Genomic DNA, 56,794 nt, shown 5'->3' on the forward strand with positions numbered 1-56,794 from the left:
TTGTCGTCGGAGACCAGAGATTCGTCCTCCAGGCGCGCGCCGAAATAACGCGCCTCGCGGTCTGCTTCGACCTTGCGGGGATCGCCAAGTTCGGCCAGGTAACGGGCCACCAGTTCGTTCAGGCGCGAACGTTCAGGTCCGGCGATCTCGATCGTGCCGTTGACCGGCGCAGCGAGTGCAACCTCCGCCATCGCATCCGCGACGTCATCCGAAGCGATCGGCTGCACAAAGGCCGGAGACAGACGAACCGTATCACCGACGGTGCCGGACTGGGCGATGCCGCTCAGGAACTCCATGAACTGGGTCGAATGAACGATGGTGTAGGGAATGCCGGCAGCCTTGATCAGCCTCTCCTGAGCGAGCTTCGCGCGGAAATAGCCGCTCTCCTGAAGACGTTCTGTTCCCACCACCGAAAGCGCCACATGATGTTTGACCCCAGCGGTCTTTTCCGCTGCAAGCAAATTGCGCCCCGACGTCTCGAAGAACTCCATGACGGCTTTGTCCTCGAACGAAGGGGAATTGGCGAGGTCGAGCACCACCTCCGCGCCAGCAAGTGCTTCGGCAAGGCCTTCGCCAGTGATGGTGTTGACGCCCGTGTTCGGCGAGGCGGCAATCACTTCGTGGCCTCGGCTTCGCAGGCGTTCGGTCGTCTTCGAACCGATGAGGCCGGTTCCGCCAATGATGACGATTTTCATAATCAGCTCTCCCTTGCAGTTTGCTTTTGCTGATCGTTCAATTCAAGCCGGCCTTGTCGAGGCCATAAAGCTTGTCTGCAGACCCGGGCACGGCCTTGAAGGCGATGCTAACACGGTTCCAGGCATTGATGGTCATGATGGAAAAGGTCAGATCGGAAATTTCCTTCTCCGAAAGCTGGCCGCGAACACGCTCGTAAAGCTCGTCCGGGATGCCGCCTTCAGGGAGTTCCGTAAGCGCTTCCGTCCAGGCGAGAGCGGCGCGTTCACGTGGGACGAAGAGGTTGGATTCCCGCCAGATCGCGACGTGATAGAGCCGCAGTTCGCTCTCGCCGTGGATCTTCGCTTCCTTCACATGCATGTCGAGGCAGAAGCCGCAACCGTTGATCTGCGAGGCACGGATGTTCACGAGGTCGCGGATCTTCTGTTCGATTACGCTGTCCTTCAAGGACATGCTCAACTCCGAGATCTTCTTGAAGAACTCCGGGGATTGCTGGGCATAATTCAGGCGCTGGGTCATAATCTTCTCCTATTAAGGACTCAAAATGTCCTTATGGATATAAAATATCCTTAATAGATGGACAGTAAAGCCTTGATCGCCTAAGCTGCGGACATAAGGCTTATGCGCAAAAGTATGGGTGTCGAGATGGACCTGGTTTCTGCCTTGAAGACGTTTCTGCGCGTAGCCGAAACGGGATCCTTTTCAGCCGCGGCCGCCGATCTGGGGCTGACCCAACCCGCCGTCTCGCGGCAGGTTTCGGCATTGGAGGCCCATTTCAATTCGAGGCTTCTGCACCGAACCACCAACGCGCTTGCGCTGACGGCGGAAGGCGAGCGGATGATTCCCATGGCCTTGAGAGTCATCGAAGCTGTGGATGCACTTGGCGACAAGACCTGCCCGGAAGGGGCGACGGTGTCGGGAAAGGTCAGGCTGAGTATGCCGGCTCCCCTTGGGCTCTACATGAGTGATCGTCTTCCCGCCCTGCTCAAGGCGCATCCGAAGCTGGTGGTCGAACTGATCTGGCGGGAGGAGCCGTCGGATCTCGTTGGCGACGGAATAGATCTCGAGGTCCGTCTCGGCGATGTAGGTAACAGCAGCCTGATTTGCCGGCGCATCGGCTGGACAACCGCATTCCTCGTGGCAGCGCCCGAATATCTTGAAAGACGGGGAGTGCCCAGAACTCCTCAAGAAATCCAGGGCCACGACTGCATTTGCTACAACCGCGGCGGCAACGGCCGCTCCTGGCATTTTTCCAATGGATCGGACGAGATTGCCGTGCGGATTATCCCACGTCTGATCACAAACAATCCGGTTGCCGTTCATCACGCGGCGCTTGCGGGCAGCGGCCTTGCCATTTTGTCTCACATCCTAGCCGGTTCCGACATCGAAGCGGGAAGGTTCGTGAACGTCATGCGCGATTTCCCGCCAGTGCGCCTCCCGATCAATGTCGTCTATGCGTCCCGTCGCAACCTGCCGCTACGTGCCCGCACGGTCCTCGATTTCCTGATCGAAGCCATACGTGAGGATGCACTTATGACGACGACCGAAGTAAGTACCTGCGGAGGGAACGGATGACTGCTCATACGATCGACACCAGAGGGTCATTATTTGTTGCCCGGCCAAAATAACTGGCTCAGAAGTTTTCCTTTGTGCCGAAAACGGATCAATGCGAAGTGATCTTCGCGCACTGGTGAAAAGTTCTCAATTCCAATCAATCTGTAACGTATTTCGCAATCCCTCGGGTAAGGCATTTCGTGATGAAAAAGATCGGCTTTCTGTCCTTTGGCCATTGGACTCCCTCGTCCCAATCGCAGACGCGCTCGGCCAGCGCCGCACTGTTGCAGTCGATTGATCTGGCGGTCGCGGCGGAGGAGTTGGGTGCCGACGGGGCTTATTTCCGCGTCCATCATTTCGCCCGCCAGCTCGCCTCGCCCTTCCCGTTGCTGGCGGCGGTCGGAGCCAAGACAAGTCGTATCGAGATCGGCACGGCGGTGATCGACATGCGTTACGAAAATCCGCTCTACATGGCTGAAGATGCCGGCGCAGCCGACATCATTGCCGGCGGACGCCTGCAACTCGGCATCAGCCGCGGCTCGCCGGAGCAGGTGATCGATGGTTGGCGCTATTTTGGCTATATCCCGCCAGAAGGACAGACCGATGCGGACATGGCTCGGCATCATACGCAAGTATTCCTCGACGTGCTGCGCGGCGAAGGTTTTGCCAAGCCCAATCCGCGGCCAATGTTCCCCAATCCACCCGGACCGCTGCGTCTGGAGCCGCATTCCGAAGGATTGCGCGAGCGGATCTGGTGGGGCGCAAGTTCCAACGCAACAGCTAAGTGGGCGGCCGAGCTTGGGATGAACCTTCAGAGTTCGACGCTCAAAAACGACGAGACCGGTGAGCCCTTCCATATCCAGCAAGCCGCCCAAATCCGGGTCTTCCGGGAGGCATGGAAAGCCGCAGGTCATCAGCGCGAGCCGCGGGTATCAGTCAGCCGCAGCATTTTCGCGCTGGTGAGCGATCGCGATCGCGCCTATTTCGGACAAGGAGACGAAGGTCAGGACCAGATCGGCTTCATCGACGAGAATACCCGGGCAATCTTCGGCCGCAGCTATGCGGCAGAGCCGGACGTTCTGATCGAGCAGCTGGCAAAGGATGAAGCGATCGCAGAGGCCGACACACTGTTGTTGACCGTACCCAACCAGCTCGGCGTCGACTACAATGCTCACGTGATCGAAGCGATCCTTTCGCATGTCGCACCGGCGCTCGGATGGCGATGACCATCAGCTCGATCGTTTTGGCGAGCCGCAGCCGCCTTGTAAGGTAGGTCGCAAGCGAGTCAGGAGCTACCGCGGTCGTGCAGCTCCCGCTCGGCACGTTCCAACGCACTGGAATTCAGTACTTTACGGAGGAGCGCAACGGCAACCGCACGCATACGCAGGTTGTACCAGCCTTCCATTCCATCGTCCGGCAGGTCGTAAACATCGAGCTTTTCGTAAAGCTGCTGCAGCCTGTTCTGGACGCTGCGCAAAGAAAGTCTCTTGCGCTGGGCTATCGCCTTGTCCGTCAGGCCCAGTGCCACATCCACCAGTATCTCGTACTCCGCATCGGTCAATCCGTGAGCGTTGCCGAGGCTCTTTTGCTGAATACCTCTCACTTCGCGATCGATGACGCATTGCGATTCAACAAAAACGCTTCTGAGCGCCAGTTTCAGCCGTTCGTCGGAAGCGGATTTGAGCACGTACCCGTAAGTCGCGCCTTCCGGTACGATCCGCGAGACGCCGCGGACATAGGCCTCGTCCGAATAATTGGACCAGAAGAGAATTTTCGTGTCAGGCCTTTCGCGCCAGATGGTGCGAGCTGCTTCGATCCCGTTGCGCTCGCTCATCTGCAGATCCATGACGACATGTTCCATGCGGGCCTTGCGGGCTTCTATTTCACCGCTTTGGCCATTTTCCGCCTCCACGACCAAGTCACATTCCGGCAACGCGGCACGAACCGCTTCATGCAGATAGGAACGATGCAGCGGGTCGTCCTCGACTATTAAAACCCTCATTTTCGATGCTCCGGTACCCTTTTGCGACCAACAGGCAACTGGACCTTCACGAAGGTGCCTGAGCCGTTGTGACCGATCTCAAATCGTGCAGCTATGAGACGGGCACGCGTCTTCATGTTGTCAATTCCGTGGCCTCCCGGATTTCCCGAGGGCATCACGCCGACGCCGTCGTCAACGACCTCGATAGACAAAGCGCCATTTAGATTTCTGATATGCACGAGGATCACCTCCGGCTGGGCATGGCGGATGGCGTTATTGACGGCCTCCTGCACGATACGGAACAGCGCAGTCGCCACCGTCTGGCCGAGGACATCAAGTGCGCCATTGCTCTCGTCCACCATCCGCCATTGGATCGCCAGGCCGCTTTCTCGCGCCGAACGATCGAGATGGTTTTCGATCGCTTCCGCGACACCAAAAAGCTGCAGAACTGTGGGTTTTGCCTCTTCAATAATCTGGCGCAGGTCATGCATGCAAAGCTGCAGCGCCCGGCCCAAAGGTTCCAAAGTTTCTCCGGGCAGTTCCGCCTGTTTGCTCAGTCGCTCCATGCGTCGCGCCAGCCGCGTCAGGTCCGCAAGAGTCTGGTCATGCAGGTCCATGCCAATGCGTTGCCGCTCCGCCTCCAATGCCTCGGTAAGCTTCAACGCACCAAGTCTCAGCCCCTCCTCCCGAGCCCGAGCTTCAGCCTCCACGATGGCTGAGCGCTTGGCCTGCTCGGCGGCCCGCAGCGCATAAAAATATGGGGCGAGCAAGTCGGCAATCGAACGGGCATTCTCCACGTCCTCCATTGTGTAGTAGTCATGGCGATGACTGGAGCAGCTCAGTGCGCCGATGATATCCCCCTGTACCTTCAGCGGCACGTGCAGACGACTGCGCAGCGACAATTCGACGATCGGGCTCGAAAAGGCACCTTCGAAGTGAAATCGCGGATCCGCGCAGGCATCTGGCGAAAGAAGGAAATCCACCTCGCCGGATAAAAGGCTGCGTATTGGACTTCCGCTCAAAAGCGCTGGCGGATGCTTGCTCCAGGCGGTTTCAAGTCCGCTTTCGTACGCAATGTGATATTTGCCATCGACCATCTTGATGCACACGTCGAGATGGTCATGCGGGATGATATGGCTGATTTCGGCAGCCACAGCCTGGATGATGGAGCGAAAATCGAGCTGGCCCGCGAGCAGCCGCGAGATTCCCAGATAGCGGTCGAACAGTGACTCTCGCGCCGGATTGAGCATGCCTGGACCTCCTCCCAAGTCCTTTTCCAATTAAGCGCCTGCTTCACACCTTTGTCCTGCGGAAACCCGCAGATTTTGCGCGAGTATCCGCAAACACATTGCTTGGATGCGCCTGTACAACATCCGCTTTTTTCCTCATTCTCGATCTACTGAGCAACCGGGCCTCAGCGCAATCACTATCTCCGCTTACCGTTGAGGAGCGGCCGGAGATGAGCCCGTCGGGACTAGGGAGGAAATCATGATCATCAGGAAGATGCTGTTTGCATCTGTCGCCACCGTCTGCATCACTGCCTCGTTTTCCGCGATGGCAGATACTGCCGGCAAAAAGATCGCTCTGTCCAACAACTATGCCGGCAATTCCTGGCGACAGGCCATGCTGACGAGTTGGGACAAGATTACCAAGGACGCTGTTGCCAAAGGCGTCGTCGCTGCAGCCGATCCGTTCACCACAGCCGAAAACCAGGCCACCGAACAGGCCGCGCAGATCCAGAATCTCATCCTGCAGGGATATGACGCCATCGTCGTGAATGCCGCCTCGCCGACCGCCCTCAATGGCGCGATCAAGGAGGCCTGCGACGCAGGTATCACCGTCGTTTCCTTCGACGGCATCGTCACGGAACCCTGCGCCTGGCGCATTGCGGTGGATTTCAAGGCAATGGGCGAAAGCCAGATCGAATACCTCACCAAAAAACTGCCGAAGGGTGGAAACCTGCTGGAGATCAGAGGTCTCGCCGGGGTTTCGGTCGACGATGAAATTCACGCGGGCATTCAGGCCGGCGTCCAGAAAAATCCGCAGTTCAAGATCGTCGGATCCGTCAATGGCGACTGGGCTCAGGATGTCGCTCAGCGTGCGGTTGCCGGCATTCTCCCAAGTCTTCCGGAGATCGCGGCCGTCGTGACCCAAGGCGGCGACGGCTACGGTGCCGCTCAGGCCTTTGCGGCAGCCAAGCGACCAACCCCGACGATCGTCATGGGCAACCGCGAGGACGAACTCGTCTGGTGGAAGCAACAGAAGGACAAGAACAGCTACGAGACCATGTCCGTCTCGATCGCTCCGGGAGTGTCGACCCTGGCTTTCTGGGTCGCCCAGCAAATCCTCGACGGCAAGGAGGTCAAGAAGGACCTGGTCGTACCCTTCCTGCGTATTGATCAGGATAACCTCGAGGCGAACCTCGCTAAAACCCAGAAGGGTGGCGTAGCGAATGTTGAATATTCGCTCGAAGACGCCCAGAAGGTGATCAGCGCCGCAAAGTGACGGTTGAGAGAGCCGATGTGGAAGGCGGTGTCGCCAGGCGCCGCCGGCCATATCTCAACGGCCGCCCGATCGAGCCCATAGACGCGAGCCTTCATGACTGCAAACCTGATGAAAAATGAGGTGGTCGCCGCGCGCGGCATCAAGGTCGCCTTTGGCGCCGTAAAGGCGCTTGACGGTATCGATCTCGTTATACACGCCGGTGAATGTGTTGGTCTCGTCGGACACAACGGGGCTGGTAAGTCGACCATCGTCAACGTCATCAATGGCGGCCTTTCACCCCAGGAAGGAGTGGTCAGCTATGGTGGCGAAACCAGTGGCCATGGAATTGCCACGGCGCGTGCCAATGGCGTGCGCTGCGTCTTCCAGGAGCTTTCTCTCTGCCCCAACCTGACCGTCAACGAAAATGTCAGGATCATGCATCCTGACCTGAAAGGCTGGAATTGGCGCAGCCGCGCTTTGGAGCTGGTAAAAAAGCAGCTTCAGGACATATTCCCCGGCCATGGCATAGATTGCGACAGCACGGTCGACGATCTTTCGATTGCCGAACGCCAGATGGTTGAAATTGCCATCAGCTTTGCGGGGTTTGGTGCCCCACCGAAGCTCGTCATCCTCGATGAACCGACCTCATCGCTGGATGCAGGACTTGCCGCGCAGATGATGGCCTATATCCGACGCTTCGTCGCAGACGGTGGGGCGGTCCTGCTGATCTCTCACATTCTTGGGGAAATTCTGTCGACCGCCGACCGTATCGTCGTAATGAAGGACGGCCGTGTTGTCGCTGACCGCCTGGCCTTGGAATTGAATACCCGGAGTCTCGTGGAAGCCATGGGCAACGTGGTGCGCGAACAGGAATATCTGCGCTCGGGCGCCGCAAGGTCAGGCTCACCCGTACTTTCGATGGCGCCACGACGCGGACGTGGGCTTGCCTTTGAGGCCTACCGCGGCGAAATCGTGGGACTCGCTGGCCTTGGTGGCCACGGTCAAACCGAAGCACTTCTCGACCTCTATCTTTCACGCAACAGCAACTGGTGGCCGGCGCGAAGGGACGAGCTTGCCTTCGTCGCGGGAGACCGCAGCCTCAACGGCACCTTTCCACTCTGGAGCATCCTGAAGAACCTCAGCATAGCCTCGCTGCAGGATCTTTCCTCACGCACGTTCATCGACAACCCGCGAGAGAACCGACTGGGCCTTGGTTGGAAGAACCGCATAGAGATCCGTACTCCCGACCTGGAAAACCGCATCCTGTCGCTCTCCGGCGGCAATCAGCAGAAGGTACTGTTTGCCCGCGCACTCGCCACGACGGCGAGAACCGTGCTGATGGACGACCCGATGCGCGGTGTGGACGTCGGAACCAAACAGGAGGTCTACGAAATTCTGCGTTCCGAGGCCGCTTCTGGCCGAACGTTCATCTGGTATTCCACGGAAATGGACGAGATCCGACTTTGCGATCGCGTCTATGTCTTTCGCGAAGGAGGGATCGTCGCCGAACTCGCCGGTGACGAGGTCACCGAAAAGAACGTCCTCGCCGCCTCATTCAGCGCCGGAGAAGCGGCATGAAAATTTCTTCCGGCGCCGTTCGGCTCGTCATTCCGGCCGCTTCGCTGGCGGTTCTGCTGGCCGCCGTCTTTTATATGCAGCCGCGTGCCATGAGCTATACGGGACTCAACCTGCTCTTCAATCTCGCCGTGCCGATTGCACTCGCAACGGTGGCGCAAATGCTCATCATGGCGGTCAACGACCTCGACCTCTCGATGGGCACATTCGTCAGCTTCTGCGCCTGCGTCACGGCCACCTTCCTGCAGGCCTCACCGGCGACCGGTATCCTGATATTCTTGGGCGCCATCGCGGCTTACGCAGCGATCGGCGTCATCATCTATGTCCGCGAACTTCCGGCAATCGTCGTGACGCTCGGCATGAGCTTTGTCTGGGGCGGCCTCGCGGTGCTGATCTTGCCATCGCCGGGCGGCGCGGCGCCTGGATGGGCGCGCTGGCTGATGACGTCGAAGCCGCCGTTCGTCCCGATGGCAATCGTCGCCAGCGTGGTGATCGCTCTCGCCACCCATTTCCTCATCATGCGATCGTCCTTCGGCGTGCTCATCCGGGGCGTGGGCGGCAATGTCCGTTCGGTCGAGCGCGCCGGCTGGTCGATCGTCAAGGTGCGGGCCGCCGCCTATGCGCTCGCAGGCCTCTTCGCGATGCTGTCCGGTATCGCACTGGTCGGCCTGACGACCTCCGCGGACGCCAATATCGCGCTCCGCTACACCTTGCTTTCGATCGCAGGCGTCATCCTCGGCGGTGGTGAATTTGTCGGCGGCAAGGTCTCGCCGATCGGTGCCGTCATCGGCGCGTTGACACTGGCGCTAGCCGGCTCCTTCCTCTCCTTCATGCGCATCTCGCCGGATTGGCAGATTGGAGCCCAGGGCGCGATCCTGATCGTCGTTCTGGCGATGCGCCTGTTCCTCAACCGATTGGAAAAGCGGGAGAAGAGCCGATGAATGCCCATCGCCTGCTCCTCGCCAAACCCTGGATCTGGTCTTTCGCAGCAACGGCCAGCGTCTGGATCATCACCGTGCTTTTCACCGGTGGAGCGAGTTCGCTCGGATTGTCTCAGGCGGCTTTGACCTTTGCCGCGTTCTCCGTCATCGTCGGCATCGGCCAGATGTTCGTCATCACTCTCGGGCCGGGCAATATCGACCTGTCCGTACCGGCCACGATGACATTGTCGGGCACGCTGGCGTTGAAACTGATGGATGTGCAGGACAGCATGATCCTGGTCGGTCTCGTCTTGTCCATCCTGCTTGGCGCCATCATCGGTCTTGGCAATTACGCGCTGATCAAACTGTTGAAAATCCCGCCGATCATCGCAACCTTGTCGATGAGTTTCATCGTCCAGTCGACGGCCATCTGGACCAACCGCGGCCTGCGCATCAAGCCGCCGGAAACGCTTGCAAGCTTCACTACTTCCAGCCTTTTTGGCATCCCCAACGTCGCGCTCGTAGCTCTGATCCTCTCCGCGGTTGCGTGGCTGCTCCTGGAAAAGACCATTTATGGGCGCTGGATTTCTGCCATCGGCCAGAGCACCTTTGCAGCGCGGATGGCGGGTGTACCGGTCGACGGTACACGGCTGGTGACCTACATGCTCTGCGCTGTGCTTGCCTCTGTCGGCGGCTATCTGCTTGCCAGTTTTTCCGGCGGTGCCGCCCTCAACATGGGGGCGGAATATCTCCTCATGTCGATCGCGGTCGTCGTGATCGGCGGCACAGCGGTGGCAGGCGGAAATTCCAATATCCCAGGCATCTGGGGAGCCTCGCTCTTCATGTTCCTCGTTGTGTCGATGCTGAACACCTATGGCTTCGGCGCGGGCTTCCGTCTCATCCTTACGGGCCTCATCATCATTGCCGTCATCCTCGTGGCCGGCGGTCGCCGATCCACCCGATGAACTGAAATCGGACAACAGCCATGCCTCAGAAATTGTCGATTTATGAAATTCACGACGAGCGCTTTCGGCAGATGATCGTCGCCAGCGCAAGACTTGAGGAACTCTACAGCGAATGCCGGTGGGCAGAGGGGCCTGTTTGGTTCGCTGATCTCAACTGCCTTATCTGGAGTGATATTCCCAACGAGCGCATGTTACGCTGGGTGCCAGATGGGGGCGTGTCGGTTTTTCGTTCTCCCTCCAACTTCGTCAACGGTAACACGCGCGACCGTCAGGGCCGGCTGATATCATGCGAACATGGCGGCCGGCGTGTCGTGCGAACGGAGATCGATGGCACGCTTACGATCCTGGCAGATCGTTACCAGGGCAAGCGGTTGAACTCTCCCAATGATGTCGTGGTGCGTTCCGACGGCAGTATCTGGTTTACCGACCCGACTTACGGCATCAAGTCCGACTACGAAGGCTATCGGGCCGAGCCCGAACAGGCTACCCGCAATGTCTATCGGCTGGATCCCGAAACCGGCGCGCTCAACGCCGTGATCACCGACTTTGGCCAGCCCAACGGGCTCGCCTTTTCCCCCGATGAATCCAGGCTCTATGTGGCCGATTCCGCTTCAAGCCACGACGTGACTGCCCCGCGTCACATCCGCGTCTTTGAGGTTGTCGACGGCAAGACCCTGACGAATGGAAGGGTCTTCTGCAGTCTCGATAACGGCCTGCCGGACGGCTTTCGTATCGATGTGAAAGGCAATCTCTGGACAAGTGCCGGCGATGGAGTCCATTGCTTCTCCCCCGAGGGAATCCTGCTCGGCAAGATCCTGGTGCCGCAAACGGTCGCCAATCTCACCTTTGGCGGTCCTCGTCGCAACAGGCTCTTTATTGCCGCCACCACGTCCGTCTACTCGGTCTTCGTGGCGACAAATGGCGTGGCCCTCGGCTGACCACGCCGGCCGTGTCAGCTTAACGCGTGCAGATCAACCCTGCTTTTCGGCACAGATCGCATAGCGGTGCTGGGTGGCTCGTTCGAGCCCCTTCAAGAAGCTGAAGTTCTTGCGCTGGCTGCGGTGGATCGCTCCCAAACGCGTATCGACGGTAATCTTGTCGAAACCTGCTTGCTTGAGCAGCTCGACAACCGCCTCGGCGCGAGCCCCCTGCGAAAAATGGACGCGCGAAAGAATGCTTTGGTGGGTCTGAGCAAGTGCCGGCGTGTGCGGACCGTTCTGCTGCCCGCTCCCGCCAAAGCCCACTTTCACCAGCAAGGCAGAGAGCTTCTTCGCAAGACGCGACACCAGGGTCGGATTGACGAAATCGCCATCGATGATCAGGAGCCGGCCCGATGGCTTCAGCACCCTGTGCCATTCACGAAAACAGGCCACGGGATCGACAAGCGTCCAGACCAGATGGCGATTGGTGATCACGTCATAGCTATTGTCATCTTCCATGGTGCGTTCGGCGTCGCCCATCAGGAAGCGGATCTGCCGGCCCCGTTTCTTGGCTTTGGCCCGCGCCCGCTCCAGCATGGCTTCCGACCAGTCAATCCCCGTGACCTTGAAAGAGAGATCATCGAGGAGATGAGAGACAACAGCAGTTCCGCAGGCAAGATCCAGCGCTGCCCTTCCCGTGCCGTCTCCGAGATGCTTGCGCAAAAGGGAGTGCCACGCTGACCTCTCGTCTTCCGAGAAGATTTCATGCCCTGGCTGGCTATCGAAGGTCTCCGCCCTGAGCGACCAGTAGGCTTTGATCTCGTCGCGGAGATCATGGTTGCTGAGGATGGGCTGATTGAGCATGTCACACCTTTCGAAGGCCGGTCGAACTAGATTGGAAGCCTTCTAAAAGATATTTCTTGACGACGGAAGTCATGAAAACATAAATCCCAGCAATTCACACCCACACAGGAGAGGAATCCGTGTTGAAGCTCAAGATGGTGGCCGGTGCCGCCACCGTTATGCTTGCGGTTTTGCCGGCGATTGCCACGGCTGCCGAAAAGATCAAGGTTACCGACATCTCCGGCCGCGAGGTCGAGGTGAGCGTACCGGTCGAGCGCGTGATCCTCGGCGAGGGCCGGCAGATCTACTTCACGGCTGCTCTCGATACCGATGAACCCTTCAAGCGCGTCGTCGGCTGGCGCGACGATTTCAAGAAGGCGGATCTCGACGGCTACAACATCTATCTGAGCAAGTTTCCGCAGATGGCGAATATCCCCACCTTTGGGGGCATGAAGGAAGGCACCTTCGACATCGAACAGGCCGTCGCGCTGAAGCCTGACGTGATCATCATGAACACCGAGGCGAAGTCGGCGACCGAAGAAAGCGGCTATATCGAAAAGCTCGCCAAGGTCGGCATCCCGCTCGTGTACATCGACTTCCGGGAAAAGCCGATGGAAAACACCGATGATTCCATGCGCATCATCGGCAAGTTGTTCGGCAAAGAAAAACGCGCCGAGGAGTTCGTGAAGTTCCACGACGAGCAGATTGCCCGGGTGACGGACAAGCTTGCAAAGGCGACCGATCTGAAGAAGCCGGTGGTCTTTATCGAACGCGCCGGCGGCTATTCGGACGATTGCTGCATGTCCTTCGGCAACGAGAACTTCGGTCGCATGGTGGAACTCGCCGGCGGCACCAACATGGCCAAGGGCATTATTCCCGGCACCTTCGGCACGGTGAACCCCGAGCAGATCATCGCATCCAATCCCGATCAGGTCATCGTGACCGGATCGAACTGGGAGCTCTACGTTCCCGGCGGTGCCTGGGTCGGCGTAGGCCCGGGTGCGGACAAGGCGAAGGCTCAAGAAAAGCTCGCCGCGCTGATGAAGCGGCCTGCCTTCACTGGCATCAAGGCAGCAACAAACGGCAACGTGCATGCCATCTGGCACCAGTTCTACAACAGCCCGTATCAGTTCGTCGCCGTGCAGCAGATCGCCAAGTGGCTGCATCCCGAAGTGTTTGCCGACCTCGATCCGGATGCAACCTTCAAGCAATTGCACGAACGGTTCCTTCCCGTCGCCTACAAACCCGGCTACTTCGCGTCGTTGAAGGCGGGCCTCTAATTTTTCGTAAACCGAGGAGCCGGCGGTGCCAACCCGCCGGCTGCCAAAGGATAGAGCAATGATTGTCACACGGTTCGTTCGGGCGCTTGTCGCCCTTTCTTCGCTTCTGGCTACCTCGGCTCTTGCTGCCGAGATCACCGACGTCGCCGGCAGAACGGTCGATATCGACTTGCCTGCCAAACGCGTAATTGTCGGAGAAGCGCGCCAGGTCCACGTGATCGCTGCCTTGCGCGGAGAGCAGACCTTCGACACCATCGTCGGCTGGCGTGACGATCTCTTGAAGAAGGATCCCGACAGCTATCAGGCCTATGTCGAACGCTTCCCCAATATCGCTAAACTTCCGCAATTCGGTTATGTGCCTCAGGGCAATTTCGATCTTGAAACGGCGATCACCCTTTCCCCCGACGTCATCACCTTGAATCTCGAAGCTGCCAAAGTGGCGAAGGAAAGCGGCTTCGAAGACAAGGCAGCAGCGGCCGGCATCAAAGTCGTCTATCTCGATTTCCGCATCGACCCGGACAAGAATACCGAACGTTCCATCGACATCCTGGGAAAGCTGTTCGGGGCGAGCGACAAGGCAGAAACCTTCAAGACCTATCGCAAGGCTCAGATCGCCCGAGTTACCGATCGCCTGGCGGGCGTGAAGGATTTGAAGCGTCCAAAAGTGTTTATCGAACGGTCACCCGGTATTTCGGGGGAAGACAGATGCTGCCGCACTTTCGGCCCATATAATTTCGGATCCATGGTCACTCAGGCCGGGGGTCAGAATATCGCCGACGGTATCATCAGCACCACCTTCGGCGATCTCAATCCCGAGCAACTGGTCGTATCCGACCCGGACCACGTTATCGTCACCGGCTCCAACTGGGCCGCCGAATCCGACATCAACCAATTTGTCGCCGTCGGCCGGGGCGCCGATCTGAAAGCTGCGCGCGAACGTCTCACGAACCTGATGAAGCGTACCCCGTTTCCCGAGGTGAAAGCCGCAAAAACGGGGCAGGTTCATGCCGTCTGGCATCAGTTCTACGGCGCACCCTACGAGTTCATTCCGATCCAGCAATTCGCTAAATGGTTCCATCCGGAGCTGTTTGCCGATCTCGATCCGGAGGCAACCTTCGTGGAGTTTCATAAGAAATTCCTACCTGTCACCTACAAGCCCGGCTATTTCGTCTCGCTTGAAAAAGGACTGAACTGATGGCGGTTTTGATACAGCAGCAGTCTGTTGTCGAAGGGGGCCAGCGTTACCGAAACCTCGCAGCGCGGAGGATCCTGATCCTCTGCTGTCTGCTAGCGGCCCTCGCCCTTAGCGTCGCCATCGATATCGGCCTCGGTCCGGCCCGCTACTCATTGGGTGAGGTCTTGGCTGCGATCTTCACGCCGGACGCAGTATCGAATCAGCTTCGCGTGGTGATCTGGGATATCCGCATGCCGATCGCGTTGATGGCCGTTACCGTGGGTGCCTGCCTCTCGGTTGCCGGGGCGCAAATGCAGACGATCCTCGCCAACCCCCTCGCCAGCCCCTTCACCCTGGGAATTTCGGCCGCAGCCGGCTTCGGCGCGGCTCTGGGCCTCGTTGCAGGCGTGGCGGTCTTTCCGGCCGCCGTGCAGTACATGGTTCCCATCAATGCGTTCCTGATGGCCATGGCCGCCTCACTCTTCATCTACGGTGTCTCGACACTCAGAGGCGTGACGGTCGAGACAATCGTCCTGCTTGGCATCGCCTTGGTCTTCACCTTCAACGCACTCCTGTCGCTGCTCGAATATCTCGCCTCAGAACAGGCACTTGCCGCTGTTGTCTTCTGGACGATGGGTTCGCTCACCAAGGCCACATGGAGCAAGGTGGCAGTCACCGGGGCGATACTGGTCGTCGTTATTCCGCTGTTTGCCCGCAATGCCTGGGCGCTGACGGCACTGCGGCTCGGCGACGAGAAAGCCTCCTCCTTCGGTGTCAGCGTCAGAAGGCTCCGTTTGGAAACCATGATGCTCGTAAGCCTCCTTGCAGCGATCCCGGTCTCCTTCGTCGGTACGATCGGCTTTGTAGGACTGGTCGGTCCCCATATCGCGCGCATGCTCGTCGGCGAGGACCAGCGCTTCTTTCTGCCGGGGTCTGCCATCTGCGGGGCTTTGTTGCTTTCAGCCACTTCCGTCGTATCGAAAATGTTGATCCCGGGTGCAATCCTGCCGATCGGCGTTATCACGGCTCTCGTCGGAGTCCCCTTTTTCTTCTCGCTGATCTTCACCAACAGGAGGCGCGCATGGTGAGCCTTGAGCTTTCCGGTGTGGGAGCGCGTTATGGCCGCACTCACATCTTCGCCGACATTACCACCGGCCCAATTAAAGGGGGTCATCTGACGGCGGTGATCGGACCGAACGCCGCCGGCAAATCCACACTCTTCAAGCGGATCGCCGGGCTGCTCAAAGGCGAGGGCGTCGTCGAGGTCTGCGGTGAAGACGCCTTATCGCGACCGATCTGCTATATGCCCCAGGATACTGGCGCCAACGCGGTCCTGACCGTCTACGAATCCGTACTGCTCGCCGCAAAGCAGGGGGCCGGCTGGCGCGTTGCAGACCAGGATCTCGCCGGGATCGATGAGATACTTCATTCGCTTGGCATCACCGATCTGGCATTCCGGGATCTCGGAGCGCTCTCGGGCGGACAGCGTCAGCTTGTTGCGATCGCGCAGGCGCTCGTCCGCAGGCCGCAGGTTCTTCTGATGGATGAACCGACGTCGGCACTCGATCTCTTCCGGCAGATCGAAGTGCTGCAGTATATGCGCGGGCTTGCCCGAAAGAGCGGGATCGCCGTGCTGATTGCGCTGCATGATCTCAATCACGCCATGCGATACTGCGATCATACCATGGTCGTCGCCGACGGCCGGCTTATTGCCAACGGGCCTACGACTGAGGTCATTACGGCATCGCTCCTCAGCGACGTTTACCGGGTCACCGCCCGCATCGAGACCTGTACCCATGGACGACCACTGGTTATCGTCGACGGCACCGCTTGAGCCGAAAATCCTTCGTCGCCAAGTTCCTTTGCCTCCTATCATCTGCCTAGAGATGCCCGGCGGTTCAGCGAGGAAGTGCGCAGATCCGACCGCGCACTCTTAAGAGGGTGCTTCCAGACTTCGAACTGAGGTCTCGTGTCGCGCAAACACTAGGTCAAGCTGGGTAGATTTCGGCTCGAACCCAAATAAGGGGAACGCTTGCGTCTTCCACGAAAGGAATCTGCAAACCGGTTGGCGTGGAGAGATTGCGACACCGAATTCATCGCCGGAATTAGAATAAACTTCCTTGAAGAAAGTGCCGTGAAAATCAAGATTGCAAGTAGCTGCATTTCAGATCGGCTTCAGCATCAAGAGGAACACCATGAGCCTGCGTATCAACGACATCGCCCCGGATTTCACGGCGGAGACCAGCCAGGGCACGATCCATTTCCACGACTGGATCGGCGATGGCTGGGCCGTTCTGTTTTCGCATCCGAAGAACTTCACCCCGGTTTGCACGACCGAACTCGGCACCATGGCTGGCCTTGAAGGCGAGTTCAAAAAGCGCGGCGTAAAGATTATCGGCATCTCCGTCGATCCGGTCGAAAGCCACGAAAAATGGAAGGGCGACATCAAGACCGCTACCGGCTTTGACGTCGAATATCCGTTGATCGGCGACCGCGACCTCAACGTTGCCAAGCTCTACGATATGTTGCCTGCCGGTGCAGGCAGCTCGTCGGAAGGCCGCACGCCCGCGGATAATGCCACTGTCCGCTCCGTCTACGTCATCGGTCCAGACAAGAAGATCAAATTGATCCTCACCTATCCGATGACGACCGGCCGCAATTTCAACGAGATCCTGCGGGCGATCGATTCCATCCAGCTGACTGCCAAGCATCAGGTCGCTACGCCTGCGAACTGGCAGCAGGGCGACGATGTCATTATCACCGCCGCCGTATCGAACGAGGATGCAATCACCAGGTTCGGCTCATTCGACACGGTCCTGCCTTACCTGCGCAAGACCAAGCAACCGGCTGCCTAGCGGTCTTTTTTCAAAGCTCGGAGACCCCTGCAACGATCGCGCGGGGGCACCCTGCCTTTTTGAGCGGCCGCCAAGCGTGGCCGAACCCCTTCGTGACACCTGCGCGCCGTAAATATCAACCGAGCCGTATCTCGGTCTGCTGGTCGAAGAGGTGGAGGTGAGACGGGTCGAAACACAGACCTATCACCTCACCGGATCGGATCGCCGCACGGTTGTTGAGCACGATGACAAGTTCCGGCTGCGTCGCCGTGGTGATGTAACTGCTGGCGCCCGTCGTCTCCACCGCGCCGACCGGCAACCGCAACATCGCATCCGCGTCGCCTGCGAGCTCAAAATGCTCGGGCCGAATACCGACCAGTAATGGCTGACCCGCCTTGACGGGTTTCATGAACGGAATCGTCTGTGGCTCGTCGAACTCGAGGAGGAGAGACTTTCCATCGGAGCCGGACGACGCAGGTACAAAATTCATGGCAGGTGAGCCGATGAACCCGGCAACAAACTTGTTCACCGGACGGTCATAAAGATCAAGCGGCGCGCCTTGCTGCTCAATAATACCCTGGCGCATCACGACGACATGATCGGCCATGGTCATCGCCTCAATCTGATCGTGCGTGACATAGACCGAGGTTGCCTTGAGGCGGTCATGAAGGGCGCGAATCTCCTTACGCATGTGCACGCGCAGCGCGGCATCGAGATTCGACAATGGCTCGTCGAACAGAAACGCTTTCGGATTGCGGATAATCGCCCGGCTCATCGCCACACGCTGGCGTTGACCGCCCGAAAGCTCCCTGGGATAACGGCCAAGGAGATGGGAAAGGCCGGTCGTCGCCGCGACCTCCTCGGCCTTGCGCTTTGCCTCAGCTTTGTCGATACCGCGAATGCGAAGACTATAGGTCAGGTTTTGCTCGACAGTCATATGCGGATAAAGCGCGTAGGATTGAAAAACCATGGCAAGGTCGCGTTTGCGGGGCGGCACCCCGTTCATCTTTGCACCTGCAATCACAAGATCCCCGCTCGAGATCGTCTCAAGACCCGCCAATGAGCGCAGAAGCGTCGATTTTCCGCAGCCTGATGGTCCGACCAATGCCACGAACGCGCCTTTGCGGATTTTCAGATCGATATCCCGCAGCGCATGGTAGGCGCCGTAATATTTGTTGATACCCGTCAGCTCGATCTGATGCACTGTCATTTGAGAGCTCCCGACGTCAGGCCGGACACGATCCGGCGCTGCAAGAGGACGAAGATGGCAAGGATGGGCGTCACATACATTGCCGCATAGGCCATGATATTGTTCCACTCGTTCGTGTTAGGCCCCATGAAAGAGTTGAGCCCCACGCTTGCCGGCTGGTATTCGATCGCCTGGATCATCGACTTCGAGTAGACGAATTCACCAAAGGCCTGCATGAAAATCAGGATCGCACTCACAAGAATGCCGTTGCGCGCAAGCGGCAGCACGATGTGGAAAAACGCGCCAAACCGGGAATTGCCGTCGACGAGTGCGGCTTCCTCGAGCTCTATCGGTACGCTCATGAAGGTGGCTCGCACCAGCACCACAAAAAACGGCATGCTTTTGGCTGCGATCGCCAAAATCACCGCAGTGCGCGGATAATCCAAGAGACCGATCTGCGAAAATCCGACGAAGATCGGTGTGATCATCAGCGAGGCCGGCAGCACCTGCAGCATCAAAATCAGGAATAGGCCTGCATCCACCCAGGCATTGCGGTAACGAGCAAGCACATAGGCGCAGCCCGTCCCAAGAATGGCGATCATCAAAACCGCCCCCGAGGCAATCACCACCGAATTCCAGAGATAACGACCGACATTGCGGCTTTCCCACACCGAGCGGTAAATGCTCCATTGGGGATCGGCCGGCCAGAACGACGGAGGCGAAGCAAACATGGCCGAGCCTGTTTTGATCGCCGTCACATACATCCAGTAGAGTGGGAACAGATAAACCGCCGCAAGCAGAACTGCGATCACCAACATGACTTTGTCGCGCAGGGCAAAACTCATCCGCGCACCTCATGGCGCGTGGAACGCACATAGACGACCGATGCAATCATCACAAAGACGATCATGATGACCGATATCGTTGCCCCTTGAGCAAAGTCATACTGTCGGAAGGAAAGGTCCCAGGCCCAATATTGCGCGACATTGGAGGAATTGTTTGGCCCTCCAGCAGTGATCGCGGCAAAAAGGTCGAATTGCTGCAGCGTGAAGATCAGGCCCAGCGAGATGATCGCTCCAATCGTCGAACGCATCATCGGCAAGGTGATGGTGAAGAAACGCTGGAAGACATTGGCCCCGTCAAGCTCGGCAGCCTCGTAAAGATCCTGAGGTATCGTCGACAACCCGACCGACAACAGGATCATGTTGAACGAAATGCCGAGCCAGATGTTGGCTATGACGACGGCCCAGAGCGAAAAACTCGGGTCGGAGCGCCAGAAAATGTTTCCGGTGATCAGCCCGGATTCCCGCAGCAAATAGTTCAGGACACCAAAATCACCGGACAAAATCCAGTTCCATATGGCGCCGACCACCAACCCCGGCATCACCCAAGAGACGAGAAAGAGGCCACGCAGCCAGGAGGCTCCGGGAAAGTTCGTCCAGAAAAAGAGGGCAAGCCCAAAGCCTATGATGAACTGGCCGGCAATCGAGGCGCTGACGAAGAGCGCCGTATTCTTAAGGATCGGCCAGGTCTCCGGCATGGAGAACAAGGTGGCGTAGTTCTTCAGACCAACGAAGGGCCGAAAAAACGTTCCAAGACTGAACATATCCACTTCCTGGAAGCTCATGACGATATTGTAGACCAGCGGCAGGCCCGCCATCATGAACAGGAAGGTGAGCGGCACCGACACCAGCGCGATATCGAATCCTCGCCCGTCGCTGATGGAAAGAAGCAATCTCCTCATGTTTCCTCCAGATCGGTATTTACCCCGGTCCGGAGCCGCAAGGACTGGCCACGGCGGCCCCGGCCGGGAGGAAGGAAAGGACGGCTAGCGAAATAGCCGTCTCAGTATCAGCCAAGCTCCGCCTTGATCTTCTGGTCGGCCTGATCGAGGGCGTCCTTGGGGCTCATCTGGCCGGTCAAAGCAGCCTGGATGGCATCCTGGATGGCCTTGGAAATTTTAGGCCAAGCCGGATGCGGCCCACGCGGCTGCGCATATTGCAGCTGCTCCTGGAAGACCTTCAGCCCGGCATCCTTCAGCGGCTGACCGGTCGGCGGAATAGCAAGATCCGAGCGGGCTGGCAGCTGGCCGAAATCCTTGAACATCCGGTTGTCCTGCGATACGAAATATTCAAGGACTTTAAAGGCTTCTTTCGGGTGCTGGGTTTTCGAGAAGATTGCCCAGTTGAAATCACCCATCGCCGACGAGCGTTTCGAGCCAACCTCCGGAAGCGGCAGAAGCGCCACCCCCCAATCGAACTTTGCTTCCTTGACCATGCGGTCCAGTTCCCAGGGGCCGGAAATTGCCATGGCAGCGTTACCCGAGTTGAAAGTCCCGGTGGAATCCCATTGGCTGCGGGTCAAAGTATCGCGGGAGGCGAGTTTCTCGTCGACGATCGTCTTCCAGATTTCCAACGCCTTGACGGCTCCCGGCGTGTTGATTTTGTCGTAACCTCCGCCCCCCATCTGCGCCCAGGGAAGGAACTGGAACGTGCCCTCCTCGTTCGCCTTGGCGGAGAAGGTGATCCCATAGACATTCTTGGCGGGGTCGGTCAGCTTGCGGGCGGTATCGACCAGCTCGTCCCAGGTCTGCGGCGGCTTGTCGGGATCGAGACCTTTGGCGCGGAACATGTCCTTATTGTAGTACATCGCGATCGTGTTGGTCGCCTTCGGCACACCGAAATAGCGTTCCTTCCACATCACCGACTTCAACGGACCGGGATAATAGTTGGCAGGCTTGATGACGCTCGACTGCGCGATCATATCGGTCAGATCAAGGAACGCGCCCCGCGATGAAAACAGTGCATGCTCCGGATTGTCGACGGCGATGATATCGGGGGCCTGTCCGGTCGAATACGCTCGCATCGCCTCGCTCACCACATCATCGAACTGGATCTGACGGTATTCGACGGTGATGCCGGTCTTCAGGTTGTTGAAATCCTTGATCAGGTTCGGTGCCGGCTGGATATCGCGATCGAGCGACCAGACGGTGATCTTCACATCCTCGGCCTTCGCCGAGGCCCAAAGCGTCGAGAAGCTTGCGACCGCAAGCGCCCCGACGAGTGCCAGTTTACGAATATCCATGCTCTCCTCCTTCAGGTTGAACTCACTGCGAATGCCTCCTCCAGGTCATCCCGCACGAGCGGCTGCGTCAGGCGGGATCGATGACAAAGTCACCGCCCCGGCAGGACTTCAGATAGTTCAGTGCATGTACCTGGCCGGTCATCTCAAGCGCATCGCGATAGACCGGATCGTGCCAACCCTCGATATCGATCGACCCAGTCCAGCCTGCCAGACGCAGTTCGGACACGACATCCGTCCAGTTGGTGTCCCCGAACCCCGGCGTGCGCATGAAAACAAAAGGATGTTTGCCGAAAATACCGTGTTCGCGGATAACGTCCCAGCGGATCGTCGCGTCCTTGCCGTGGACATGGAATATCTTCGAAGCCCATTTGCGGATCTGCGGCAGCGGCTCGATCAGATAGACCAACTGATGGCACGGCTCCCATTCAAGGCCGATATGATCATCCGGCGTTTCATTGAAAATCAATTCCCAGGCATCCGGATTGTGAGCAATGTTCCAGTCGCCGGTCTGCCAGTTGCCGTCCATCGCGCAGTTTTCGAACGCGATTCTGATCCCTTTGTCGGCAGCGCGCTTGGCAAGCTCGCTCCATATTTCACGATAACGCGGCAGGCTTTCCGGCAATGGCCGCCCCCGCAACCGGCCGGTGAATCCAGCAACGCAGGTGGCGCCAAAGTGATGGGCATTGTCGATGCAGTCTTTCCAGCCTTGCAGCGTCTGCAGGTCTATTTCCGTTTCCTCCAATGGATTGCCGAACATGCCGATGGTCGAAATGGTGATGTCACGGTCACCAATGGCTTCGCGGCAACGCTTGCCGAGGTCACCTACATCCTGCCCATTGGCCGTTTGCCAGAAGAACGGCTGGAAGCTTTCGAAGCCGAGATCGGCGATCTGTCCGATCCGTGCGGCTGCACTACCCTTCGTCGCGCTGACCATTGTCCCAATGCGAATAGATTTGGCTGGATTGCTCACTTCGAAGACCTCATGCTTGAATGACGACAGGTTGACCGGATTTTGCGCTCTCGATGGCGCCGAACACCATGGCCAGGCTCCTGATGTTGTCGAAACCGGCGGTCTCAGGAGGCCGCCCCGTTCGGATCGATTCCAGAAAATCCGCAATTACGCTGGCATGACCGTGCGTTTCTTCTTCACGCGGTGCAGCCGGTACGCCGATGATGCGATGGCCTTTCAGGAGGCCGCGTTCATCACCTGCAACCGTAGCGTCGAAGGCATCCTCGCCGTCCCAGGTGAGCATGCCCTTGGATCCGACCAACCGCCAGCAGCTCTCCCAGCTCGTCCGCCGTCCCTCCGCGCACCAGGAGCCGCGATAGGTGAAGACCACGTCGTCACTAAAGCGGAAGATCGCGTTCGCGGATGCTCCATGCGCATACCATGAGCCAGCCGGATTGGTTTCGACACAATAGACGGATTGCGGATGCCTCCCGCTGACAAAGCGCGCAGCATCGAATGTGTGGATGGCCATATCGAGAAGCAGCACATTGTCCATGGCTTCCCGAAACCCGCCAAAATGAGGCGCAATGAAAAAGTCGCAGTGGATGCCAGTCAGGTCACCCAAGGCTCCGCTTTCGACGACGCCCCGCATCCGACGCACGCCTGAAATGAAGCGGCGATTCTGCACAACCGCGTGTACGCGCCCTGCCTCCCCGGCCAGCCGAACGAGTTGTCGGGCCTCGTCGAGAGATGCGGCCATCGGCTTTTCGCTGAGCACGTGGCAGCCGTGTTTCAGACCCGCAGCGACAACAGCCTGGCGCGCGGCCGGTATCACCACGTCGAAAAGGATATCAGCCTTCGTTGACGCAAGCACCGCATCAAGATCGTTTCCGATTTCGACATTGTTCAGGCCAAAAGTTTCCGCGAGAGATTGGGCGACGACAACATCGAGATCAACCAGGCCAACAATCGTAACCGTTGTCGCCAGATGGGGCTGCGATGCAAGCGCTCGCAGCCACCCATGCGCCATGGCACCACATCCGCATAAGACGGCCTTCAATGTCACGAAACGTCCTCCAGCAGACAAAACTGACGCTCCTTCATCAGTTCCGTAAACGTTTACGATCCTAGTTGCAGATCAGCTTCTGTGTCAATAGGGTTCCGGAAACGATTACGATCTTGCGGGACAAAGCGATGAAGGGCATTCGCCGGCTGGCAGAACATCTGGACATCTCGATTGGCACGGTGTCACGCGCACTCAATGGCAAACCCGATGTCAACGAGGAAACCCGCCGCCGCGTTTTGGAGGCCGCTGAGAAGCTGGGCTACGTCGCCAATCAGTCGGGTCGCGCCCTCCGCAAAGGTGCAACCGGGGTCATCGGCTTCATGATGCAGACAGGCAGGGAAATCACCGGCCAAGGCGACACCTTCTTCATGAGTGTTTTTGACGGCGTTCAGGCAGTTCTAGCGCCACACAAGCTCGACCTAGTCGCGCTCTTGTGTTCGTCGGAAGAGGACCCCGACGACTATCTCAAGCGTATGGTTGCGCGCGGGTTTGCCGACGGAATCATCTTGTCTGCAACGCGGCGTCACGATCCTCGTTTCGAATTCCTGGCGCGCCACCAGATTCCCTTCGTCACCTTGGGTCGCAGCCTGACGGACGTTGGCCAGCCTTGGATCGACCTCGATTTCGAGGGGATGGCGGAGCAGTCCGTCGAGCGGCTGGTCGGCGCCGGCCATCGGGAAATCGGGTTTGTCTGGCCGCATGGCGAGCTCAATCTCGGTTACGTATTTATCGGAAGGTGCCGCCAGGCCCTTGCCCGTTTTGGGTTGACCCTCTCAGAACACAACATCTTCCGGACGACCCCGAGCGAAATGGGAGGTTATAGGGTGGCTCGAGAAATCAAGTCGATTGAGCGGCCACCCACTGCTCTCATCCTGGTCAATGAGACGCTGGTGACGGGGCTTTACCGCGGACTGGAGGAAGTGGGCCTGCAGCCGGGCCGCGATATCGCCATCATCGGCCGACAAAGCCCGCAAGCACGTTTTTTGTCTCCCACCCTCACGGGTTTTGACCTGTCACTTCGCGATCTCGGGGTTGCACTCGCCGAAGGGCTCTTGTCCACCATGCCCGCCTATGCCGAGCTTTATCCGAAGGCTGCCCGCCAGAAACTGTGGCCCATGACGCTGATCGAAGGCGAAAGCGGTTGAGACTGGTTGCTCAGCATAAAAACGGAGGCTCGAATATTCCGAGCTTGCAGAACAACATCCGCCGGACAGCGAGCCGCCGGCTCCATTCTCAGATCACGCCCCACGCCCGGAACCTCCCCCTGCCCGTCAGTTCCCGCAGCGAAAGTTCGGCCGCGATCTTCAACGCTCCCTGAGGGGTGACGCGGAGCGCCTCGGCGATCATGCCGGCAGATACCATTGGCGTTGACAGGACAAGATCGATCAGTTGCGGTAGCTTCGATGATTGTCTTTTGCCAGCCGCCCGATGTTGCATCTGCTGTTTTGCCAGAAGCAGCCGATCATGCTCCTTCAAGCCCAACTCAGCCGCCAGCGTGATCGCATCGAGAAATGCCTTCAACCGGGTGTCCCGGTTTCGGTCTGCACGACGCTCGCGCGCGATCTGTTTCAGCCCGAGATTGATTGTTGCCAGATGTGCGTTTGTGGCGCCAAGTTGCCGCAAGAATGCGGCTGGTAGTTGCCGGCCAAGCCACGGAGCATGCTGAAAGACCTGCAGGACATTCCAGGCATCCAGGAGCAAAGCGGCCCTTAGCAATGGCGGCAGGCCTTCCGTCTCCTGAACGACCGCTTGCCACTCCTCAAGTCGCTCGTCCTCGTCCCAATCCGTCTCATAGACCAGTGGATCCCGTTCGCGCCGCGGCTGGGGCTCGGCCGTTCTGGCTTCGGCAAGCAGCAGCTCGCTTCGCGCTAAAACCGCATCGATGGCGGCAAGATGGACCGCAAGTGGGTCGTCGTCCTCCTCCCCTTCCTCGGGTGAAGACTCAGGGGTTGGAGCGAAGGCTAGTTCGTCGAACCTTTCGTCGCCCCCTCCCCTTCCCCTGAGACTGCGCAATCCTTCAATGCTCAAGGCCCATTGGGGCGGATTGGAAAGAATGCGCCGGCGGGTGCGAAGCAGGTCATGTGCTATAGTGAGTTCATGGGTAGGCGCGCGCGCGCTCATGCCGGCGTCGTACAACACCAGGTCCTCAAGATGGATCAACTCTCCGTCGACCCACAAGGAAGCACATGCTTCGGAAAAATGAGTGCGCGCCGACCATCCCGCCCCGAGCGGCGAACGGCCGATCCGCTCGTCCAGTCTGGCAAGCGCGGACGTTGCTGCAGTCAAGGGTGAAAGCAGACTCTGGAGCGGTAATTTCGAAAGTTCGTAACGCATTGAAAAAGCGTTATCTGATTTGCCTTTTGAAAGCTATAAGGCCGTTCAGTTTCGCCACTGGGCGTTAACCATAATCGCCACTGTCTACGGAAGGCGGATGCTGAGCATAGCTTCAATCAGCATGCTAAAACGACAAACTCGTTCTCCAGAGCAGATCACGAATCGTAGCACTCATAATAGCTGCGTCGGCCGACTCTGGCTAGTCAATCGAGCCAACGGAACCCGATTCCCGAAGCGCCGTTGATTGCCGTTCAGAGAACAATACTCAGATGGATCATCATCTGCGCCACCATAGATCCGTCCTTAGCTGGGAATCCAATAGCCACCGCAATGCCGACGGAGCACTCGTTTCCAGGCCCCACAAGACCTGCCGCGAACGCCAAAAGATAACGGACCCTCGACGACGCCGGTCCCTCGCCCTGCTCTTGCCATCAGACCCCGCATGGAAGAGTACTGACGGTTCAGCAAATTCCCGAACAGCCGCGGTGGCGGCAAATTAATGGTGTTCGCCCTACTCCCCGAAGGGAGCGCCGCTACGACAGGACGGAGGCCAAAGCAGCCGGGGCTGATGAATGGGATTTTGTTGTCGAACCCTCACGAACCTCCTGAGAGCATCGAAGCGGAATTGCTGGAGGCGGAGATGACCGGGCGTTGGCACAGACCTACGTGCAGGGGACATCGACCAGAAGGTTAGGTCTATCGCGGACGCGATCTGTGGCCGTGCCTTTCGGCGCTGTCGATCTCGGCGCTTAGAAGCGGAGAAGGAGTGCCTGAAGGCGACTGTCGGGCGCGCTTATCACAGACATTTACCTATTTGGCTCTCCATCCCATATATAAAAGACCCCAGAAGCGGGTAGCATGATCAACCAAGCAGTGCGGATCGCCCTCGGTATCGACCCGGACCAACGGCGACAGATCGAGTCCGTTGAAATGGCTGGTTGCTGGAGCAACTTGGCCTGATCCAGGCTCCACCGCCACGACCACGCCGCCAATAACCTAATGAACACACACCCTCCACCTCGCCTGCACGAGGCGCGCCCTTGGTCACCACCCAATCCGAAACCAGATATTCAGCCACGCCGGCAAGAGCCGGCCCCGGTGCTCGCGAAGGAGATAGCCCCGCTCGGCCACCGCGAGGAGGCGGAGCGGGGTTCCACTGGCCGCGCAAACGTGGACGCCCGAGATTTCTGTGCCCGCCAATCCCGCTCCATCGAGAGTGACCGAACGCGCGCAGATCCACACTAGGCAGCACCTCTATCCGAGCCGCAAGCATTACGATTGAGGAACTCGACCGTAGTTAGCCGCGGCTAACTTGCAGTCATGAGGAGACCGAAGAGAGCCGGGTTCTGCCTCGGATACGATCGCGCAGCACCTATCGAAGCGCCCGCGAATCTGATTTTCTCAGGAAAGTGCGGCACCCCGGGCCAGAACGGCATGCCAGTTAGCCGCGGCTAACTGCCGGTCGGGTTACCTCTCGTTAACCAAAAAACCCTTGCCAAATCGACAGAATCGGGTCTCTTTCATCAACTGCGGTAAAAATCGTTTTCCTCGCCCAAAACCGTAGTTTTAAAAATTAGGCGCTCAAGTAATGAAGCAAGCTGTTGAGAAGAACGTCGTCCCTCTGGTGGCGGACCTCAAGGGACTTATCCAGCACCATTCCGCTGCACTGTCGGCACAGTTGCAGGCGCATCATCTGGCCGTCTTTCCGCCGAACGCGGAAAAGACGATCCGCAACTTTACCCCGGCTGAGACCGCAAGGATGATTGGCATCGGCGAGGGCTACCTGCGCCAGGTCGCGGCTGAAATGCCGGAACTTGCTGCCAGCCAAACCGGCGGTCGCCGAAGCTACTCGGCCGAAGATATTCAAGCATTGCGCGTTCATCTTGACCAGGGCAGCAGGGGAGGGCGCCGGTACCTGCCCCACCGTCGCGGCGATGAGGCGCTCCAAGTTGTCGCCGTCATGAATTTCAAAGGCGGCTCCGGCAAGACAACCACCTCGGCTCATATGGCCCAGTACCTCGCCTTGAGGGGCTACCGCGTCCTCGCCATCGACCTCGATCCACAAGCAAGCCTTTCGGCCCTTTTCGGGCATCAGCCCGAGCTCGACGTCGGCCCGAACGAGACACTTTACGGCGCAATTCGTTATGATGGCGAACGCCGCCCGATCGCCGAGATTGTCAGGGCCACCTACATTCCAGATCTACATCTCATCCCGGGCAACCTCGAACTCATGGAGTTCGAGCACGAGACCCCCCGCGCACTGATGAAGCGGCAGGTCGGCGACACTCTATTTTTTGCACGAATCGGACAGGCTCTCGCCCAGGCGCAGAATCTCTATGATGTCGTCGTGATCGATTGCCCACCGCAGCTTGGCTATCTTACGCTCTCAGCCCTGACCGCAGCCACATCCGTCCTTGTGACGGTGCATCCGCAAATGCTCGACGTCATGTCGATGAACCAGTTTCTGGCAATGACGGGCGATCTTCTCGAAGAGATCAGCAATGCAGGTGCCCGCTCCGACTATAACTGGATGCGCTATCTTGTAACCCGTTTCGAGCCTAGCGACGGACCTCAGAACCAGATGGTCGCATTCTTGCGCTCCATATTCGGAGAGCACGTACTGATCCATCCGATGTTGAAAAGCACCGCCGTCTCCGATGCCGGGCTTACCAACAACACGCTTTTTGAAGTCGAGCGCGGACAGTTCACGCGCTCGACATATGATCGCGCGTTAGAAGCCATGAACAACGTCAATGCCGAAATCGAGACCCTGATCAAGAAAGCGTGGGGGAGGGCCGCATGAGCAGAAAAGACGTTTTCGCCAATCTGCAGTCCTCAGCCCCAGCTCAGCCGGAGATTCGGCCTTCCAAGAATCGTCTCCGGCCGATCCTCGGTTCACCCGAATTGCTGGAGGACGGGTCACGTTCGCCGGTGGGTGCGATCGGCCAGTCCTTGAATGAAGTGAACGACCGCAATCGTCGGGCCGAAGAGATCGAGCGGCGACTGTCGCAAGGCCATGCCGTCGTCGCCCTGGATACCGCCGATATCGACCCCTCTTTCATTCCTGACCGTATGCCCGGCGCCAAGGAAGCCCATGATCGGCTCGTGGCTTCGATCCGTGAACAGGGCCAACAGGTACCAATCCTAGTCCGTCCTCACTCGGAAATTCCCGGTCGCTATCAGGTCGCCTTCGGGCACCGGCGCCTACGCGCAATCACCGAACTCGGCCTGCAGATCAATGCCGTTGTCCGCGAACTAACGGACGAACAGCTGGTCGTTGCTCAAGGTCAGGAAAACAACGAACGCCAAGACCTCACCTATATCGAAAAAGCGCGGTTTGCGCAGCGATTGCAGCAACGTTTTCCTCGGGACGTCATCATGGCTGCGATGTCGCTTTATAAAAGCGATCTGTCCAACATGCTCTCGGTGATCTCACGCATTCCAGCCGAGCTTATAGACATCATTGGTCCTGCACCCTCGGTCGGGCGGCGTAGCTGGATGGAACTCGCCGACCTTTTGTCCAGTGACAAGGTCATAGAGCGAGCAAGAGCCTTTCTGGAGAAATCCGAGCTCACCGACCGGGAATCTGAAGATCGATTCAAGGCGTTGATCGAGTATCTGAAGCCACGCCCGCAAAAAGCAAAGTCAGATGTCTGGGCCACCGGCACAGGCGCCCGCCTAGCAAAGGTCACTCACAACGACACCCGGGTCGAAATCCTAATCGATCGAAGGGAAGCGCCGGAATTTGCTGCCTTCGTACTCGACCGACTCAAAACTCTGTTCGAAGAGCACCGCTCCAAGAACTGATCGAACCAAAACACAAGCAGGAGCATCCAGCAAAAGAAAAAAGCCCCCGAACGTTACCGTCACGGAAGCTTTCCTCGTAGTCTCGACAGCTTCGAGAATCGCATTTCCGAGAATCACTGTCAAGAGTTTTGGCGCCTTTCGGGCGGGTGGATTTCTTTTGCCTAAACCAAGGTGAAGGCAAATGAGACGTGAATTTATAACGACGCCCTTCGGGCGGCGGTCGATGTCGCTTGGCATGTTGGCAAATCAGCATCTCGCCAGCCAGATCGAGCCTGGAATGCGACGGAACAAGTGGAAGCTGTTTCGTTCCGTCTGCGAGGCCCGTAGAGCGCTGGGCATCAGTGATCGGTCTCTGACCGTTCTGGACGCACTCCTGACTTTTTATCCTGAGGACGAGCTCAACCAGGACAGCAGCCTTGTTGTTTTCCCCTCAAACGCGCAGCTTTCTCTGCGGGCGCGAGGAATGACACCCGCAACTCTCCGCAGACATCTCTCTCTCTTGATCGAGGCCGGGCTAATTTTCCGCAAGGATAGTCCGAATGGCAAACGATATGCCCGACGCGCCAGGAGCGGGCAAATCAGCGAAGCTTTTGGTTTCAGCCTTGCGCCGATGCTGGCCAGGGCTTGTGAAATCGACGGTCTTGCCGCCGAGACTATAATTGACCGCGAAACCCTAAGAGCGATCAAAGAACAGATCAGCATCTGCCGACGCGATGTCTCCAAACTTCTCGCGACAGCCATCGCTGAAGCGCTTCCTGGAAACTGGAATGACGTGTTGATGGAGTTTCGCGCCATTACCTCTCAAATCCCCCGCAATGCCACACTCCACGATCTCTTGCCAATCCGGCAACGGATGATCGAACTTCACGATCTCATCGTTAACGAATTGAAGTCACAAGTAAAACTGCGAAATCTGAGCGGCAATGAGTCTCAAGATGAGCGCCACAAACAGGATTCAAAACCAAACTTCCTTTCTGATTCTGAACCCCTCTACATTCGTGACCACTTTCCAGCTTCAGATCCAACAGACCAGCACATCGAAAACATACAACAGATGCGGAATAACGCTGAGAATACGATCATTCATACACCATCACCGGAACGGATTACTCTCGAACTGGTGCTCCAAGCATGCCCTCAAATCATCGACTATGCGCCGGCCAGAGCTGTTCGGACCTGGCGTGATCTTGCCAGCGCTGCCATGGTCGTCCGTTCAATGCTCGATGTAAGTACCACTGCCTATGGGAAGGCCTGCGCCGTCATGGGGATGGAAACAACAGCTATTGTCATGGCCTGTATTCTCGAACGTGCAACATCCATCAACTCCCCTGGTGGGTATTTACGTGATCTGACGAAGCGCTGCGAGCGCCGCGAATTTGTTCCAAATGGCATGCTCATGGCCGTCTTGCGGGCACATACCAGACCTCGCATCCCCAGTAGCGAAACTGAGAGATCGGTTAGCTTTCACAAGGAAAAATCATCTCAAGGGAAGCAATATGTTACTGTTTCGCCGGCCTAATGCGGTGCGGGCCGCTCACAACAACTCCGCAGCATCTGCAAGGCTTTGCCGCGACGCAATCAATGCCGGCATCTCGCCGGCTCCAACGCTTGCATACGGGCGTGGAGACGCGGTGTGGGTGATCCTGTCAAGAGGGTGACCGACAGCGAGAATAGCACACGGGTCGAGCGGCCCTCAACGACCGTCCTTGATTGACTATACCTCTGCTTCAGGGAGCGCAAAGGACCTACCAACCACACTATCCCCTGCGGGCGGTAACAATCCATGCGCGGGAGTCAAAGAATACGCCCTCCGTGGTCATATGCGCCTTCAGTAACTCCCGCAACCGCCCCACTACCTCGTTGGGCGCTTCGTCTGTTTGCGCCAGCGCCTGTTTAACCAGGTAGAGATCAATCACTGCAGCAAGCGCCTTATCCACGTCTGGCCCGTAGAAAACCGGTTCTCGTACTTCCGCAAAATCGATCGAGATAAAACAGGCTGTGCGCAGAAGCTGTGTAGCCATGGTGGGATCGCCGAGTGAAAACGGTTTGAAGGCATCTGCGGAAACCGCAGTTCCCGGAGCCAAGGCTTGCCGAATGGCACCAGACCATTCGTTGTGCTCTTGGCTCTGCCAAACCATCCATACGAGGCGCGCGCCGGGACGCATCGCACGAGCGACATTGGCAAACGCCGTCGCCGGATCGGTAAAAAACATCACGCCAAACCGGCTGATGCAGAGGTCGAAGCTGGCAGCGGGAAATGGATGGTTCTGGGCATCACCCTGCTCAAACACCACATTTCGCAATCCCGCTTCGTCGGAACGTCGTCGCGCGATCTCAAGCATCTCCAAGGACGTATCCAAGCCGACTACGGCACCTTCCACCGCCACATTGGCAGCCTCCCGCGCCGATTGACCTGCGCCGCAACCAACATCAAGGACATGGTCACGTATTCCAACGCTTGCAGCACCCCGCAAATACCTATTGTGCCGCTTTAATTCCGCATCGTAGAAATCAGCACGATCCAACATCTCCACCCTCGCTCGGTTTTGTCTCGGTTGTTGGGCTAAGTTTGCTTTTTCGGCGCTTTGGTCTCCCTCTGAAAACCGGTTGCATAATGAGATTGGTTGTGCGATAGCATGACTAGTTGTTAAATGCAATCGGATGGCCAGCCTGCGGCAGGCCCATACATCACGCAGCGGCCGCAATCCTTACTGCCACGATTCCCCTGCACTAGAACCTAAGCACCTGCATCTCAGCTCTCCACATCACCCGTTCCAAGGGAAGGAGCCACCGAAATGACCGAACGCATCATTGTGGCCGACGGCGTAGAGATTGCCACCGAGGCTTTTGGTGAGCCGGCTCACGAACCGACCCTGCTTATCATGGGTGCCATGGCCTCGATGCTGTGGTGGCCCGAAGAGTTTTGCCAGCAGCTCTCCGCCCGTGGCCGGTATGTCATCCGCTACGACAACCGCGACACCGGCCTTTCGACCTTCTATGAGCCAGGCAACCCGCCTTATTCCATGGACGACATGGCCGAGGACGCAATGCGTGTGCTCGACGCTTACGGCATCGATAGCGCACATCTGGTCGGCATGTCGTTCGGCGGGATGATCGCACAGATCGCAGCCCTGACCCATCCAGCGCGAGTAAGCGCGCTGACGCTGATCTCTACCTCGCCAATCGGCGTTGACACCTCGACCCTACCGCAGATTAGCGATGCCTATATGGAGCACGCGGCGGCAGGCGAGAGCGTGGATTGGACGGACGACGCTCAGGTTATCGAATACATCGTTCAGGATACGCGGATCATTGCTGGTATGGCGCATTGCTATGATGAGGAGGAGGCCCGTAATCTTGTGGAGCGCGACGTCAGGCGCGCTAAAAACTTCCTCAGTGCAACAAATCATTTCATATTGAAGCGCAGCGACGTCTGGAAGAGCAAGCTAGGCGAATTGGCCGTGCCCCTTCTCGTCGTCCACGGTACAGCAGATCCGATCTTCCCGATCGAGCACGGCGAACTACTGGCAGAAATCGTCGAAGGCGCAGGATTTCTCCGTCTTGAGGGCGGCGGTCACGAAATTCATCGCGAGGATTGGGATGAAATCGTTTCGTCGATGGACGTTCACACCGGTGCGTAACAATCTTAAAGCTGCCAAATATCTTGTCCGAGCAAAAACGGCACGCCATTTAGTGAAACGACTTAGAGCTTCTTTGATTTGGAGGTTCGTTCGCCAGGAATGGAAACCGGCGAAACATCCAAGTCAGGACGCCGCAGGGAGGTCGGGCATCTGATATGAAACGCTTTGGTATCAGAAAGGCGAACAAGGGGCTTGCGACCAGGATCGTTGCTGGGATCGGCGGCTTTCTGGCTGCGGCCATTTCGCTTGGGGTTTCCATCTACGAGACCCGCAATGCCGACGATGTCCCAAGAGTCATGGCTGGTACCATGATCGATGCAGGGCGCTGGAATGTGACCTTCAATTCTGCTGCCCTGGCCTCGGAAATGCCCGACGGTACCCGGGTGCCGGAAGGCAAGAAAGCATTGGTCCTCGATCTTACTCTGGAAAACCGCTCTGCCGAGACCTCAAACGTCTACGGGGATACCCTGAAGCTCGAGAACATCTCGGATGCACCACGGCCGCAATTTTATCTGGAACGGGACCGCGAAGTCCTCCGGGGCCTGCAGCCACTGATGCCGGAAACCGTTAAGGTGGCCTGGCAGCTGCCGACAGAACAGGAATTGCCGGATTCGATCGAGCTTTCCGTTGTTGGTGCCGTCTTCAAGGCGCAGGACAATCTTTATGCGGCGCCCGGCTGGTTTGCCGCCGAACCTGTAGCGCGGGTCGAACTGCCGCTGGATGACGGAAACTCCCAATGATTCGTGGTCTGCTCGCCGTCGTCATGCTTGCTGCGGCCGGTTCCGCCCTGGCCTTCTTTCAGTCGACGACGCCGCGTTATGCCATGCTGACCGGGCCGATCAGGGTGGCTGGAGCACAAGCGGACACGGTTTCGAGTGACACCTTCAGCGTCAAGGTCAACAAGGTCCTGCGGGCCAACACGATCACCTTTAAGCGGTATGGCCGGAACATCGAGCGGCAGACAAGCGGTGTCTGGCTGCTCGTTTCGACGGAGCTTTGGGCGAAATGGGAAACGATGCCGGTTCGCGCCGCATCGATACGAGGGGCCTCCGGTCGTCTTTATCGGCAGAGCCATCGCGCTGATGGCGCTCCCCAGCTTCTATCGAACAAGACGCTGCAGCCGGGCCTGCCGACGACGGGCATGATTGTCTTCGAACTGCCAGAGGAGGAGATGACCGAGATGACACTGGTTCTATCACGTCAGCCCTTTCCACGACTTGAAGACGAGATTGCTGTCTCGCTCGACGGGGCGAACATCCCAGTCCGCGACAGGTTGGAGATCGACGATGACGGCATCTAGCCGAGAAAGGCAACTCTGGTGGTTCTGTCTGCTCAGTCTGCCATTTTTGCTCACCGGCGCCTTTGCCGTCAACGCATGGCGCAATGTGGGCGACTATGTTCACCGGATCGAGCGCATTCGTCCGGGCGATGGCAACGAACCCTTTGCAGGTGCAACTTGGCGGCTTGAGACGGCGCGCCTTATCGGCAACGGGCGCGACACCAAGGTGACGTTTCCGGGACAGATGCGCCTTGTCATCGTGCGTCTGGTGGCATCTGCCGCGGCAGAGATCGGCGAGGGCTGGTCGCAATGCCAGCTCACGCTGAATGACGATAAAGGTCGGCGCTGGCTGCCTCTCGATTTCGCGCTGTCGAACAGCATTAGCCGTGATCTCGATCCCAAGGTTAAACCTGTCGACGGCTGCGGTGCCGCCTCCCGCAATCCGCCGGCAGTGGATGGCGCCGTTCTGATCGAGGAAAAGTTCGTCGTCCCCGCTGAGGCCACCCATTCCTTATCGGTGCACCTCAGCTTCTCTGCAACTCGTCCTGACGCCATCTCTTTTCCGCTTGGGTTGAAATGACGCTCAGCGCGTCGCGCGGTGCCACGAGCGACCCTGAGCAAAGCCGACTTCCAGCGCCGCCGCCAACAGGCATACCTTTATTGGCATGATCAAAACACCATCGCCCGGCGCACTAGGGCTGCCGAGCAAAAGCGAAATCGCCTGCGCGATGATCTGCCATAACGGCAGCTCATGGGGTCCGATGATTTGGGTCGAGCCATACCATGCCCAGGCTGAGCCCCAATCGAGCATGCGGTAGAGCACGATGGCGGCAAGCGCTAGGCCGAACCCTGAATTCAATGCCAAGCCCACACCCTCGGCCAGCGCCCGGTAACGTTTCAACGTGCCCTCGATGAAGTGCGAGATGAAGTCCCGCACCGCCTTGGGCAGAGCCTGCCAGCGTGCGATCGCTCCTGCGACCCGACCTTCCGTGACCGGCCTGTCGCCGTTAATGTCATAGCCGTAGATGAGGGCTGCGGGGGTCATCCATACAACGGGATAAAGGGCATAAAAGAAGAGACTGGTGACGCCGTCGAGAAATGGCGCTGGGGCGGTCTCGGGTGGCGGTGGAAAAATCGTCGCTGCCGCAGCATCCCCGATCGGGTCGACAAGCCCGAAAAATGCACTGATCCTTGCGGGCAGTTGCCCGAGCCACATACGGATCTCGCCCTCCCAATTGGCAATGACGAAGAGACCGATAAAAGCCCAGTTCGCCTCACAGATGACGATTACAATCGGCCAGACCGAGGCCTTGGAGCGCTTGTGCATGAACTTGGCGAAACGCCTGATCACCCAGGCGGCGGCGACCGAGAAAAACAACCAGGCGCCACCGGAAACATCCAACAGGTTGGCGCCCTCACCGAACATCATCAGATCGAGCGACAATTTCGAGTACTCGCGAACCGTGTCGCCGAGGAAACCCCAGGCGGCATAAAAGGCGAAAAAGGGGACGAGGGTCAAAGTCAGAGCGGCGACAAAGCCCGTCGCCTTGCCGTCTTTCGCGGCACCACGCTCCGAGCCGTCAGCGAACCCACGGGAGGCCGCGTCAAGCGCCGGCAGGCCAGGGCGAACGGTCTCGAACATTGCCACGATGACAACAAGCTTCGAGAGGACGACTAGCGCAAGTGTGGAAAGTCCGGCCAGCGCGTTCAGACGACCGATCATCACCGCAAGCTCGGTAAGCAACGTGTTGCAAATGATACCGAGGAGCCAAAGGACCATGAGCTGCGGCCAGAAACGCTTTAGCAAACGAAGCGTCAGCCAAGGCAGCCGCAGCACTCCGCTCAAGAACGGTGCGCTCGTAGAACTGACCACGCCTTCCATCATTCGGTCTCCGATTCAGCTCATCGATTCCGAATGGAACATGGAGAGTAAACCGGCTTGCTGCAACCTTCGAGCCGATGCCGTTTTGTTCGCCTCCTTAGGAGAAGGCGGTATTCACTAACATGGTTAGTCCGATGTCTGGGTTGTTGCCTGTGATTTGAGACGCGCGATCAGCGTCTTTGCGCGGCGGGCTGCGGTGAAGGCCGCCCCGAACGCAACCACTGCGAGGCCAATTGTCAGGATCTGATTGTGCCCGCCCCACAAGGGTTCCAGGATTGACGTCAATCCCGCCGCACTGATTGCAGCCATTCGGTGCTGCTTGGCCATTGGGCCGGAGAAGTCGCTTGGATTGCCTGTGGCCCGGCTAAGTTCTCGGACATAGGCCGTCAGCACGGCGAAAGCGCCCGCCGCCCAGCCGAGACCAGGCATGTCGATTCCATATCCGACGCCTGCGAAGATTAGAAGATCGGCGGCACGATCGGGGAACTCGTTCCAAAACGGTCCGTCCGGCTCTCCCTTTCCGCCTTCCACAGCAACCATGCCATCGAACAGATTGCAAAGCAGCCGCACTTGGCAGAAAAGGACGGCTACCAGTAGACAGGCAACGCGGGACCAACCGATCGTTTGACCGGAAAGATAAAAGGCGCCTCCCGCAATAGCAGCTGCCACGATACTGGCTTGGGATATCTGGTTAGGGGTAATCGTTTTCGACGCCATCCATCGCGCGATCGAGGCTGCCCAGCGGGTGTTGCGGCTTGCCAAAGGTCGCCTGTCGCTTGTCTCAATCATGTGCCGGCACCTCGTCTCGCAAAGATCGTATAGCTGTAGATCGCAGCGTAGCTGGTAGACACCAGAAGCGGAACCGCGACGGTCTTGAGGATTTCCGGTGTTCCGCTTGCCGCATGGATCGCTACGAGAACAGTGGTCGAGCCGAGACAGGCAATGAGCGGTGGCCCCCACAATCGAGTAAGGCCGTCAAACCGCTTAGAAAGTCCATCGATCACCGATTTCAGGAAGAGCGTCAGGCAGGCGGACATCGCTCCCTGCACCAGACCGGAATAGAGCGGTCTTGGCATTTCATAAGCACGATTGGCAAAGACCGCCCAGCCGCCCATGGCGAGAAAAGCAAACAGCACATGAACGGTTCCGCTGCGTAAAAACCATTTCAGCGCATCCGGCATCACAGTGACCACCAATAACGCACGATATGAAAGAAGATCGGCGCCGAGAAGACGACTGAATCCAGTCTGTCGATCAGTCCGCCATGACCTTCGATGAGATTGCCCCAGTCCTTGATGCCGCGGTCCCGTTTGATCGCCGACATCACCAAACCGCCGAAGAAACCCATCAGCGTGATGATGAAGGCAAGAAGTCCTGCCTCCCCTGGCGTGAATGGCGTTATCCACCAAAGCGCAGCACCTATCAGAGTTGCGCTGATGACGCCGCCGACAAAGCCTTCGACGGTTTTCGATGGAGATAGTTTGGGAGCGATCTTGGTATGCCCGAACAGCTTGCCCCACACATACTGCAATACATCGCTCAACTGAACAACGATCACCAGGAAGGCGATCAGCAGCACGTTGCGTCCCTCGTAGCCGGGTATGTTCAGAGTCAGCAACGCGGGGACGTGCGAGGCGCAGAAGACGCAGATCATCAGCGCCCATTGCACCTCCGCAATGCGGATCAGGAAGCGCTCCGTATCGCCTCGGAGCACGGATATTATGGGCATCAGCAGGAACGCGTAGACGGGAATAAAGATCGAGAAGATGCCGTACTCTTCCGCCCAGAGTAGATAATACTGAACTGGCACCACAATGAAGAAGGCTGCGGCAAGTGCCCAGTGGTCGGCCCTGCGGGTATTGATGAGTGTCACAAATTCCCGCAGCGCGGCAAAGGAGCAAAAACCGAATAGAATGAGAACGCCGATGCGGCCCGCTACGAAAGCAATGCCGATCAGGACAACCATGATCCACCAGGCCTTGATCCGGGCATTGAGGTTTTCGATCGACGCGTTCGAACCGGTCGGCGAAAGGCGCTGTTGCAGCACGTAACCGATGGCTGAAGCGAGGATCAGAACGCCGAAGATACCGGCCACCAGCGTTAAGAGGTCGGAACTCGCGGCACTCATTCATCACTCCCTGCAGGCCTAGGAGACAGAGCTAAAAGAGCCGTCTGCATTCGCGCCAGAAAGGCGTCCTTGGCTTCATCCGGTGACAACCGCAGGGCGTTACCGAAGGTGACTGTGCAGATCAGGGGTATCGGGACGATCTCTCCCTTTGGCATTACCCGGTTGAGATTGTTGATCCAGACCGGAACGAGATCGACATCGGGGCGCGCGGTGACCAGATGGAAAATTCCACTTTTGAATGGAAGAAGCGGGGCATCGGACTGGTTTCGCGTCCCTTCCGGAAAGAGGATGAGGGAAGATCCGGTGTCGATCACCGAAGCCATCTGGGCAATGGGATCCTCTGTCCTTTTATCCCGCTCCCTTGCAATGAGAACCGCATTGAAAACGTCACGGCCGATGAAGCGGTTGAGCCGCGATTTCAGCCAGTATTCCGCACCGGCGACCGGACGGGCCTGGTGGCGGAGCCTTGGCGGCAACACCGCCCAAACCAGAACGAAGTCGCCGTGGCTGGAATGGTTGGCAAAATATATGCAGGGGCGGGGCGGAAACCCTTCCTCGGGCCAAATCGCGCGAACCGCCGTGACCGCGCGGGCAAACACGACGATTCCCGCCGCTGCGGCCGTTGTCACAAATGCCTTCATTCACCCCCCGGCAGAAGTTGGCGAGATCCCTGATCAAAACTCTAGCACCGTCGCCGTCGGAAGAAAGTAGCTTTGCAGATTCTAGCTAAAAACAGTGCATGCCGTGTTGGACCAACACAGAAACGACGGGATGTCTATTGATCGTCGAAGTAGCGTCGTGGTGTGACCCCGCGCGCCACTCATCGATGGGTCCCATGCCATGCCTGAGTGGTAGCATTCAGGTCGCATGGCGCTGACCATGTGACAGTTGGTCCAGCTCCGATTTCCCGAATGGCGAGGTAGAAATCTCTCTACCCGTTTCTATATTATCAGCATCTTCGGCAGGTCGGGTGGATGGTCGGAGATGTTTCCCAGCTGGTGATCTCGCTCAAAGAGGGGATATGTCCGTCATTAAGAGGAACAACGTCAGCGTACGCGGTGACGGCGACCGGGCGATGGTTTTTGCCCACGGCTTCGGCTGCGATCAGAATATGTGGCGGCTTGTGGCACCTGCTTTCGAGCAAGATTTCAGGGTTGTCCTGTTCGATCACGTTGGCTGCGGCCAATCCGACCTGGCGGCATACGACCCGGAGAGATATTCCCAGCTGTCAGGCTATGCCGACGACGTGGTGGAGATGTGCCGGGAACTGAAAATCTCAAAGGGGGTGTTCGTTGGGCATTCCGTCAGCGCCATGATAGGCGCGCTTGCCGTTCTGCAAGCTCCCGACCTCTTCAGTGACCTTGTTCTCATCGGGCCGTCGCCTCGATACATTGATGACGGGGACTATGTAGGAGGGTTTTCCGAGGGGCAGATTGAGGAGCTGCTGGACTTCCTGGACGACAATCACATGGGATGGTCCGCGGCAATGGGGCCGGTGATCATGGGCAACCCGGAGCGACCGGAACTTTCCGCTGAGCTAGTGGATAGCTTCTGCCGGACCGACCCCGACATTGCCAGGGCCTTCGCCCGAGTAACCTTCACTTCGGATAATCGGGATGACCTTCCCAAGGTTACCGCGAGAACGCTGGTCGTCCAGTGCAAAGAGGATGTCATCGCTCAGCAGAGGGTGGGTGAATACGTCCGGGATAGGCTGCCGAAGGGGGAGTTGATCGTGATCGACGCCACGGGCCATTGCCCCAATCTCAGCGCGCCGGACAAGGTTATAGAGGTTATCAAGGAATTTGTGTGAACAGGAATCCACAGTGGGGAAGGATGCGCTCATGGAGGATTTAGAAGACCTCTATGAGAACGCCTCCTGCGGCTATCTGTCTTTGGGTGCCGACGGCGTCATTGTTAAAGTAAACAAGACACTCTGTAACTGGTTGAATGCCGACAGCTATGATCTTCTCGGGAAGCGCTTCCATGACCTGCTCAGCGTACCCGGCAAGATTTTCCATGAAACCCACTTCGCACCTCTGTTGAGGATGCAAGGCTACTTCAATGAGGTCGCTCTCGATCTCGTCAGCTCTACCGGTGAGTACATCCCAGTACTGGCCAATGCTCTTGAGAGGCAATCGGAAGATGGTAACCTCCTGTTCACGCGGGTGACGCTGTTTCAAGCAACGGGGCGGCGAAAATACGAGCGAGAGCTGGTGGATGCCCGCCGGGCAGCGGAGAAAGCAAAACAGGATCTTCAAGCTCTCAACGAGGGACTTGCCAGGCGAGTTACCGAAGGCCTCGTCGAACGGATTCGCCTCCAGCGTGGACTTCTTGCGGAACAGGAGGTGGCCCGCCTTCGGGAACAGTTCGTCGCCATTCTGGGGCATGATCTTAGGAACCCGCTCGCCTCTATCGTCGGCGGATTGAATATCCTGTCGAAAGAGTCGCAGACGGAGAAAGCAAAAAGGGTGCTGGCTCTGATGAGCAGCAGCACGGAGCGCATGTTTAGTCTGATCAACGACATGCTTGACTTCGCCCGCTTGAAGAGCGGGGCAGGAATTGATGTAGAGATCTCTCGCACCGACCTGAAGCCCACGCTGGAACAGGTGGTTGAGGAATTCAGGAGCTCGCATCCCACCCGAGCAATCGCAAGTGATTTCGAATTGCCAAGCCCTGTCGACTGCGACCCAGCCAGGATCGCACAGTTGGTATCGAATCTTATGGGCAATGCATTGACCCACGGGGCAGGCAACAAGCCGATAAAAATAGTTGCTTGCATCTCAGGCGATGAACTCACGATCACGGTTAGAAACCACGGAGTTCCCATACCTAAAGATATACAGGATCGTCTGTTTCAGCCATTTTTTCGCGCTGGAGCTTCATCGGGAAACCAGGGTCTTGGCCTGGGACTTTACATAGCGTCCGAAATTGCTCGCAGCCACCGGGGATATCTCGAGGTTCGGTCCGACCAAGAGGAAACAAAATTCACCTTCACAATGCCGGCAAGCTCAGCGACGCCCGACTAATTAATTGCCGGGCTCCCAGCACTATCTGTGGCGCCGTTATCCCTAGCGAACGGTACGTCCATCAGCCGCCGGCGCGCTTCACATCGTAGCGGGGCTCTCTCACTGGAGAGCGAGAGCAATCATAGCCATGGCTTCTTTGTTGTTGGGCATGCATGTTGGTCGGAACAAACCCATTACGCAGCCGTTCGTTGGCCATCTGAAATCGGAGGTCACGACATGAAACGCTTTCTTATCACGACGGCCGCTGCGCTTTCGCTATCGGCGGGCATGACCTACGCGCAACAGACCCCTGAAGCACCCGCAAATCCACCACCGCAGGTGGAGGGTGATCGCAGGCCGGATGCTCCGCCACCCGGTCTTCGCGAACCCGGCGAAGACTTAAGCAAAAGCGAGTGGCGGATGCATCCGCCACTCCCGCGGGAGCGGGGCGCGCGTTTTCGCATAGAGAACGGCCGAACAACGATTGACCTGCGATGTGCCGATGGGGAACCGACAAAAGACTGTGCGGATCTCCTCTTGCAGGTGCTCGATCGTCTGCAGGGAGCAACGTCCTCGGATGATACCGACCGGCGAGACTACGATCGGGATCGCGACAGGTCGCGTTTTCGGTAAAATGAAAGAGAAATCGGTCGAACCGTCTCTTTCTCTCTGAGTTAGTAAATTTGGCTTCCTGGGTGCTTACGACGGATTTGCTGCAATCCGTCGTGTGCTTGGACCGCATCGGGGAAGATTTGGCTTTCTCTTTCAGGCCGCCAGAAGAAACGGACGCGATGGATATACGGGCTCGCGGAGATGCGATGTTCCACATGGGCAGATCGATGTAATTTATCGAACGATTCCCCACGTTGATCCGCAGGCCAATGGAAACTTCGCTTTATCTACCCGTCAAAGGCTTTCTCGAAAACGCAGGATATGTCGTCAAGGGCGAAGTCGGCGGTTGCGATCTCGTGGGCCTGAGCGAGGATGATCCGCCTGTTGTCGTGGTCTGCGAACTGAAGATGAGCTTCAATCTCGAGCTCATTCTGCAGGCCGTCGATCGCGCTGCCGTTTCAGACGAGGTCTGGATCGCTGCCAGAGTTTCGCGCAAAGGCAAGGGACGCGAAGCAGATAAGCGCTACCGGGATCTCTGCCGCCGGCTCGGCATCGGCATGCTCGGAATTTCAGATGCCGGTGACGTCAGCATCATCGTCGGTTCCGTATCGCCGATGCCGCGGACCAATCCGAAGCGACGCTCGAGGCTGATGCGCGAGCATCAGAAACGGCGTGGCGATCCGGCCCTCGGTGGCAGCACCCGCGCCCCGGTCATGACGGCATATCGCCAGCAGGCGCTTGGCTGCGCAGCCGCATTGGCATCCGGACCCCTGGCGGTGCGGGATATCAGGGCAGGTGTACCGGAGGCGGGCAAGATCCTGCTTTCCAATGTCTATGGGTGGTTTCAGCGGCTCGACAGAGGGGTCTATGGCCTGACTGATGCCGGACGGGAAGCACTGGAGCGATGGCCGCAACCGGAAATGCAGGCGGCGCAGTAGCCATTCCGAGGACGCTGCAGGAAACAGGTTTGCCCCCGAACCCTTGACCGCTGGGAAGTGAATCCCCAAGTGGGAGGCGACCCGCTGGTCCGGGCCCCTCTGGCGAGAGCTTCGGCACTCTTGCGATGTCGGACCGTTTTTCCGACAACCTGTGCCGATAGGGGACTCCCTTTGGATCTCTCGTTCTTGCTCGTCGAGTGGCTGGGAACGCCGCTCTGGATGTGGTCGAGTTTTTTTGCACTCGTCATCGCCATTCTGTCGTTCGACCTTGGAATTCTCCATAGGCAGAACAAGGAAATCGGCGTCCGCGAAAGCGTCAAGCTTTCCGCTCTCTATATTGCGCTCGGTCTGGCCTTCGGCAGCTGGGTCTGGTGGTATCTCGGCTCCGACGCGGGCCTCGCCTATCTGACAGGCTTCGTCGTCGAGAAAACGCTGGCGCTCGACAATGTTTTCGTCATCGCGCTGATATTCTCCTTCTTCGCCGTGCCCCGCATCTACCAACATCGGGTGCTCTTCTGGGGCATTCTCGGCGTTATCGTGCTGCGAGCCATCATGATCGGTGTCGGTGCGACGCTGGTCGCCGAATTCGCCTGGATCCTCTATATCTTCGCTGCCTTCCTGATCGTAACCGGCATCAAGATGCTGGTCCTCAAGGAGGCCGAACCCGACGTCTCGAAGAACGTGCTCGTTCGCTTCATGCGCAACCGCTTTAACGTCACCGAAGAACACCACGGCGAGCGGTTTTTCCTCAAAAAGGCACACCCCAGAACGGGTAAGATGACATGGTTCATCACGCCGCTCTTCATGGCGCTGGTGATGGTCGAGGTGGCCGACGTCATCTTCGCGGTGGATTCAGTCCCCGCGATTTTCGCCATCACGACGGATCCGTTTATCGTCTACACCTCGAACATCTTTGCGATCCTCGGGCTTCGCGCACTTTATTTCGCGCTTGCTGCGATGATCCATCGCTTCCGTTATCTGAAACCGGCGCTGGCCGTTGTCCTTATCTTCATCGGCTCGAAGATCTTCGTGGCTGATCTCCTCGGACTTGAAAAATTCCCGGCTACGTTCTCGCTCGCCATTACCTTCGCGATCATCGCGGCCGGCGTGGTCTGGAGCCTCTTCAAAACGCGAGAGCAGCAGCCTGCGTAATTAGCTCTGAACGTAGGCTACGGTTAACTGAACGAAGGAAACAAATATGATCTCGGATTTCATCGGCTGGATCTTTGCCATTCTCGTCATCGATCCGCTGCAAGCACAGCTACAGGAGCAGGCCGAGCGCGCGAGGCTTCCCATGGAGATTGTCCGACAGTCTCAGGACTGTCTGATGACCCAGGGCCCTCGACTCATCGAACGAGCCGCCGGTGATTACGGTTGGGCAGTGACCAATGCCGTTAGCATAGCAATCGGCAACACCTCGCCATCTGAGCTTCTGGATAGCCAAGACCCCCAATGCAAAGTGCTCCTGAATGCCCTGAACGGAGCCGGCGAGGACGTGTAACCGCCAGGTAGGCTGAAGTGGATTTCCGCGCATATGCGGCATTACTTCCGCCGCCATGGCGAAAATTGCGGAACATATTCGGGCTCTTGGGGTTTTTGCGGTTATGGAAACAGGAACTCACAACGAGCTGTCGCAGCTGGTCTTGCGCTATGCAGGCGATCCGACGGTGGTAAGGCAACTCAAGAGGTTGCCTGCCTTCGGCGTTCCCCATGATTCGGAGAAAATGTTCCAAAACCTGCTTGACAGGCTGGATCGAGCAACCGCCGGTGCGGGGCAATCATCTGGGCTCAAAGAGTCGCTTTGATTTCGGCGGACATTTTTCAACGCGAAGCAGTGACATGTCCGAGCAAGCGGAAGGGGCTCGCCACTACGGCACCGGCCGCATCGAAAACAAACGCACCAACGTCGCTGGCATTCGATCCGCTCCGGGATTCGAAGGTGGCAAGCTGTGCACCGAACTTGGCGAGTGACGCGTAGCGATCATGCCCCAGTCCGTCCGATCCGCGGACGGAGGTGATGTCGATTACCCGGAGCCCCTCTTTCACGATAGCCTCCTGAATGAAAGGATCGTCGATATCTACACGCCCGACACGCGCCCGTTCCCCCGCAATAAGACTTGAGGCTGTAAGTGCGCGGTCATCCTTGGAAACAAGAAGGGTTATTGGCGTCGCCATTTTCCCGATATCCTTTAGCTGTGACCTGAATACGTCCACATCGATATCCGGCGCGCCCAAGATCACCGCCAGCTTATCGATCACGTCGTCGCGGTGCTGCAGTTTGAGCTGGCGTACTGCCTCCATGACCAGGAACCCGCCCATGCTGTGGCCGAAGAGGATGATGCGTTTGATCTTCTTCGAATCAGAGAGTGATTTTACGAGAGAGTCGAGCTCGCTGCGGGAGGACAAGGCTGCATCGCGATCGGCTATATATCCGGCGACCGCCGCTGCCGATGGCCAGGAGAATAAGATCGGCGAGCCCGGAATCTTCGCGTCGGCGGCTATTTGAGCCGTCCTAAACAGGGCTTCCTGGTAGCTATAATTGTAACCATGCACGAAGATTCCGACGGCGCCGTCAAACTGCGCCGAGCGTATTGCCTCCTGCACAAACCCATCATTCGACAGTTGCTTCCGCCGCGTCACCACAAACTGTCGATCGGGATTCGGTTTCGATGTCGGATAGGTGATCGCGGTGTCTCTTCTATTGCCAGGAACCGAAAACATATACTGCTCGAACGTCATGCCCGCTGCCCATGTGCTTCCAAATCCGCCTCGCGCGACATCCTTTTCTCTGTTTGTAGCAGCCAGAATGGTTATGGGTTGCGAGGTTCCGCCATCCAGATGAACCGGACGGAGGACATCAGGCGACGGTCTCGTGGCACAAGCCGTCAAAAACATCATGCCCACTGTAACCACGATGCGGCACATCGGCTTGAAGGCTTCTTTTGAAGAACGTTTCGTCATTGAATCTCACTTCAGAAGAGCCAACGGAGTCACCTGCTTCAGGCCACTGAGCCTGAAGTCGAAAAGGTCATCTGAATGCCCAGCCCGGCAGATGGAAAGCAGCTCTGGTGTTCGTGGCGGCAGCAATCGGAAGATGAGAGTGTTCTTAAACGCCGACCTCATGCCCGCGCCGCGCTATCGGAATGAACGCTTTCCTCCCTGGGGATCCGGAACCATGCCACATAGAGTGCGGGGAGAAAGAGGAGGGTCAGAGCCGTGCCGACGACGATGCCGCCCATCATCGCGTAGGCCATCGGACCCCAGAATATCTCCCTGGAAATCGGGATCAGAGCCAGAGTTGCTGCTGCGGCAGTCAGCATGATCGGTCGCATGCGATGCTCGGTCGCTTCGATGACGGCCTGCCAGGCAGGAACGCCCTCCCGTCGAAGCGTCTCGATCTGGACAACCAGGATGACCGAGTTTCGTATCAGGATGCCGATCAGCGCCAGCACGCCCAGGATTGCAACGAAACCCATCGGCGCATTGCTGAGGAGCAGTGCGGCGACCACGCCGATGAGCGCCGTCGGTGCGACTGCAAACACCAGGAATAGCCTGCTGAAACTCTGAAGCTGGATCATCAGGATCGTTGCCATGACGAACAGCATCAAGGGGGCAACCGCGACGATCGGTCCTTGGGCGTCAGCACTCGATTCCACCGATCCACCGATCTCCACATTATAGCCGACGGGAAGGCCCTTCTGGAACGCCTCCACCTGCGGCCGCAGCTGTTCCACGATCGTCGCGGGCTGCGTCGGTCCGACGACTGCCGCCTTGACGGTGATGGTCGGGATACGGTCGCGGCGCCAGATGGTCGGCTGTTCCAGCTCATAGCGGAAGTTGGCGACAGCCGACAGCGGTACGGATTTTCCGTTCGATGTCGGAAGCTGCAGGTTCTGCAGGGTTTCAATGGACCCGCGCTCCGATGCGGCCGCCCGACCGATCACATCGATCAGATAGATGTTGTCGCGCACCTGCGTGGTGGAGGATCCTTCAACGATGCTGTTCAGCACGGTGGCGATGTCTTCCGAGGAAACGCCAAGCTGGCGCGCCTTGTCCTGCAAGACATCGACCTTGACCACTCTCGAGGGCTCGTTCCAGTCGAAGATCATGTTGGAGAGCAGCGGATGGCCACCGACGATCGATGCGAACTGCTGGGAGAGTTCGCGGAGCTTCTGGACGTCAGGGCCGCTGACACGATACTGCACAGGCTTTCCGACCGGCGGGCCGATGTCCAGCAGCTTTACGAAAGCATCCGTCCCAGGGAAGGTCCTGGTGAGATAGTCCTGTAGCTCTGCCCGCAACTTGTCGCGGACGTTGAGACCTTTGGTGACGATAACCGTCTGACCGAAAGTGACGTCAGGTGTCTGGACGTCGAAGGACAGGATAAAGCGGGGCGCGCCTTGCCCCACGTAGCTTGTCCAATGGTCGATGTCCTGATTGCTCGCGAGCATCTCCTTTTCGAACTTGGCAATCTGCCGGTTGGTCTCGGCAATCGAGCTGTTCTGCGGAAGGTTCCAGTCGACGATCAACTCTACACGGTCTGATGCCGGGAAGAACTGCTGTTGCACCAGTCCGAGTGCGCCGACGGAGAGCCCAAACACGGCGATGGTCATTACGATCGTGGCCCATCGCCACCGCATTGCCAATCCAAGCAACCAGGTGAAGGCTGAGGCAAAACGGCCCTTCTTTTCGTGATGTGATTTCATGGTTTTCGGAAGAATCGCCACGCCGAGAAGAGGCGTAAACAGGACCGCCACGATCCACGATACGATGAGTGACACCGCGATGACGACAAACAGTGTGAAGGTAAACTCGCCCGCCGCGCTGTTGTTCAGGCCGACGGGAATAAAACCGGCGACGGTCACCAAGGTACCTGTCAGCATTGGAAAGGCGGTCGAGGTGTAAACATGGGTGGCCGCTTTTCGCAGATCGTCACCCGCCTCCAGGCGCGCAACCATCATCTCCACTGCGATCATGGCATCGTCGACGAGCAGACCAAGTGCGATGATCAGCGCGCCGAGCGAAATGCGCTGCAGCGAAATCCCGGAATATTCCATGTAGACGAAGGTGATGGCGAGCACGAGCGGGATGGAGATCGCAACCACCATGCCGGCGCGAAGTCCAAGGCTGATGAAACTGATGACGAGGACAATGGCAATGGCCTCAAACAGCGCGCGGGTAAAACCCGAAACTGCCTCATCGACCACGGCCGGCTGGTCCGACACGCGGCTCACATCCACACCGATGGGGAGGTCCGCAACGATCCGCTGCATCTGAGCGTCAAGGGCTTCACCGAACTCAAGAAGATTGGCCCCGGCCTTCATACCGATGGCCAGACCGATCGCTGGCTGGCCGTTGAACCGGAACAACGACGAAGGCGGATCCACATAACCCCGCGTGATCGTGGCTATGTCGGTCAATGGGAAGAAGCGGTCGTTGATGCGCAGATTTATCGACCTCAAGCTTTCCTCGGACGTGAACTGCCCGCCCACACGCAGAGCGATACGTTCCGGTCCGGCATTGACGAAGCCGGATTGCGTTACGGCATTCTGCGCCTGGAGAGTCTGGATAACCGACTGGCGGTCGATCCCGAGCGCCGCGATCTGACGCGTCGAAAACTCGAGATAGATGGCTTCGTCCTGTGCGCCGATCACGTCGACCTTGCCAACATTCTCGACCGTCAGCACTTTGGCTCGGGCATCTTCGACCAGATCGCGCAACTGCCTTGGTGTAAGGCCGTCGCTGGTGAAGGCGAAGATGTTGCCGAAGACGTCGCCGAAGCGGTCATTAAAGAACGGCCCGACCACGCCGCTTGGGAATTCACCCTTGATATCGCCAATCATGTTGCGGACTCGGACCCATGTGGGTTCGACGTCCCGCGCCTTCGTCGTGGGGAGCAGTTCGACGAATATGGTCGTCTGGCCGGCGACGGTTTGGCTCCGGACATAATCGAGGCTGTCGAGTTCCTCGAGCTTCTTCTCGATCCTGTCTGTAACCTGGCGAGCTACTTCTTCCGCCGATGCACCTGGCCACCGTGCGTTGATCACCATCGTCTTGATGGTGAAGTTCGGGTCTTCTTCACGTCCAAGATTGAGGTAGGAGAATGTTCCGACAAGAACGAAGACCAGCATGAAGTACCAGACGAGCGAACGATGCTCGAGCGCCCAGTCGGAAAGGTTGAACTTCTTCACTCGCTGACCTCCTGGTCGATTCTGATGGGCTGGCCATCCTTCAGTTTATGGACGCCGGCGATCACGATGCGGTCCCCCGGCGCAATGCCTTCCGTCACTTGAACCGTTCGTCCGTCGACGATCTCACCCTCCACCTTTACGGCTCGACGCGTGACCTTCGCCGAAGCCGGATCAACGACCCATACGCTCGTAGAGCTTTCCGCTTGGAGGACCGCGGAAGCCGGCAAAAGGATCTGCGGTTCGTCTGAGATGGTTGCTGCGGCTGTGATGACCGAGCCCAACCGGAACGCCGTCGGTGGATCAACGAGGCGGATCTTTGTCCTGCGCGTCCGTGTCACCGTTTCGGCCTCTGGGGCGATCTCCCGTACGACGCCGCTTGTGGCGATAGTCGGATCGAGCTGCAGGGTAATCTCGAACGGCTCCCCGGTTTTCAGTTGCTCCGCCGCACCTTGAGGGACATCGACGACGGCGTCGCGCTCATCCGGTCGGGCGATCGTCACGACAACCTGGCCGGCAGATACGACCTGGCCGACTTCCGCTGACGTCGCGGTGACCACGCCATCGAATTCTGCGTGCAGCTGTGCGTAGCCCAGTTGCTCTTCCGCCTTGTTTAGATTGGCCTGTGCTTTCGCAACGCTTGCCGCTGCACTGCGTCGCCCCTGTTCAGCTTCTTCGAGCGCAGCCTCGGTACCTGAGCGAGCTTCAGCGAGGGCTCTTTGGCGTTGTTCCGTGGTGGTTGCATTGCGTAGCTGAGCCTGCGCATTCGAAAGGTCCGATTGGGCGCTGCGAACCGCAAGCTCAAGCGCCAACGGATCAATCGCTGCGACGACATCGCCCCTTTTGACAAGATCTCCGACGCCGACATTCCGTGCGATAATTCTTCCGAGCACCCGAAAGCCGAGCTCGGTCTCTATCCTTGGCTCGACTGTTCCCGTCAGCCGAAGCGAGGCGGCCGGCGTCTGCTTGGCGACGATGGAAAGCACCGGACGAGGAGCTTCCTGAACCGCTTCGTCCTGTTTCTGGCATGACGCAAGAACCGTTGTAGCGAGCAGCAGAGCGACCATTTTGATGCGAGTGCTCATTTTGCAGCTCCCCCTTCGTAGGAAACGACCTCGTCCGGCCTGAGGAACTTGGTGCCCTCCGAGACGATGATGTCGCCAGCCGCCACGCCCGTTTTTATGGTGAAGCTATTGGTCTCATATCCTTCGACCTCGATCGCTCGCAGGGAAATTTTCGACGAGCCCGGATCCACCACCCACACAGCTGGCATTCCGCCCTTGGAGGTCATCGCCGACCAGGGAAGCTGGATCATGCTGAGTGGCTTGTACTGGAAGGATCCGGCAACAGGAGCTCCAAGCGGCATCGACGTATTGCTGTTTAAGCTAAGCTTGACCTTGACCGTCCCTGTGGAGGGGTCAATCGTCGGAGAAACCTCGCGCACTCTGGCATCAGCCTGTCGAGATGGGTCCGACAACAGTTTGACAGTTACCGATGGTTCTATTTCCCGTCCCAGAAAGAGCGTCTCGACGACGTCGAATACGGCGTCGCGCGGGCCGTCGTGGGCGAGTGTGAAGATGACCTGCGCCGCCTGCGCTACTTGGCCAACCTCGGCATTGCGGGCGGTAATCACGCCATCGGCATCAGCGCGAAGGTCGGTAAAGGAGAGCGCGTCCTTGGCTGTTTCCAGTTGGGCCTGTGCCGATTTTGCGCTGCCCTGGGCTGTAAGTAGAACCTCCTGGGCCTGGTCGAAGGCGGCGCGCGTGGTAACCTGCGTCCGAAACAGATTTTGCTGACGGTCAAAGGCGAGTTGTGCCTGGGTCTGCTGCGCCTCGGCCGCTTCCAAATTTGCCACCGCGACTTCCAGATCGGCTCGCTGCTCCTCCGCGTCGATCCGGGCGAGGAGCTGGCCGGCTTTGACCGATGCTCCAACATCTGCGAGTCGCTCAATGATCTTACCGCTCACCCGGAACGAAAGGTCGCTCTGCACCCGTGCTCGGATCTCGCCTGTGATGGTCCCACCCTGGGTCAGCGGTTGTTCAGTCGCCGTGGCAACCGTTACCCGCCTCGGACCTGTTTCCTGCGGCCCTTGTTGTTCGCTGCATGATGATAGTACAGCGAGGCTAGAAAGCACCGTCGCGGCAAGAATGCGTTTCATTGGAAGACCTCTTGCTGTCCATGGCCGCGTCTATATTATTGACTGACGTGTTAGTCAATAGATTGAGGATCGACCACGTCCGCCGTGGAGGAAGTGAGCAAAATGCCCAAGGAAAAGAAATTGACACGCGCTGAACAGAAGGCATTGCGACCACTGCAAATCCTTGAGGCGGCGTTCGAGGAATTCGTGAAAAACGGTTACTCAGCAGCCAGGGTAGAGGATGTCGCCGACCGGGTCGGTGTTACCAAGGGGACAGTCTACGTCTATTTCGAGACCAAGGAACAACTCTTCGAAGCAATGATCCAGCATATTTCCGCACCCTTCAGGAAAGTGCTGGAGACGTCCGAAACACTCGAGGGACGGCCAAGCGAAAGGCTACAACAATTCCTGGAACTTCTCTACGACCAGATTGTCGACGACCGAAAGACTAGGGAACTCCTAAGGTTCGTTATCGCTGAAGGGGCGAGGTTTCCGGACCTGGTCGATCGGCATCATGAGGAGTTCATCGCGCCCATCATCGGAAAAATTCAGGAGATCCTGGACGACGGGGCAGTTTCCAAGGAATTCAGCCGCAAGCCGGCAGAGTTCGCGGATGTCACGATGTCGCCCGCGCTGGCAATGGTAATCATCCGGCTCATGTTCGATGATCGTCACGGCATGGACCAGCGTGCCTTTCGCGACGAGCATCTGAAACTGGTGATGAAGGGGCTGAAGGACTGAGAAGAGGTGGGCAAGGCGCCGCGATTGCACGAGGTGGATGCGTAGGCACGCCAAGAGGGCCATTGCCTGCGTAACGCAACCGATAGGGAAAAGGATTTTCCTTCTTTTCGGCTGCAATCAGAAATATCGCCCTTCTTTATCTACTAAATTAATAGAGAAATAGAGCAGGATCAAATGCACCTTCGAGGTCAAGATGTATGCGCTAAGTCTTCTCGACAAAAGCCCGATCGCGCCCGGCGAAGGCACGGTCGCGGCGCTTACCAATACCGTCAATCTGGCAAGGAAGGCAGAAGAACTGGGTTATCGCAGGTTTTGGGTTGCCGAGCATCATGGCACGACCGAACTTGCAAGTTCCGCGCCGGAGGTACTGGTATCGTGGATACTGGCAAATACCTCCCGGATCCGCGTCGGCTCGGGCGGCGTCATGCTGCAGCATTACAGCCCCTACAAGATCGCGGAGGTCTTTAACCTCCTGTCGTCGCTGGCGCCGGGGCGTATCGATCTCGGGATCGGCAAGACCCCCGGAGGATTGCCCAGGTCAACGGCCGCGCTGCAGGCTTATCGATCGCAGAAGCCGGAATTCGAGGCTCAGCTTTCGGACCTGACGGCGTTCCTCGACAACGCGCTCGCTGATACCCCGGACGAGACGCGAGCCTTCCCGGGGCCTAAACCGCCGGTGCCAGCCGAACGTTTCCTGCTTGGCGCCAGCCCGGACAGTGCACGTCTGGCCGCGTTCCATGGCTGGGACTTCGTCTTTGCCGGCCATCTCAACGGCGACCCGGAAAATCTGCAGCTCAGCCTCGATACCTTTCGCAAGGAGAGCGGCGGCAGGTCTGCCATCCTGGCACTTGCTGCCTATGCTTCGGAAAATGCTGCCTATTCGGCGGCGCGGATTTCAGAGCTCAAGGTCTTCAAGGTCTTCCTCGACAATGGCCAGTCGGTGAGCCTCGGACGTCGCGAGCAGGCGGAAGAATTCGCAAGGCAGGCGGGAGCAAAGGAATACCGTATCGAAGAGCGAAAGCCGAGTGTCCTGCATGGCACGCCGGAGAGCATCCATGAGGAACTTGCGCGCCTGTCGACGCTCCACGGCATCGAGGAGTTCATCTTGGAACCGCCGGCCGTTGGCGCAGACGAGCGCCTTGCCTCCGTGGAGCTTCTGGCACGCAAGCGACTTTCCGCCGCCGCATGATTTCCTGAAGGAGATGATCAGATGAGCAAGAAAATCCGTTTTGGGATCATGCTGCAGGGCGCGGGTGGGCATATGAATGCCTGGCGTCATCCGAAGAGTCCTGTCGATGCGAGCGTCAATCTCGAATTTTTCAAGGCGGCCGCATTGAAGGCGGAGGCTGCCGGCATCGCCTTCGCTTTCGTGGCGGACGGACTTTATATCAATGAGAAATCCATTCCGCATTTCCTCAACCGGTTCGAGCCGTTGACGATCCTGTCGGCACTCGCGACCGTGACATCGAAGATCGGTCTCGCGGGCACGGTCTCGACCTCCTACAGCGATCCCTTCACCGTTGCCCGCCAGTTTGCTTCTCTCGATCTCTTAAGCGGGGGGAGGGCCGGCTGGAACGCGGTGACGACGCCGCTTGAAGGCACGGCGAGGAATTACAGCCGCAGCCACCCGGAACATGCGCTGCGCTACGAGATCGCGGACGAATATCTGCAGGTCGTCAAAGGTCTTTGGGACAGCTGGGACGACGATGCCTTTGTGCGTGACCGGGCAAGCGGCAAGTTCTTTGATCGCGAGGGGCTGCATCGGCTCGATCACAAGGGAAAATTCTTTTCGGTCGAGGGGCCGCTCAACATTCAGCGCTCGGCCCAGGGGCAGCCGGTTCTCTTTCAGGCAGGCTCTTCAGACGCGGGTATCGGGCTCGCCGGCAAACATGCGGATGCCGTCTTCACCAACGCGGTTTCGCTCGAAGATAACCAGACCTTCTTCAGGCGGGTAAAGCAGGCGGCGGTTGCGCAAGGGCGTTCGGCGGACGATGTGAAGATCTTCCCCGGCATCGGCCCGGTACTCGGCGAAACGCAGGCAGAGGCGGAAGAAAAATACCAGATCATCCGCAATCTGATCTCGATCGACGATGCGCTCGCTTATCTTGGCCGTTTCTTCGACCATCACGACTTCAGCGTCTATCCGCTCGACGAGCCTTTCCCCGAACTTGGTGATATCGGCAAGAACAGCTTCCGCTCGACGACCGACCGGATCAAGCGGGTTGCGAAAGAGAAAGGCCAGACGCTGCGCGAAGCGGCGCTCGAAGCAGCAACGCCACGCGAGGGCTTTGTCGGCACGGCGGATGCAATCGCCGGCAAGATCATCGAATGGGTGGAAAATGATGCGGCCGATGGCTTCATTCTCGGTTTTCCGGTGATTGCAGAAGGCCTGGATGATTTCATTCGGCTGGTGATCCCGATCCTCCAGGAACGAGGATATTTCGATCCACAATTGGAAGGGCAGACCCTGCGCGATCATCTGGCGCTGCCGCGGCGGGAGAGTGTCTACAAGGTGGAGCCGAGAGAAGCGGAGAAGGCGCGAGCTTGAGACACTGAAGAGGTAAACCGCCGCGCGTCGCGCGTGGCTCCAACCTTCGGGAAGCAAAGACGATGAATATCCATATTGACGGCGCGCGTCATCGCGACGACGCCGAACGGGCGATCCTTGCCTCGATCGATGAGTTCGTTGCCATGCGGCACGACCTGCATCAATACCCCGAACTGTCCTTCCAGGAGCGGCGGACCTCGGGAATCGTTGCCAAATACCTCCTGTCCTATGGCTACGAGGTCACGGAGGGTGTGGGCGGATATGGCGTGGTCGCGACGCTCCGCCGCGGGCAGGGCGACAAGCGCATCGGGATCCGTGCGGATATGGATGCGCTGCCGATCGAAGAGACGGCGGATCTGGCCTATGCCAGCCGAAATCCCGGCGTCATGCATGCATGCGGGCATGACGGGCACACCACGATCCTGCTTGCCGCCGCTCGCTATCTCGCCCAGCACGGCAAATTTTCCGGCACGCTCACGCTGATCTTCCAGCCGGCGGAGGAGGTCGGTGCCGGCGCCCGAAAGATGATTGAGGATCGGCTGTTCGAACGGTTTCCTGTCGATGCCGTCTTCGGGTTGCACAACTGGCCGGGCGTCACAACGGGGCAGTTCGGCTTCGTGGAAGGCCCGGCGATGGCCTCCGTTGATCAGGCACTGATCCGTATCGTCGGCAGGGGCGGTCATGGCGCGGCACCGCACGAGACGGTCGATCCGGTGCTTGCCTCGGCTTCTTTCATCACCGCTTTGCAAAGCATCGTCGCCCGCAATGTCGATCCGCTGGAAATGGCGGTGCTGACGGTCGGTTCGATCCACGGTGGTTCGGCTTCCAATGTCATTCCCGAAAGCGTCGAGCTGAAGCTGACGGCGCGGGCCTATTCCGAGGCGATCCGCAACAAGCTGCAAGAGCGTGTGCCTGCCCTTGCACGGGCCCAGGCCGACAGCTTCTGCGCCCACGCAGAAGTAAATTACCGTCGTGGCTTTCCGGCGGTCGTCAATCACATCGAGGAGACCCGCCTTGCTCGTCGGGTGGCGGAACAGAATTTCGCTGCAGAACAGATTGCGTCGGATTTCCGCCCCCGCACCGCCAGCGAAGACTTCGCCTATATGCTGCAGGCGCGGCCGGGTTCCTACCTCTTTGTCGGCAATGGCGACAGCGCTGCCCTTCACAGTCCCCAGTACGACTTCAATGACGAAATCATCGCGCCTGCCGCCAGGTTCTGGGCGCGGCTTGCTGAAACCTACCTGTCCTAATCAGCGATGCCCCAAAGGAGTAACCCGTGAGCGACCGTTTTATCTACACCACACCGCTTGATCCGCTGGCAAAGCCGTTGATCGATGAGCTTACTTTTGAATACGACAGCCGGTACGGCAGCTTCTACGACGCCGAAGGCGCGACGAAGGAAATGAACCGTTACGCTCCGGAGGTATTCGCACCGCCACACGGCAATTTCCTGCTGCTTCTGCGGAATGGGGAGGCAATTGCGGGTGGCGCCTTCATGCGCCATGAAGACGAGGGCACGGCAGAACTCAAGCGGGTCTGGACCCATTCAGACCATCGCCGGCAGGGTCTTGCCCGCAAGATACTGATCGAGCTGGAAGAACAGGCCGCGCGCCAAGGATACACACGCATCTATCTGACGACCGGCTTTCGCCAGCCGGAGGCCGTCGCGCTCTACCTTACCAACGGCTACTCCGCACTGTTCGACACGACAGCCGACCCGGAAACCATTCGCAAGCTGCCGTTCGAGAAGTCGCTCGCTTTTGACGCTTACGCCGCCCCCCGGGCAATCGTCGCGGCAACCCTGCACGGTGCAGCATGAGGGAACAGCCATGACGATCACAACCGATTTCAACGACGTCCGGGCGATCTCTCGAAAACCTGCAGTGGCAAAGGGCGACTATTCCCACTACCGCATCGTGCCGGCACGCTATCCGGCTCGCACCGCCGGTACTATCTTTGCATTGCTCGTCATCGTCGCGACGCTCCATTCCGTCCTCGGCAACCCTCGCTGGGGCTGGGATGTCTTTGCCGAATGGTTCTTCG

The 56,794-nt window shown here is 58.3% G+C and carries 54 protein-coding genes (2 of these 54 only partly in view); 32 read left to right on the plus strand and 22 right to left on the minus strand.

The genetic code is table 11. The features are described from left to right. On the minus strand, positions 1-695 hold the 5' portion of the coding sequence (locus C5L13_RS21620; RefSeq protein ID WP_105385337.1) for an SDR family oxidoreductase. The gene continues 58 nt to the left of window position 1, outside the view; the window shows 695 of its 753 coding nt (coding positions 1-695); the start codon lies at positions 693-695; the stop codon falls past the left edge of the window. Positions 696-732: 37 nt separating this feature from the next. After that, a complete protein-coding gene (locus C5L13_RS21625; protein WP_105385338.1) occupies positions 733-1,212 on the minus strand; it encodes a carboxymuconolactone decarboxylase family protein in 480 nt (159 codons plus the stop codon). Positions 1,213-1,338: 126 nt separating this feature from the next. On the opposite strand from C5L13_RS21625, the gene C5L13_RS21630 reads away from it, so the two are divergent. Beyond that, positions 1,339-2,268: a LysR family transcriptional regulator gene (locus tag C5L13_RS21630; protein ID WP_105385475.1), complete on the plus strand. Its 930-nt coding sequence runs from the start codon at positions 1,339-1,341 to the stop codon at positions 2,266-2,268. 182 nt (positions 2,269-2,450) lie between these two features. Further along, positions 2,451-3,473: an LLM class flavin-dependent oxidoreductase gene (locus C5L13_RS21635; protein WP_105385339.1), complete on the plus strand. Its 1,023-nt coding sequence runs from the start codon at positions 2,451-2,453 to the stop codon at positions 3,471-3,473. A gap of 59 nt (positions 3,474-3,532) precedes the next feature. On the opposite strand, the gene C5L13_RS21640 is transcribed toward C5L13_RS21635, so the two are convergent. Together C5L13_RS21640 and C5L13_RS21645 are read right to left on the minus strand one after the other, a co-directional pair. Continuing rightward, positions 3,533-4,249, minus strand: a complete 717-nt coding sequence (locus C5L13_RS21640) for a response regulator transcription factor (protein ID WP_105385340.1) — start codon at positions 4,247-4,249, stop codon at positions 3,533-3,535. After that, positions 4,246-5,478, minus strand: coding sequence for a GAF domain-containing sensor histidine kinase (locus tag C5L13_RS21645; protein ID WP_105385341.1), 1,233 nt, complete (start codon positions 5,476-5,478; stop codon positions 4,246-4,248). Before C5L13_RS21645 ends, C5L13_RS21640 begins: the two co-directional genes overlap by 4 nt. Before the next feature lie 238 nt (positions 5,479-5,716). Between C5L13_RS21645 and C5L13_RS21650 the strand changes: the two genes are divergently transcribed. From C5L13_RS21650 to C5L13_RS21670, 5 genes are all read left to right on the plus strand, one after another. Continuing rightward, entirely contained in the window at positions 5,717-6,733 is a 1,017-nt protein-coding gene (locus C5L13_RS21650; protein WP_105385342.1) for an ABC transporter substrate-binding protein, read from the plus strand. Between the two features lie 93 nt (positions 6,734-6,826). Then, a complete protein-coding gene (locus C5L13_RS21655) occupies positions 6,827-8,290 on the plus strand; it encodes a sugar ABC transporter ATP-binding protein (RefSeq protein ID WP_105385343.1) in 1,464 nt (487 codons plus the stop codon). Further along, entirely contained in the window at positions 8,287-9,228 is a 942-nt protein-coding gene (locus tag C5L13_RS21660) for an ABC transporter permease (RefSeq protein ID WP_105385344.1), read from the plus strand. The genes C5L13_RS21655 and C5L13_RS21660 overlap by 4 nt, the downstream gene beginning before the upstream one ends. Beyond that, positions 9,225-10,172, plus strand: a complete 948-nt coding sequence (locus C5L13_RS21665) for an ABC transporter permease (RefSeq protein ID WP_105385345.1) — start codon at positions 9,225-9,227, stop codon at positions 10,170-10,172. Before C5L13_RS21660 ends, C5L13_RS21665 begins: the two co-directional genes overlap by 4 nt. 20 nt (positions 10,173-10,192) lie before the next feature. Beyond that, positions 10,193-11,110 (plus strand): SMP-30/gluconolactonase/LRE family protein, encoded by a 918-nt coding sequence (locus C5L13_RS21670; protein WP_105385346.1) that lies wholly within the window; start codon positions 10,193-10,195, stop codon positions 11,108-11,110. Positions 11,111-11,143: 33 nt separating this feature from the next. On the opposite strand, the gene C5L13_RS21675 is transcribed toward C5L13_RS21670, so the two are convergent. Next, positions 11,144-11,956 carry a class I SAM-dependent methyltransferase gene (locus C5L13_RS21675; RefSeq protein WP_105385347.1) on the minus strand — a complete coding sequence of 271 codons (813 nt, stop codon included), beginning with the start codon at positions 11,954-11,956 and terminating at the stop codon, positions 11,144-11,146. Between the two features lie 134 nt (positions 11,957-12,090). Between C5L13_RS21675 and C5L13_RS21680 the strand changes: the two genes are divergently transcribed. The 5 genes from C5L13_RS21680 to C5L13_RS21700 all read left to right on the plus strand — a co-directional run bounded on the left by C5L13_RS21680 (position 12,091) and on the right by C5L13_RS21700 (position 17,244). Further along, complete coding sequence (locus C5L13_RS21680) at positions 12,091-13,215, plus strand: ABC transporter substrate-binding protein (RefSeq protein ID WP_105385476.1); 1,125 nt, start codon at positions 12,091-12,093, stop codon at positions 13,213-13,215. Between the two features lie 58 nt (positions 13,216-13,273). Next, positions 13,274-14,410 (plus strand): ABC transporter substrate-binding protein, encoded by a 1,137-nt coding sequence (locus C5L13_RS21685; protein ID WP_105385348.1) that lies wholly within the window; start codon positions 13,274-13,276, stop codon positions 14,408-14,410. Beyond that, positions 14,410-15,477 carry a FecCD family ABC transporter permease gene (locus C5L13_RS21690; RefSeq protein WP_105385349.1) on the plus strand — a complete coding sequence of 356 codons (1,068 nt, stop codon included), beginning with the start codon at positions 14,410-14,412 and terminating at the stop codon, positions 15,475-15,477. Before C5L13_RS21685 ends, C5L13_RS21690 begins: the two co-directional genes overlap by 1 nt. Next, entirely contained in the window at positions 15,471-16,223 is a 753-nt protein-coding gene (locus C5L13_RS21695) for an ABC transporter ATP-binding protein (protein WP_105385350.1), read from the plus strand. The genes C5L13_RS21690 and C5L13_RS21695 overlap by 7 nt, the downstream gene beginning before the upstream one ends. Before the next feature lie 361 nt (positions 16,224-16,584). Next, positions 16,585-17,244, plus strand: a complete 660-nt coding sequence (locus C5L13_RS21700; protein WP_105385477.1) for a peroxiredoxin — start codon at positions 16,585-16,587, stop codon at positions 17,242-17,244. A gap of 115 nt (positions 17,245-17,359) precedes the next feature. Here C5L13_RS21700 and C5L13_RS21705 read toward each other — a convergent pair whose 3' ends face one another. The 6 genes from C5L13_RS21705 to C5L13_RS21730 all read right to left on the minus strand — a co-directional run bounded on the left by C5L13_RS21705 (position 17,360) and on the right by C5L13_RS21730 (position 23,511). Beyond that, entirely contained in the window at positions 17,360-18,433 is a 1,074-nt protein-coding gene (locus tag C5L13_RS21705) for an ABC transporter ATP-binding protein (RefSeq protein WP_105385351.1), read from the minus strand. After that, positions 18,430-19,257: a carbohydrate ABC transporter permease gene (locus C5L13_RS21710; RefSeq protein WP_105385352.1), complete on the minus strand. Its 828-nt coding sequence runs from the start codon at positions 19,255-19,257 to the stop codon at positions 18,430-18,432. The genes C5L13_RS21705 and C5L13_RS21710 overlap by 4 nt, the downstream gene beginning before the upstream one ends. Next, positions 19,254-20,156 carry a carbohydrate ABC transporter permease gene (locus C5L13_RS21715; RefSeq protein ID WP_105385353.1) on the minus strand — a complete coding sequence of 301 codons (903 nt, stop codon included), beginning with the start codon at positions 20,154-20,156 and terminating at the stop codon, positions 19,254-19,256. The genes C5L13_RS21710 and C5L13_RS21715 overlap by 4 nt, the downstream gene beginning before the upstream one ends. Positions 20,157-20,263: 107 nt before the next feature. Further along, positions 20,264-21,496 carry an ABC transporter substrate-binding protein gene (locus tag C5L13_RS21720; protein WP_105385354.1) on the minus strand — a complete coding sequence of 411 codons (1,233 nt, stop codon included), beginning with the start codon at positions 21,494-21,496 and terminating at the stop codon, positions 20,264-20,266. Positions 21,497-21,563: 67 nt separating this feature from the next. Further along, the gene (locus tag C5L13_RS21725) at positions 21,564-22,466 is read right to left on the minus strand and encodes a sugar phosphate isomerase/epimerase family protein (RefSeq protein ID WP_105385355.1); all 903 of its coding nucleotides are present in this window, start codon (positions 22,464-22,466) and stop codon (positions 21,564-21,566) included. Between the two features lie 10 nt (positions 22,467-22,476). Beyond that, entirely contained in the window at positions 22,477-23,511 is a 1,035-nt protein-coding gene (locus tag C5L13_RS21730; RefSeq protein ID WP_105385356.1) for a Gfo/Idh/MocA family protein, read from the minus strand. A gap of 128 nt (positions 23,512-23,639) precedes the next feature. On the opposite strand from C5L13_RS21730, the gene C5L13_RS21735 reads away from it, so the two are divergent. Then, a complete protein-coding gene (locus tag C5L13_RS21735) occupies positions 23,640-24,656 on the plus strand; it encodes a LacI family DNA-binding transcriptional regulator (RefSeq protein WP_105385357.1) in 1,017 nt (338 codons plus the stop codon). 88 nt (positions 24,657-24,744) lie between these two features. Here the strand turns inward: C5L13_RS21735 and C5L13_RS21740 are convergent, their stop codons facing one another. Then, complete coding sequence (locus C5L13_RS21740; RefSeq protein WP_105385358.1) at positions 24,745-25,845, minus strand: RHE_PE00001 family protein; 1,101 nt, start codon at positions 25,843-25,845, stop codon at positions 24,745-24,747. A gap of 1,588 nt (positions 25,846-27,433) precedes the next feature. On the opposite strand from C5L13_RS21740, the gene repA reads away from it, so the two are divergent. The 3 genes from repA (at position 27,434) to repC (ending at position 31,171) form a co-directional block, all read left to right on the plus strand. Next, complete coding sequence (repA, locus tag C5L13_RS21745) at positions 27,434-28,648, plus strand: plasmid partitioning protein RepA (protein ID WP_105385359.1); 1,215 nt, start codon at positions 27,434-27,436, stop codon at positions 28,646-28,648. Continuing rightward, positions 28,645-29,652, plus strand: coding sequence for a plasmid partitioning protein RepB (gene repB, locus C5L13_RS21750; protein ID WP_105385360.1), 1,008 nt, complete (start codon positions 28,645-28,647; stop codon positions 29,650-29,652). The genes repA and repB overlap by 4 nt, the downstream gene beginning before the upstream one ends. A 181-nt stretch (positions 29,653-29,833) precedes the next feature. Beyond that, complete coding sequence (gene repC, locus C5L13_RS21755; protein WP_105385361.1) at positions 29,834-31,171, plus strand: plasmid replication protein RepC; 1,338 nt, start codon at positions 29,834-29,836, stop codon at positions 31,169-31,171. A 238-nt stretch (positions 31,172-31,409) separates the two neighbouring features. On the opposite strand, the gene C5L13_RS21760 is transcribed toward repC, so the two are convergent. Continuing rightward, positions 31,410-32,180, minus strand: coding sequence for a class I SAM-dependent methyltransferase (locus C5L13_RS21760; RefSeq protein ID WP_105385362.1), 771 nt, complete (start codon positions 32,178-32,180; stop codon positions 31,410-31,412). 267 nt (positions 32,181-32,447) lie between these two features. Here C5L13_RS21760 and C5L13_RS21765 point away from each other — a divergent pair, with 267 nt between their 5' ends. The 4 genes from C5L13_RS21765 to C5L13_RS21780 all read left to right on the plus strand — a co-directional run bounded on the left by C5L13_RS21765 (position 32,448) and on the right by C5L13_RS21780 (position 35,152). Beyond that, entirely contained in the window at positions 32,448-33,293 is an 846-nt protein-coding gene (locus C5L13_RS21765; protein WP_105385363.1) for an alpha/beta fold hydrolase, read from the plus strand. Between the two features lie 155 nt (positions 33,294-33,448). Beyond that, positions 33,449-34,033: a hypothetical protein gene (locus tag C5L13_RS21770; protein ID WP_105385364.1), complete on the plus strand. Its 585-nt coding sequence runs from the start codon at positions 33,449-33,451 to the stop codon at positions 34,031-34,033. Next, positions 34,030-34,593: a hypothetical protein gene (locus C5L13_RS21775; RefSeq protein ID WP_105385365.1), complete on the plus strand. Its 564-nt coding sequence runs from the start codon at positions 34,030-34,032 to the stop codon at positions 34,591-34,593. Before C5L13_RS21770 ends, C5L13_RS21775 begins: the two co-directional genes overlap by 4 nt. After that, positions 34,580-35,152, plus strand: a complete 573-nt coding sequence (locus tag C5L13_RS21780) for a hypothetical protein (protein WP_105385366.1) — start codon at positions 34,580-34,582, stop codon at positions 35,150-35,152. The genes C5L13_RS21775 and C5L13_RS21780 overlap by 14 nt, the downstream gene beginning before the upstream one ends. A gap of 3 nt (positions 35,153-35,155) precedes the next feature. Here C5L13_RS21780 and C5L13_RS21785 read toward each other — a convergent pair whose 3' ends face one another. From C5L13_RS21785 to C5L13_RS21805, 5 genes are all read right to left on the minus strand, one after another. Further along, positions 35,156-36,457 carry a hypothetical protein gene (locus C5L13_RS21785; RefSeq protein WP_105385367.1) on the minus strand — a complete coding sequence of 434 codons (1,302 nt, stop codon included), beginning with the start codon at positions 36,455-36,457 and terminating at the stop codon, positions 35,156-35,158. 123 nt (positions 36,458-36,580) lie between these two features. Beyond that, entirely contained in the window at positions 36,581-37,243 is a 663-nt protein-coding gene (locus C5L13_RS21790) for a CDP-alcohol phosphatidyltransferase family protein (RefSeq protein WP_105385368.1), read from the minus strand. Beyond that, on the minus strand, positions 37,240-37,635 hold the full coding sequence (locus C5L13_RS21795) for a hypothetical protein (RefSeq protein WP_105385369.1): 396 nt from the start codon (positions 37,633-37,635) through the stop codon (positions 37,240-37,242). The genes C5L13_RS21790 and C5L13_RS21795 overlap by 4 nt, the downstream gene beginning before the upstream one ends. After that, positions 37,635-38,582, minus strand: a complete 948-nt coding sequence (locus tag C5L13_RS21800; RefSeq protein ID WP_105385370.1) for a phosphatidate cytidylyltransferase — start codon at positions 38,580-38,582, stop codon at positions 37,635-37,637. Before C5L13_RS21800 ends, C5L13_RS21795 begins: the two co-directional genes overlap by 1 nt. After that, on the minus strand, positions 38,579-39,223 hold the full coding sequence (locus C5L13_RS21805; RefSeq protein ID WP_105385371.1) for a lysophospholipid acyltransferase family protein: 645 nt from the start codon (positions 39,221-39,223) through the stop codon (positions 38,579-38,581). The genes C5L13_RS21800 and C5L13_RS21805 overlap by 4 nt, the downstream gene beginning before the upstream one ends. 380 nt (positions 39,224-39,603) lie before the next feature. On the opposite strand from C5L13_RS21805, the gene C5L13_RS21810 reads away from it, so the two are divergent. From C5L13_RS21810 to C5L13_RS21840, 6 genes are all read left to right on the plus strand, one after another. Next, complete coding sequence (locus C5L13_RS21810; protein ID WP_105385372.1) at positions 39,604-40,392, plus strand: alpha/beta fold hydrolase; 789 nt, start codon at positions 39,604-39,606, stop codon at positions 40,390-40,392. 31 nt (positions 40,393-40,423) lie between these two features. Continuing rightward, entirely contained in the window at positions 40,424-41,608 is a 1,185-nt protein-coding gene (locus C5L13_RS21815; RefSeq protein ID WP_105385373.1) for a PAS domain-containing sensor histidine kinase, read from the plus strand. Positions 41,609-42,468: 860 nt separating this feature from the next. Beyond that, entirely contained in the window at positions 42,469-43,137 is a 669-nt protein-coding gene (locus tag C5L13_RS21825; protein WP_105385374.1) for a DUF2161 domain-containing phosphodiesterase, read from the plus strand. Between the two features lie 171 nt (positions 43,138-43,308). Then, positions 43,309-44,289, plus strand: coding sequence for a TerC family protein (locus C5L13_RS21830; RefSeq protein WP_105385375.1), 981 nt, complete (start codon positions 43,309-43,311; stop codon positions 44,287-44,289). A gap of 46 nt (positions 44,290-44,335) precedes the next feature. After that, a complete protein-coding gene (locus C5L13_RS21835) occupies positions 44,336-44,638 on the plus strand; it encodes a hypothetical protein (protein ID WP_105385376.1) in 303 nt (100 codons plus the stop codon). 55 nt (positions 44,639-44,693) lie between these two features. Further along, positions 44,694-44,942 (plus strand): hypothetical protein, encoded by a 249-nt coding sequence (locus tag C5L13_RS21840; RefSeq protein WP_158693504.1) that lies wholly within the window; start codon positions 44,694-44,696, stop codon positions 44,940-44,942. Positions 44,943-44,958: 16 nt separating this feature from the next. Here C5L13_RS21840 and C5L13_RS21845 read toward each other — a convergent pair whose 3' ends face one another. The 4 genes from C5L13_RS21845 to C5L13_RS21860 form a co-directional block, all read right to left on the minus strand. After that, positions 44,959-46,062 (minus strand): alpha/beta hydrolase, encoded by a 1,104-nt coding sequence (locus tag C5L13_RS21845; protein ID WP_407070461.1) that lies wholly within the window; start codon positions 46,060-46,062, stop codon positions 44,959-44,961. Between the two features lie 194 nt (positions 46,063-46,256). Beyond that, positions 46,257-49,328 (minus strand): efflux RND transporter permease subunit, encoded by a 3,072-nt coding sequence (locus tag C5L13_RS21850; protein WP_105385379.1) that lies wholly within the window; start codon positions 49,326-49,328, stop codon positions 46,257-46,259. Then, a complete protein-coding gene (locus C5L13_RS21855; protein ID WP_105385380.1) occupies positions 49,325-50,410 on the minus strand; it encodes an efflux RND transporter periplasmic adaptor subunit in 1,086 nt (361 codons plus the stop codon). The genes C5L13_RS21850 and C5L13_RS21855 overlap by 4 nt, the downstream gene beginning before the upstream one ends. Next, positions 50,407-51,483: an efflux RND transporter periplasmic adaptor subunit gene (locus C5L13_RS21860; protein ID WP_105385381.1), complete on the minus strand. Its 1,077-nt coding sequence runs from the start codon at positions 51,481-51,483 to the stop codon at positions 50,407-50,409. The genes C5L13_RS21855 and C5L13_RS21860 overlap by 4 nt, the downstream gene beginning before the upstream one ends. Before the next feature lie 102 nt (positions 51,484-51,585). On the opposite strand from C5L13_RS21860, the gene C5L13_RS21865 reads away from it, so the two are divergent. From C5L13_RS21865 to C5L13_RS29495, 6 genes are all read left to right on the plus strand, one after another. Continuing rightward, positions 51,586-52,203, plus strand: a complete 618-nt coding sequence (locus tag C5L13_RS21865; protein ID WP_105385382.1) for a TetR/AcrR family transcriptional regulator — start codon at positions 51,586-51,588, stop codon at positions 52,201-52,203. A gap of 193 nt (positions 52,204-52,396) precedes the next feature. Then, positions 52,397-53,392 carry an MsnO8 family LLM class oxidoreductase gene (locus C5L13_RS21870; RefSeq protein WP_105385383.1) on the plus strand — a complete coding sequence of 332 codons (996 nt, stop codon included), beginning with the start codon at positions 52,397-52,399 and terminating at the stop codon, positions 53,390-53,392. A 21-nt stretch (positions 53,393-53,413) separates the two neighbouring features. Next, entirely contained in the window at positions 53,414-54,751 is a 1,338-nt protein-coding gene (locus C5L13_RS21875; RefSeq protein ID WP_105385384.1) for an LLM class flavin-dependent oxidoreductase, read from the plus strand. Positions 54,752-54,813: 62 nt separating this feature from the next. After that, positions 54,814-56,001, plus strand: coding sequence for a M20 aminoacylase family protein (locus tag C5L13_RS21880; RefSeq protein WP_105385385.1), 1,188 nt, complete (start codon positions 54,814-54,816; stop codon positions 55,999-56,001). A 26-nt stretch (positions 56,002-56,027) separates the two neighbouring features. Next, complete coding sequence (locus tag C5L13_RS21885) at positions 56,028-56,570, plus strand: GNAT family N-acetyltransferase (protein ID WP_105385386.1); 543 nt, start codon at positions 56,028-56,030, stop codon at positions 56,568-56,570. A gap of 10 nt (positions 56,571-56,580) precedes the next feature. Further along, on the plus strand, positions 56,581-56,794 hold the 5' portion of the coding sequence (locus C5L13_RS29495) for an amino acid ABC transporter permease/ATP-binding protein (protein WP_105385387.1). The gene runs 1,574 nt beyond the window's last position; the window shows 214 of its 1,788 coding nt (coding positions 1-214); its start codon is at positions 56,581-56,583; its stop codon lies off the right edge, out of view.

It is taken from the genome of Neorhizobium alkalisoli (genome assembly GCF_002968635.1).
In the GTDB taxonomy this organism is placed as follows: Bacteria; Pseudomonadota; Alphaproteobacteria; order Rhizobiales; family Rhizobiaceae; genus Neorhizobium; species Neorhizobium alkalisoli.

Excerpts from the sequence above, each read along its gene's own strand:
- C5L13_RS21625 (WP_105385338.1), bottom strand. The coding sequence starts at position 1,212 with ATGACCCAGCGCCTGAATTATGCCCAGCAATCCCCGGAGTTCTTCAAG.
- C5L13_RS21630 (WP_105385475.1), top strand. The coding sequence starts at position 1,339 with ATGGACCTGGTTTCTGCCTTGAAGACGTTTCTGCGCGTAGCCGAAACG.
- C5L13_RS21635 (WP_105385339.1), top strand. The coding sequence starts at position 2,451 with ATGAAAAAGATCGGCTTTCTGTCCTTTGGCCATTGGACTCCCTCGTCC.
- C5L13_RS21640 (WP_105385340.1), bottom strand. The coding sequence starts at position 4,249 with ATGAGGGTTTTAATAGTCGAGGACGACCCGCTGCATCGTTCCTATCTG.
- C5L13_RS21645 (WP_105385341.1), bottom strand. The coding sequence starts at position 5,478 with ATGCTCAATCCGGCGCGAGAGTCACTGTTCGACCGCTATCTGGGAATC.
- C5L13_RS21650 (WP_105385342.1), top strand. The coding sequence starts at position 5,717 with ATGATCATCAGGAAGATGCTGTTTGCATCTGTCGCCACCGTCTGCATC.
- C5L13_RS21655 (WP_105385343.1), top strand. The coding sequence starts at position 6,827 with ATGACTGCAAACCTGATGAAAAATGAGGTGGTCGCCGCGCGCGGCATC.
- C5L13_RS21660 (WP_105385344.1), top strand. The coding sequence starts at position 8,287 with ATGAAAATTTCTTCCGGCGCCGTTCGGCTCGTCATTCCGGCCGCTTCG.
- C5L13_RS21665 (WP_105385345.1), top strand. The coding sequence starts at position 9,225 with ATGAATGCCCATCGCCTGCTCCTCGCCAAACCCTGGATCTGGTCTTTC.
- C5L13_RS21670 (WP_105385346.1), top strand. The coding sequence starts at position 10,193 with ATGCCTCAGAAATTGTCGATTTATGAAATTCACGACGAGCGCTTTCGG.
- C5L13_RS21675 (WP_105385347.1), bottom strand. The coding sequence starts at position 11,956 with ATGCTCAATCAGCCCATCCTCAGCAACCATGATCTCCGCGACGAGATC.
- C5L13_RS21680 (WP_105385476.1), top strand. The coding sequence starts at position 12,091 with ATGGTGGCCGGTGCCGCCACCGTTATGCTTGCGGTTTTGCCGGCGATT.
- C5L13_RS21685 (WP_105385348.1), top strand. The coding sequence starts at position 13,274 with ATGATTGTCACACGGTTCGTTCGGGCGCTTGTCGCCCTTTCTTCGCTT.
- C5L13_RS21690 (WP_105385349.1), top strand. The coding sequence starts at position 14,410 with ATGGCGGTTTTGATACAGCAGCAGTCTGTTGTCGAAGGGGGCCAGCGT.
- C5L13_RS21695 (WP_105385350.1), top strand. The coding sequence starts at position 15,471 with ATGGTGAGCCTTGAGCTTTCCGGTGTGGGAGCGCGTTATGGCCGCACT.
- C5L13_RS21700 (WP_105385477.1), top strand. The coding sequence starts at position 16,585 with ATGAGCCTGCGTATCAACGACATCGCCCCGGATTTCACGGCGGAGACC.
- C5L13_RS21705 (WP_105385351.1), bottom strand. The coding sequence starts at position 18,433 with ATGACAGTGCATCAGATCGAGCTGACGGGTATCAACAAATATTACGGC.
- C5L13_RS21710 (WP_105385352.1), bottom strand. The coding sequence starts at position 19,257 with ATGAGTTTTGCCCTGCGCGACAAAGTCATGTTGGTGATCGCAGTTCTG.
- C5L13_RS21715 (WP_105385353.1), bottom strand. The coding sequence starts at position 20,156 with ATGAGGAGATTGCTTCTTTCCATCAGCGACGGGCGAGGATTCGATATC.
- C5L13_RS21720 (WP_105385354.1), bottom strand. The coding sequence starts at position 21,496 with ATGGATATTCGTAAACTGGCACTCGTCGGGGCGCTTGCGGTCGCAAGC.
- C5L13_RS21735 (WP_105385357.1), top strand. The coding sequence starts at position 23,640 with ATGAAGGGCATTCGCCGGCTGGCAGAACATCTGGACATCTCGATTGGC.
- C5L13_RS21740 (WP_105385358.1), bottom strand. The coding sequence starts at position 25,845 with ATGCGTTACGAACTTTCGAAATTACCGCTCCAGAGTCTGCTTTCACCC.
- repA (WP_105385359.1), top strand. The coding sequence starts at position 27,434 with ATGAAGCAAGCTGTTGAGAAGAACGTCGTCCCTCTGGTGGCGGACCTC.
- repB (WP_105385360.1), top strand. The coding sequence starts at position 28,645 with ATGAGCAGAAAAGACGTTTTCGCCAATCTGCAGTCCTCAGCCCCAGCT.
- repC (WP_105385361.1), top strand. The coding sequence starts at position 29,834 with ATGAGACGTGAATTTATAACGACGCCCTTCGGGCGGCGGTCGATGTCG.
- C5L13_RS21760 (WP_105385362.1), bottom strand. The coding sequence starts at position 32,180 with ATGTTGGATCGTGCTGATTTCTACGATGCGGAATTAAAGCGGCACAAT.
- C5L13_RS21765 (WP_105385363.1), top strand. The coding sequence starts at position 32,448 with ATGACCGAACGCATCATTGTGGCCGACGGCGTAGAGATTGCCACCGAG.
- C5L13_RS21770 (WP_105385364.1), top strand. The coding sequence starts at position 33,449 with ATGAAACGCTTTGGTATCAGAAAGGCGAACAAGGGGCTTGCGACCAGG.
- C5L13_RS21775 (WP_105385365.1), top strand. The coding sequence starts at position 34,030 with ATGATTCGTGGTCTGCTCGCCGTCGTCATGCTTGCTGCGGCCGGTTCC.
- C5L13_RS21780 (WP_105385366.1), top strand. The coding sequence starts at position 34,580 with ATGACGGCATCTAGCCGAGAAAGGCAACTCTGGTGGTTCTGTCTGCTC.
- C5L13_RS21785 (WP_105385367.1), bottom strand. The coding sequence starts at position 36,457 with ATGATGGAAGGCGTGGTCAGTTCTACGAGCGCACCGTTCTTGAGCGGA.
- C5L13_RS21790 (WP_105385368.1), bottom strand. The coding sequence starts at position 37,243 with ATGATTGAGACAAGCGACAGGCGACCTTTGGCAAGCCGCAACACCCGC.
- C5L13_RS21795 (WP_105385369.1), bottom strand. The coding sequence starts at position 37,635 with ATGCCGGATGCGCTGAAATGGTTTTTACGCAGCGGAACCGTTCATGTG.
- C5L13_RS21800 (WP_105385370.1), bottom strand. The coding sequence starts at position 38,582 with ATGAGTGCCGCGAGTTCCGACCTCTTAACGCTGGTGGCCGGTATCTTC.
- C5L13_RS21805 (WP_105385371.1), bottom strand. The coding sequence starts at position 39,223 with ATGAAGGCATTTGTGACAACGGCCGCAGCGGCGGGAATCGTCGTGTTT.
- C5L13_RS21810 (WP_105385372.1), top strand. The coding sequence starts at position 39,604 with ATGTCCGTCATTAAGAGGAACAACGTCAGCGTACGCGGTGACGGCGAC.
- C5L13_RS21815 (WP_105385373.1), top strand. The coding sequence starts at position 40,424 with ATGGAGGATTTAGAAGACCTCTATGAGAACGCCTCCTGCGGCTATCTG.
- C5L13_RS21825 (WP_105385374.1), top strand. The coding sequence starts at position 42,469 with ATGGAAACTTCGCTTTATCTACCCGTCAAAGGCTTTCTCGAAAACGCA.
- C5L13_RS21835 (WP_105385376.1), top strand. The coding sequence starts at position 44,336 with ATGATCTCGGATTTCATCGGCTGGATCTTTGCCATTCTCGTCATCGAT.
- C5L13_RS21840 (WP_158693504.1), top strand. The coding sequence starts at position 44,694 with ATGGCGAAAATTGCGGAACATATTCGGGCTCTTGGGGTTTTTGCGGTT.
- C5L13_RS21845 (WP_407070461.1), bottom strand. The coding sequence starts at position 46,062 with ATGTGCCGCATCGTGGTTACAGTGGGCATGATGTTTTTGACGGCTTGT.
- C5L13_RS21855 (WP_105385380.1), bottom strand. The coding sequence starts at position 50,410 with ATGAGCACTCGCATCAAAATGGTCGCTCTGCTGCTCGCTACAACGGTT.
- C5L13_RS21860 (WP_105385381.1), bottom strand. The coding sequence starts at position 51,483 with ATGAAACGCATTCTTGCCGCGACGGTGCTTTCTAGCCTCGCTGTACTA.
- C5L13_RS21865 (WP_105385382.1), top strand. The coding sequence starts at position 51,586 with ATGCCCAAGGAAAAGAAATTGACACGCGCTGAACAGAAGGCATTGCGA.
- C5L13_RS21870 (WP_105385383.1), top strand. The coding sequence starts at position 52,397 with ATGTATGCGCTAAGTCTTCTCGACAAAAGCCCGATCGCGCCCGGCGAA.
- C5L13_RS21875 (WP_105385384.1), top strand. The coding sequence starts at position 53,414 with ATGAGCAAGAAAATCCGTTTTGGGATCATGCTGCAGGGCGCGGGTGGG.
- C5L13_RS21880 (WP_105385385.1), top strand. The coding sequence starts at position 54,814 with ATGAATATCCATATTGACGGCGCGCGTCATCGCGACGACGCCGAACGG.